At 69.7% G+C, this 55,051-nt stretch carries 58 protein-coding genes and 1 tRNA gene (2 of these 59 running past the window's edge); 24 read left to right on the top strand and 35 right to left on the bottom strand.

All coding sequences use genetic code 11. The features are described from left to right. On the bottom strand, positions 1–1,193 hold the 5' portion of the coding sequence (locus LT972_RS12000) for an ABC transporter substrate-binding protein (protein ID WP_232570620.1). 40 nt of this gene lie to the left of the window's left edge; 1,193 of the gene's 1,233 nt are visible here — the first part of the coding sequence; the start codon lies at positions 1,191–1,193; its stop codon lies off the left edge, out of view. A 186-nt stretch (positions 1,194–1,379) separates the two neighbouring features. Between LT972_RS12000 and psmA the strand changes: the two genes are divergently transcribed. Then, positions 1,380–2,102 carry an archaeal proteasome endopeptidase complex subunit alpha gene (psmA, locus tag LT972_RS11995; protein ID WP_232570619.1) on the top strand — a complete coding sequence of 241 codons (723 nt, stop codon included), beginning with the start codon at positions 1,380–1,382 and terminating at the stop codon, positions 2,100–2,102. 57 nt (positions 2,103–2,159) lie between these two features. Here psmA and LT972_RS11990 read toward each other — a convergent pair whose 3' ends face one another. After that, complete coding sequence (locus LT972_RS11990) at positions 2,160–3,131, bottom strand: NAD-dependent epimerase/dehydratase family protein (protein ID WP_232570618.1); 972 nt, start codon at positions 3,129–3,131, stop codon at positions 2,160–2,162. An 86-nt stretch (positions 3,132–3,217) separates the two neighbouring features. On the opposite strand from LT972_RS11990, the gene LT972_RS11985 reads away from it, so the two are divergent. Genes LT972_RS11985 through LT972_RS11975 form a run of 3 tightly spaced genes read left to right on the top strand, consistent with a single transcriptional unit; the run spans position 3,218 to position 4,752 of the window. Further along, positions 3,218–3,895: a helix-turn-helix domain-containing protein gene (locus LT972_RS11985; protein WP_232570617.1), complete on the top strand. Its 678-nt coding sequence runs from the start codon at positions 3,218–3,220 to the stop codon at positions 3,893–3,895. A gap of 42 nt (positions 3,896–3,937) precedes the next feature. Continuing rightward, entirely contained in the window at positions 3,938–4,360 is a 423-nt protein-coding gene (locus LT972_RS11980) for a pyridoxamine 5'-phosphate oxidase family protein (RefSeq protein WP_232570616.1), read from the top strand. A 59-nt stretch (positions 4,361–4,419) separates the two neighbouring features. Next, positions 4,420–4,752, top strand: coding sequence for a thioredoxin family protein (locus tag LT972_RS11975; protein WP_232570615.1), 333 nt, complete (start codon positions 4,420–4,422; stop codon positions 4,750–4,752). A gap of 75 nt (positions 4,753–4,827) precedes the next feature. On the opposite strand, the gene LT972_RS11970 is transcribed toward LT972_RS11975, so the two are convergent. The 3 genes from LT972_RS11970 to LT972_RS11960 form a co-directional block, all read right to left on the bottom strand. After that, positions 4,828–5,073, bottom strand: coding sequence for a HalOD1 output domain-containing protein (locus tag LT972_RS11970; protein ID WP_232570614.1), 246 nt, complete (start codon positions 5,071–5,073; stop codon positions 4,828–4,830). Beyond that, complete coding sequence (locus tag LT972_RS11965; RefSeq protein ID WP_232570613.1) at positions 5,070–5,447, bottom strand: hypothetical protein; 378 nt, start codon at positions 5,445–5,447, stop codon at positions 5,070–5,072. Before LT972_RS11965 ends, LT972_RS11970 begins: the two co-directional genes overlap by 4 nt. Positions 5,448–5,521: 74 nt before the next feature. Then, a complete protein-coding gene (locus LT972_RS11960; RefSeq protein WP_232570612.1) occupies positions 5,522–6,232 on the bottom strand; it encodes a DNA-directed RNA polymerase subunit epsilon in 711 nt (236 codons plus the stop codon). Positions 6,233–6,672: 440 nt separating this feature from the next. On the opposite strand from LT972_RS11960, the gene LT972_RS11955 reads away from it, so the two are divergent. After that, positions 6,673–7,437: an HpcH/HpaI aldolase family protein gene (locus LT972_RS11955; protein WP_232570611.1), complete on the top strand. Its 765-nt coding sequence runs from the start codon at positions 6,673–6,675 to the stop codon at positions 7,435–7,437. Here the strand turns inward: LT972_RS11955 and LT972_RS11950 are convergent, their stop codons facing one another. Beyond that, positions 7,438–8,064 (bottom strand): DsbA family oxidoreductase, encoded by a 627-nt coding sequence (locus LT972_RS11950; protein ID WP_232570610.1) that lies wholly within the window; start codon positions 8,062–8,064, stop codon positions 7,438–7,440. A gap of 166 nt (positions 8,065–8,230) precedes the next feature. Here LT972_RS11950 and nucS point away from each other — a divergent pair, with 166 nt between their 5' ends. Further along, on the top strand, positions 8,231–8,932 hold the full coding sequence (gene nucS, locus LT972_RS11945) for an endonuclease NucS (protein ID WP_232570609.1): 702 nt from the start codon (positions 8,231–8,233) through the stop codon (positions 8,930–8,932). On the opposite strand, the gene mutS is transcribed toward nucS, so the two are convergent. Both mutS and LT972_RS11935 read right to left on the bottom strand, forming a co-directional pair. Beyond that, complete coding sequence (gene mutS / locus LT972_RS11940) at positions 8,917–11,490, bottom strand: DNA mismatch repair protein MutS (RefSeq protein WP_232570608.1); 2,574 nt, start codon at positions 11,488–11,490, stop codon at positions 8,917–8,919. The two genes, nucS and mutS, sit on opposite strands and share 16 nt — an antisense overlap. Positions 11,491–11,537: 47 nt before the next feature. Further along, on the bottom strand, positions 11,538–11,969 hold the full coding sequence (locus LT972_RS11935) for a CopD family protein (protein WP_232570607.1): 432 nt from the start codon (positions 11,967–11,969) through the stop codon (positions 11,538–11,540). A gap of 105 nt (positions 11,970–12,074) precedes the next feature. Between LT972_RS11935 and LT972_RS11930 the strand changes: the two genes are divergently transcribed. Genes LT972_RS11930 through LT972_RS11900 form a run of 7 tightly spaced genes read left to right on the top strand, consistent with a single transcriptional unit; the run spans position 12,075 to position 18,812 of the window. After that, positions 12,075–12,524 carry a GtrA family protein gene (locus tag LT972_RS11930; RefSeq protein WP_232570606.1) on the top strand — a complete coding sequence of 150 codons (450 nt, stop codon included), beginning with the start codon at positions 12,075–12,077 and terminating at the stop codon, positions 12,522–12,524. 25 nt (positions 12,525–12,549) lie between these two features. Next, on the top strand, positions 12,550–13,524 hold the full coding sequence (locus LT972_RS11925; RefSeq protein WP_232570605.1) for a carbohydrate kinase family protein: 975 nt from the start codon (positions 12,550–12,552) through the stop codon (positions 13,522–13,524). A 32-nt stretch (positions 13,525–13,556) separates the two neighbouring features. Continuing rightward, positions 13,557–15,290, top strand: coding sequence for a MutS-related protein (locus LT972_RS11920; RefSeq protein ID WP_232570604.1), 1,734 nt, complete (start codon positions 13,557–13,559; stop codon positions 15,288–15,290). A 53-nt stretch (positions 15,291–15,343) separates the two neighbouring features. Continuing rightward, entirely contained in the window at positions 15,344–15,817 is a 474-nt protein-coding gene (locus LT972_RS11915; RefSeq protein WP_232570603.1) for a cupin domain-containing protein, read from the top strand. A 42-nt stretch (positions 15,818–15,859) separates the two neighbouring features. Beyond that, positions 15,860–17,698 (top strand): SLC13 family permease, encoded by a 1,839-nt coding sequence (locus LT972_RS11910; RefSeq protein WP_232570602.1) that lies wholly within the window; start codon positions 15,860–15,862, stop codon positions 17,696–17,698. A gap of 38 nt (positions 17,699–17,736) precedes the next feature. Then, positions 17,737–18,261, top strand: a complete 525-nt coding sequence (locus LT972_RS11905) for a hypothetical protein (protein ID WP_232570601.1) — start codon at positions 17,737–17,739, stop codon at positions 18,259–18,261. Between the two features lie 38 nt (positions 18,262–18,299). Further along, on the top strand, positions 18,300–18,812 hold the full coding sequence (locus LT972_RS11900; protein WP_232570600.1) for a CNNM domain-containing protein: 513 nt from the start codon (positions 18,300–18,302) through the stop codon (positions 18,810–18,812). On the opposite strand, the gene LT972_RS11895 is transcribed toward LT972_RS11900, so the two are convergent. The 12 genes from LT972_RS11895 to LT972_RS11840 form a co-directional block, all read right to left on the bottom strand. Next, complete coding sequence (locus LT972_RS11895; protein ID WP_232570599.1) at positions 18,809–18,970, bottom strand: hypothetical protein; 162 nt, start codon at positions 18,968–18,970, stop codon at positions 18,809–18,811. The two genes, LT972_RS11900 and LT972_RS11895, sit on opposite strands and share 4 nt — an antisense overlap. Next, positions 18,970–19,701, bottom strand: coding sequence for a GNAT family N-acetyltransferase (locus LT972_RS11890; RefSeq protein WP_232570598.1), 732 nt, complete (start codon positions 19,699–19,701; stop codon positions 18,970–18,972). Before LT972_RS11890 ends, LT972_RS11895 begins: the two co-directional genes overlap by 1 nt. A gap of 69 nt (positions 19,702–19,770) precedes the next feature. Then, positions 19,771–20,142: a hypothetical protein gene (locus tag LT972_RS11885; protein WP_232570597.1), complete on the bottom strand. Its 372-nt coding sequence runs from the start codon at positions 20,140–20,142 to the stop codon at positions 19,771–19,773. After that, positions 20,139–21,803, bottom strand: a complete 1,665-nt coding sequence (locus LT972_RS11880) for an FAD-dependent monooxygenase (protein WP_232570596.1) — start codon at positions 21,801–21,803, stop codon at positions 20,139–20,141. The genes LT972_RS11885 and LT972_RS11880 overlap by 4 nt, the downstream gene beginning before the upstream one ends. Next, positions 21,796–23,454, bottom strand: coding sequence for an electron transfer flavoprotein subunit alpha/FixB family protein (locus LT972_RS11875; protein ID WP_232570595.1), 1,659 nt, complete (start codon positions 23,452–23,454; stop codon positions 21,796–21,798). The genes LT972_RS11880 and LT972_RS11875 overlap by 8 nt, the downstream gene beginning before the upstream one ends. Position 23,455: 1 nt before the next feature. Next, positions 23,456–24,310: an electron transfer flavoprotein subunit beta/FixA family protein gene (locus tag LT972_RS11870; RefSeq protein WP_232570594.1), complete on the bottom strand. Its 855-nt coding sequence runs from the start codon at positions 24,308–24,310 to the stop codon at positions 23,456–23,458. 1 nt (position 24,311) lies between these two features. After that, entirely contained in the window at positions 24,312–24,641 is a 330-nt protein-coding gene (locus LT972_RS11865) for a 4Fe-4S dicluster domain-containing protein (protein WP_232570593.1), read from the bottom strand. A 125-nt stretch (positions 24,642–24,766) separates the two neighbouring features. After that, positions 24,767–25,357, bottom strand: coding sequence for a 50S ribosomal protein L15e (locus tag LT972_RS11860; protein ID WP_232570592.1), 591 nt, complete (start codon positions 25,355–25,357; stop codon positions 24,767–24,769). A gap of 146 nt (positions 25,358–25,503) precedes the next feature. Then, entirely contained in the window at positions 25,504–26,499 is a 996-nt protein-coding gene (locus LT972_RS11855; RefSeq protein WP_232570591.1) for a restriction endonuclease, read from the bottom strand. 95 nt (positions 26,500–26,594) lie between these two features. Continuing rightward, positions 26,595–28,274, bottom strand: coding sequence for a DUF7282 domain-containing protein (locus LT972_RS11850; protein ID WP_232570590.1), 1,680 nt, complete (start codon positions 28,272–28,274; stop codon positions 26,595–26,597). A 235-nt stretch (positions 28,275–28,509) separates the two neighbouring features. Then, positions 28,510–29,412, bottom strand: a complete 903-nt coding sequence (locus tag LT972_RS11845) for a serine/threonine-protein kinase RIO2 (RefSeq protein WP_232570589.1) — start codon at positions 29,410–29,412, stop codon at positions 28,510–28,512. 182 nt (positions 29,413–29,594) lie between these two features. Further along, positions 29,595–29,966: a high-potential iron-sulfur protein gene (locus LT972_RS11840; protein ID WP_232570588.1), complete on the bottom strand. Its 372-nt coding sequence runs from the start codon at positions 29,964–29,966 to the stop codon at positions 29,595–29,597. A 98-nt stretch (positions 29,967–30,064) separates the two neighbouring features. Between LT972_RS11840 and LT972_RS11835 the strand changes: the two genes are divergently transcribed. From LT972_RS11835 to LT972_RS11820, 4 genes are all read left to right on the top strand, one after another. Further along, positions 30,065–30,865, top strand: coding sequence for a lipoate--protein ligase family protein (locus LT972_RS11835; protein ID WP_232570587.1), 801 nt, complete (start codon positions 30,065–30,067; stop codon positions 30,863–30,865). 90 nt (positions 30,866–30,955) lie between these two features. Beyond that, a complete protein-coding gene (locus tag LT972_RS11830) occupies positions 30,956–31,792 on the top strand; it encodes a deoxyribonuclease IV (RefSeq protein WP_232570586.1) in 837 nt (278 codons plus the stop codon). Between the two features lie 265 nt (positions 31,793–32,057). Then, the gene (locus LT972_RS11825) at positions 32,058–32,861 is read left to right on the top strand and encodes a class I SAM-dependent methyltransferase (RefSeq protein WP_232570585.1); all 804 of its coding nucleotides are present in this window, start codon (positions 32,058–32,060) and stop codon (positions 32,859–32,861) included. A 67-nt stretch (positions 32,862–32,928) separates the two neighbouring features. Beyond that, a complete protein-coding gene (locus LT972_RS11820) occupies positions 32,929–34,044 on the top strand; it encodes an aminopeptidase (protein WP_232570584.1) in 1,116 nt (371 codons plus the stop codon). Positions 34,045–34,203: 159 nt separating this feature from the next. Here LT972_RS11820 and LT972_RS11815 read toward each other — a convergent pair whose 3' ends face one another. Continuing rightward, a complete protein-coding gene (locus tag LT972_RS11815) occupies positions 34,204–34,851 on the bottom strand; it encodes a DUF7095 family protein (RefSeq protein WP_232570583.1) in 648 nt (215 codons plus the stop codon). 103 nt (positions 34,852–34,954) lie between these two features. Here LT972_RS11815 and LT972_RS11810 point away from each other — a divergent pair, with 103 nt between their 5' ends. After that, positions 34,955–36,343, top strand: a complete 1,389-nt coding sequence (locus tag LT972_RS11810) for an MFS transporter (protein WP_232570582.1) — start codon at positions 34,955–34,957, stop codon at positions 36,341–36,343. 24 nt (positions 36,344–36,367) lie between these two features. Here the strand turns inward: LT972_RS11810 and LT972_RS11805 are convergent, their stop codons facing one another. The 3 genes from LT972_RS11805 to LT972_RS11795 are packed head-to-tail and all read right to left on the bottom strand — an operon-like array spanning position 36,368 to position 39,410. After that, positions 36,368–37,447, bottom strand: coding sequence for a metal ABC transporter permease (locus tag LT972_RS11805; RefSeq protein ID WP_232570581.1), 1,080 nt, complete (start codon positions 37,445–37,447; stop codon positions 36,368–36,370). Beyond that, a complete protein-coding gene (locus LT972_RS11800) occupies positions 37,444–38,349 on the bottom strand; it encodes a metal ABC transporter ATP-binding protein (RefSeq protein ID WP_232570580.1) in 906 nt (301 codons plus the stop codon). The genes LT972_RS11805 and LT972_RS11800 overlap by 4 nt, the downstream gene beginning before the upstream one ends. Continuing rightward, positions 38,346–39,410 carry a metal ABC transporter substrate-binding protein gene (locus LT972_RS11795; protein ID WP_232570579.1) on the bottom strand — a complete coding sequence of 355 codons (1,065 nt, stop codon included), beginning with the start codon at positions 39,408–39,410 and terminating at the stop codon, positions 38,346–38,348. Before LT972_RS11795 ends, LT972_RS11800 begins: the two co-directional genes overlap by 4 nt. A 233-nt stretch (positions 39,411–39,643) precedes the next feature. On the opposite strand from LT972_RS11795, the gene LT972_RS11790 reads away from it, so the two are divergent. Both LT972_RS11790 and ncsA read left to right on the top strand, forming a co-directional pair. Further along, complete coding sequence (locus tag LT972_RS11790) at positions 39,644–41,020, top strand: HD domain-containing protein (RefSeq protein WP_232570578.1); 1,377 nt, start codon at positions 39,644–39,646, stop codon at positions 41,018–41,020. A 180-nt stretch (positions 41,021–41,200) separates the two neighbouring features. Then, complete coding sequence (gene ncsA / locus LT972_RS11785; protein ID WP_232570577.1) at positions 41,201–42,163, top strand: tRNA 2-thiolation protein NcsA; 963 nt, start codon at positions 41,201–41,203, stop codon at positions 42,161–42,163. A 96-nt stretch (positions 42,164–42,259) separates the two neighbouring features. Here the strand turns inward: ncsA and ftsZ are convergent, their stop codons facing one another. The 3 genes from ftsZ to LT972_RS11770 form a co-directional block, all read right to left on the bottom strand. Next, positions 42,260–43,450 carry a cell division protein FtsZ gene (gene ftsZ, locus LT972_RS11780; RefSeq protein ID WP_232570576.1) on the bottom strand — a complete coding sequence of 397 codons (1,191 nt, stop codon included), beginning with the start codon at positions 43,448–43,450 and terminating at the stop codon, positions 42,260–42,262. Positions 43,451–43,454: 4 nt separating this feature from the next. Next, entirely contained in the window at positions 43,455–43,622 is a 168-nt protein-coding gene (locus LT972_RS11775; protein WP_232570575.1) for a ribbon-helix-helix domain-containing protein, read from the bottom strand. Between the two features lie 179 nt (positions 43,623–43,801). After that, a complete protein-coding gene (locus LT972_RS11770) occupies positions 43,802–44,317 on the bottom strand; it encodes a double zinc ribbon domain-containing protein (protein ID WP_232570574.1) in 516 nt (171 codons plus the stop codon). A 106-nt stretch (positions 44,318–44,423) separates the two neighbouring features. Between LT972_RS11770 and LT972_RS11765 the strand changes: the two genes are divergently transcribed. Next, positions 44,424–44,497 (top strand) — tRNA-Tyr (locus LT972_RS11765). Positions 44,498–44,582: 85 nt separating this feature from the next. Here the strand turns inward: LT972_RS11765 and LT972_RS11760 are convergent. Further along, entirely contained in the window at positions 44,583–46,472 is a 1,890-nt protein-coding gene (locus tag LT972_RS11760) for a PAS domain S-box protein (RefSeq protein WP_232570573.1), read from the bottom strand. Between the two features lie 152 nt (positions 46,473–46,624). Here LT972_RS11760 and LT972_RS11755 point away from each other — a divergent pair, with 152 nt between their 5' ends. The 3 genes from LT972_RS11755 to LT972_RS11745 are packed head-to-tail and all read left to right on the top strand — an operon-like array spanning position 46,625 to position 48,373. Continuing rightward, on the top strand, positions 46,625–47,098 hold the full coding sequence (locus tag LT972_RS11755) for a hypothetical protein (protein ID WP_232570572.1): 474 nt from the start codon (positions 46,625–46,627) through the stop codon (positions 47,096–47,098). Then, a complete protein-coding gene (locus LT972_RS11750) occupies positions 47,091–47,864 on the top strand; it encodes a nucleotide-binding protein (RefSeq protein WP_232570571.1) in 774 nt (257 codons plus the stop codon). Before LT972_RS11755 ends, LT972_RS11750 begins: the two co-directional genes overlap by 8 nt. Then, positions 47,861–48,373, top strand: a complete 513-nt coding sequence (locus LT972_RS11745) for a hypothetical protein (protein ID WP_232570570.1) — start codon at positions 47,861–47,863, stop codon at positions 48,371–48,373. The genes LT972_RS11750 and LT972_RS11745 overlap by 4 nt, the downstream gene beginning before the upstream one ends. A gap of 16 nt (positions 48,374–48,389) precedes the next feature. On the opposite strand, the gene LT972_RS11740 is transcribed toward LT972_RS11745, so the two are convergent. The 7 genes in view from LT972_RS11740 to LT972_RS11710 are tightly spaced (each overlapping or abutting the next) and all read right to left on the bottom strand, a layout consistent with a single transcriptional unit that may run on beyond the window. Further along, positions 48,390–48,902: a DUF7261 family protein gene (locus tag LT972_RS11740; protein WP_232570569.1), complete on the bottom strand. Its 513-nt coding sequence runs from the start codon at positions 48,900–48,902 to the stop codon at positions 48,390–48,392. After that, positions 48,890–49,330, bottom strand: a complete 441-nt coding sequence (locus LT972_RS11735) for a DUF7262 family protein (RefSeq protein WP_232570568.1) — start codon at positions 49,328–49,330, stop codon at positions 48,890–48,892. Before LT972_RS11735 ends, LT972_RS11740 begins: the two co-directional genes overlap by 13 nt. After that, the gene (locus tag LT972_RS11730; RefSeq protein WP_232570567.1) at positions 49,323–49,988 is read right to left on the bottom strand and encodes a DUF7263 family protein; all 666 of its coding nucleotides are present in this window, start codon (positions 49,986–49,988) and stop codon (positions 49,323–49,325) included. Before LT972_RS11730 ends, LT972_RS11735 begins: the two co-directional genes overlap by 8 nt. Next, positions 49,985–50,443, bottom strand: coding sequence for a DUF7266 family protein (locus tag LT972_RS11725; protein WP_232570566.1), 459 nt, complete (start codon positions 50,441–50,443; stop codon positions 49,985–49,987). Before LT972_RS11725 ends, LT972_RS11730 begins: the two co-directional genes overlap by 4 nt. Continuing rightward, on the bottom strand, positions 50,440–51,144 hold the full coding sequence (locus tag LT972_RS11720) for a DUF7289 family protein (protein WP_232570565.1): 705 nt from the start codon (positions 51,142–51,144) through the stop codon (positions 50,440–50,442). The genes LT972_RS11725 and LT972_RS11720 overlap by 4 nt, the downstream gene beginning before the upstream one ends. Continuing rightward, positions 51,141–52,979 carry a type II secretion system F family protein gene (locus LT972_RS11715; RefSeq protein WP_232570564.1) on the bottom strand — a complete coding sequence of 613 codons (1,839 nt, stop codon included), beginning with the start codon at positions 52,977–52,979 and terminating at the stop codon, positions 51,141–51,143. Before LT972_RS11715 ends, LT972_RS11720 begins: the two co-directional genes overlap by 4 nt. After that, positions 52,976–55,051, bottom strand: the 3' portion of a protein-coding gene (locus tag LT972_RS11710; RefSeq protein WP_232570563.1) for a type II/IV secretion system ATPase subunit. Its footprint extends 66 nt past the window's final position; 2,076 of the gene's 2,142 nt are visible here — the last part of the coding sequence; its start codon lies off the right edge, out of view — the gene reads right to left on this strand; it ends in the stop codon at positions 52,976–52,978. Before LT972_RS11710 ends, LT972_RS11715 begins: the two co-directional genes overlap by 4 nt.

Raw genomic sequence — 55,051 nt, 5'->3', positions numbered from 1 at the left:
TCGGCGACGTTGAATATCTGGAGGTACGCCACCGGGTCGCCGTTCTCGTCGAAGTCGATGGGGCCGCTGACGCCCTGGTAGTCCACGTCGCTCGCGCTCCCGTCCGCGAGGATGTCGCTGGCGGCCTCGAAGGAGAACGCCTCCTCGCCGGACGGGCGGGTGACGTCCCGCACGACCTCCGAGAGCGCGCTCCCCGTGAAGTCGTCGGCGGCCCGAATCGAGAGCGCGGCGGTGACGACGCAGTCGTAGGCGTACGCCGACCACGCGGTCGGCGCGCTGCCGTACTCCTCCTCGAACCGGCTGGCGAAGGACTGGTAGTTCTCCTGGTCGAGCGCGGCGCTCGGCGCGACGATTTTCATGTCCTCCAGGCTCCCCTCGGGGGTGTTGTCGAGCACTTCCGGCCCGCGGACGGAGTCGGCGCCGTAGTACTGGGCCTGGTCGTCGACGCCGCTGGAGTAGGCCTCCTGGGCCATCGTCGTGAACTCCGGCTGGTAAGTGATGAACAGCCACGCGCCCGCGTCCGTGTTCGCCATCTGGCTCACGACGCTGGAGTACGACGCCTGCCCCTGGTCGTGGCTGGCGTTGTAGACGACTTCGCCCTCGTAGGCGTCGACGAAGGCGTCCTTGATGCCGGAGCCGTAGTCGTTGTTGATCCACGTGACGGCGACCGAGTCGTGGCCGTCCTCGGCGATGATTTCGGCGAGCGCGGTTGACTGCGTGCGGCCCGTCGGTGACATCCGGAGCAGGCCGGGGAAGTCGGTGAGTTGCGGGCTCGTGGAGTTCTGGGACAACTGGACGACGTCGGTCCCCTGGATGACGCTCTGGTAGATGGCGAGCGTGACGCCGGAGCCGACGGCGCCGATGACGAACGGCACGCCGTCCTGGTTCACGAGTTTCTGGGCGGCGCTCACGCCGGGCTGTTGTTGGCTCTGGGAGTCCTCGACGATGATGTCGAGGTCGCGGCCGCCGATTTGGACGTCGTTGACGTCGGCGAGCGCGAGTTCCATGCCGCGCTGGTTCCGCTGCCCGAACGCGGACAGCGACCCAGTCCGGGAGTCTACCATCCCGATAGTGTACGCGCCCCCGCCGCCACCGCCGCCGAGGTCGATGCAGCCGGCCGTCGCGGTGAGTCCGGCGATGCCGCCCGCCTTCAGTACGTCGCGGCGTGACAGCGAACCGATTTCACGTGACATGATAACACATCTATAGTGGACTTCTCTCGTATATACGATTTGTCCCTAAATGCGGTCTTTAGGCGCTGAATTACTCGATTAGTGGGGAATTAACGATCCGATGGGCCGGCTGTCGGTCCCGCGTCGACCCTGCCGAAAGTCAAAGCCCTTTACGTGCCGGGGACTTACGCTGGGTCAAGGCAGACAATGCAGGGCCAGAACCAACAGCAGGCGTACGACCGGGGTATCACCATCTTCTCCCCGGACGGTCGCCTCTACCAGGTCGAGTACGCGCGAGAAGCGGTCAAGCGAGGCACCGCCAGCATCGGCGTGCGGACCCCCGAGGGGGTCGTCCTCGTCGTGGACAAGCGCACGCGCTCCCCGCTCCTCGAGGGCTCCAGCGTCGAGAAACTCCACAAGGTCGACGACCACGTCGGCGCCGCGAGCGCGGGCCACGTCGCCGACGCCCGCCAACTCATCGACTTCGCGCGCCAGCAGTCCCAGGTCGAACACGTGCGCTACGACGAGCCCATCGGCGTGCGCACGCTCACGAAGAACGTCACCGACCACATCCAGCAGTACACGCAGGTCGGCGGCGCGCGCCCGTTCGGCGTCGCGCTCCTCATCGCGGGCGTCTCCGACGGCGAACCCCGCCTCTTCGAGACCGACCCCTCGGGCACCTCCAACGAGTGGAAGGCGGTCGCCATCGGTTCCGACCGCGCCGCGATTCAGGAGTACCTCGAAGACGAGTACGAGACCGACCTCACCGTCGAGGACGGCGTGAAACTCGCGCTCCGCGCGCTCCAGGAGGGCCGCGAGGACGCGCTCGAAGGCGACGGCGTCGGCGTCGCCGTCGTGGACGCCGACACCGAGACGTTCCGCGAACTCTCCACCGAGGAGACCGAGGAGTACGTCGCGGACCTCGAATAGACGCCCCCCGTTCTCTCCGTTTTTCGCCGCCCGCCAGCGACGGCGCCGTCGCCCCGCTCACTCGCCGCCGTCGTTCCACTGCCACCCGCCGTCCGTGGGGACGACGACACCGTCCGCGCGCCACCGCTCGACCACCTGTTCGAGGCCGGCCTCGTGGGTCGGGTACAGCGGCTCCCAGTCGAACGCCTCGCGGAAGCGGTCGTTGCCGGTGACGGCGTCCGTCGTCAGCATCCCCACCGCGTCGGTTCCGAGGACGGGCCGCAGAATCCATCCGGGGAGGCGGCGCGGCGTCGGCGCGTCGAGTTCGGCGGCGAACGCTCGGACGAAGTCGCCGAACGGCGCCGGCCGGTCGTCCACGACGTGGTAGGTGCCGGTGGCGTCGCCCTCGACGGCGGCGGCGAACGCGCGCGCCGCGTCGACGGTGTGGCAGTACGACAGCGTCGCCGACTCGCGCCCGAGGAAGCCGGTGCCGAGCGCGGGCAGCCGGCCGGCGAGCAGTTGCTCGCCGAACTGCCGCGTGTGGGCGGACTCGGGGCCGTAGAACCAGCCACCGCGCAAAATTACGGGGTTGGGGTGGTGCTCGCGCGCGAGGCGCTCGGCGTCCGCGCTCCCCTGCGTCGCGCGCGTCGGATTCCGTGGGCTGTCCTCGTCGAAGCGGCCGCCGCCGTCCGGGCGCGCCACCCACGTCACGCTCTGACCGACGTAGCGGGCGCCACACTCGGCCGCGGCGCTCGCGAGGTGGCGCGCGCCCTCTCGGCGAACCTCGGCGTCGCGTTCCCAATCGCTCGCACTCGCCTTCCCGGTCGGCACCGCCGTCGCTGCGTGGACGACGCAGTCCGCGTCTCCGACCGCCGCCGCGACTGCCTCGTCGGTCACGTCGCCGCGGACCGCCGTGGCGCCCCGCGATTCGACCGTCGCGTCGCCGGTCGCGTCGCGCGTCAGTCCCGTCACGTCGTGGCCGCCGTCCGCGAGTCGCTCGACCAGTCGCCGCCCGAGGACGCCGGTCGCACCCGCGACGAACACTCGCATACCTCATCCTGCGTGCTCCGCGACCAAGCCGATTCTGCCGGACTACCCGGAGGGGTTTAAGTCGCGGGCAGGGGTAGGTCGCGTCGATGAAGCGCGTCGAGGTCGGCGTCCGAAGCGCCGGCGACCCGATTCACCCGCTCGTCCCGTTCCTCACCGGCCCGGACGTGGCGCGCGCCGCGATGGTGGACTGGAACGGCGTCGTCCGGCCCGAAAACCCCGACGAGTCCACGGTCGTCCTGCGCGTGCACGCCGACCCGTCGGTCGTCCGTGAGGCGTTCGCGGCCGAACCCGTCGTCGACGAGTTCCACGTCTCCGTCGCCGACGAGGACTGCTGTTACGTCCACGCCCACTCCGAGACGGCGCGACTGGAGGGCGCGACGGCGAAGTCGCTCACGCCACCGGGCGTCGTCGCCGTCCCGCCGCTTCGATACGAGGACGACGGCTGGATGGTGTTGACGCTCGTCGGCGACGACGCGCCCGTGCAGGCCGCCATCGAGCGCGTCCCCGACGAAATCGAGGTGACCGTGCGCAGCGTCGCCTCCCGGGGGTACGGCGCCGCGACCGACCCCCTGGCCTGCCTCACCGACCGCCAGCGCGACGCCGTGTTCGCCGCCGTCGACGCCGGCTACTACGAGGTGCCGAGGACGGGCGACGTGGCCGCCGTCGCCGACGACCTCGACTGCGCCGACTCGACCGCCGCCGAACACCTCCGGAAGGCCGAGTCTCGGCTCGTGGCGTCGCTCGTCGCGAGCGCACGTGCCTGACCGACGACCAACAGTTTTCGCGCTGGCCGCCGGAGTAGTCGTATGGAGCACGCCGAGTACGTCTACACGACCGGGATGGACGAGTCAGCGGTCGAACGCCACCTGCGGGACGCCGACCACTGCGTGCTGTCGCTCGCGGACGGCGGGGACGCGTACGCGGTGCCGGTGTCGTGTCACTGGGACGGCGAGCGCGTCCTCCTCCGCCTGAGCGAGCACGGCGACGAGTCGAAGTTCGACTACCTCGACGCCACCGAGTCGGCCTGTGTCGTGTTCTACGGCGCCGACGGCGACGACTCGTGGAGCGTCCTCCTCCGGGGGGACCTCGTGGAGCGCGAGACGCCAGACGAGGCGACGCTGAACGAGTGGTTCGGGCCGTTCCGCGTCTTCGACGAAGCCGTCGAGGACGTCTCCTTCCGCGTGTTCGCGCTCGAACCCGAGGCGGTGACGGGCCGCGAGACGACGTGAGTGCCGGCACGCGCCCCCGGCGCGACAGCCCTTATGTGCGCTCGTCGATTAGTTCGAGTATGGAGTCAGCGCAGAAGCCGCTCCGCGTCGCGGACGGCGACGAACTCGACGAGGTGCTCGCCACTCACGACCGCGTGCTCGTGGAGTTCTACACGAAGGGGTGTGCGATTTGCCAGGCGATCGAGCCCGTTCTCGGGAACGTCGCCCGGGAGACCGGCATCACGGTCGCGATGGCGAACCCCGGCGACGACATCTCGCTCGTCGAGAAGTGGGACGTGTCGAGCGCGCCGACGCTCGTCCTCGTGGAGGACGGCGAGGAGGTCGCGCGCCTCGCGGAGGGGTTCAAGAGCGGCGACGACATCGAGGCGTTCCTCGACGAGCACGCGGCGTAACGTCGCTACTCGTGGGTCTCTTCACTCGGAGCGCGTACGCCGTCCGGCCCGGTCGGCGTGGGCGATTTCGATTCGCTACCGAACCGACGCGTCGGCGGCGTACGCTCTCCCGTCGACGAGCACTCGCGCCTCGTGCGTGACCGTCACTTGGTGGTCCGCGAACTGGAAGGTGAGGCGCCACTCGCCTCCGTCTTGCTCGTCTAACTTCCGTAACGCGTCGGGGTCGACGTACGCGTGGAGCGTCTCCACGTCGGCCGGTTCCACGCCGTCGGCCGCGGCGACTGCTTCGACCACTCTCGCGGGGAGCGTGTCGCGGGTCATTCGGTCATCTCCTGGAGAATCCGACAGTTGTCGACTAACCCCGGTGGAATCTCGTCGACGGCGTCGAGCAGCGTGTTCACGACGAACGCCGGTTCCTCGAAACGGGGGCCGCGCTGGACACAGAACGGCTCGGACTCCCAGCGGACGTATCCCACGTCGGCGAGCTTCGGGAGGTGGTGGTGGCGCAAGTCGATGCGCAGCGTCTCCGTGTCTATCGACTGATTCGGCGACGTGGCCGCGTCGGGCAACGGGAGGCGCCGCTCTTCGGGGACGTTCGTCAGCGAGCGGAGGACTTCTCGGCGCGGTTCGGCCGCGAGCGCGTCGTACAGCCGGTCCCACCGTTCCGCCCAGTCCTGCTCTCTCGGGGCGTTCATAGGTACACCGTCACGTCACCGACGAATAACTTAAGGATTCCTACAACTCTGCACGTCGGGGACCGACGACCGCCCTACTGCTCGTCGTCGGGCAGGTCGCGTTCCGTGACGCTCGGGAGGTGGGGGTCGCGGTGGGGGTTCCGGCCGAACGCCGGCAGACCGTCGTCCAGTTGGTCGGTGAGCACGCGCCGCAGGCGGTTCAGACTCGTCTTGTCGAGGTCGTACCGGTCCGCGAGCGACTCGAAGGCGGGCTCGTCGGTCACGTCGCGGGCCTTGTACCGCTCGAACAGCTCCGCCATCCGGTCGGGAGAGACGTCGCCGGCGTCGAGGTCGTCGAGGCCGAAGTAGCGCCGGCGGTCCACGTCCACGACGTGCCGGATGACGACGAGCGCGACCTTCTCGATGGCGCGCTGGCTCCCGAACTCCGTGAGGTCGATGTCGCCCATCACGCCGAGCGCCACGTCTCGTTGCCACGGCGTCACGTCCACGGCGTTACAGAGGGCTTGCGTGGTGCGCAGGCGGTCGAGGTAGTGCGCGCGTCGGCTGTGGCCCTCGGTCGCGGTGTGGCGCTCGTCGTGGAGTCGCCGCACGTTCTCCGAGAGGTCCGCCTCCGGGGTCTCGGCGCGCCCGATGACGGTGGCACTCGGGGACGTGACGCCCCACTTCCGCACCGTCGTGTCGCGCTGGGCCTGCGCGCGGGAGAGCGCGCCCGCTCCGGGTCGGTGTTCGACGCGCTCGTCGTCGGCCGACTCCCACCGGACGCGCGTCCCGGGGTCTGCACTCATATCTCCTCCTTCCGGGACGACCACGGTTAAAATCTCGCCCCGGCGACGCCGCTGCGGGGCGCGAGGTCCTCGAAAAGCGCTTCGTATCTACACCTTGTCGCCAGAACCACTTAAAGCACCGAGCGCGGGGGTGGACGACGCAGCCGAATCCAGAACCGACGCCGACGCGACAGCCGTCGCTGGCGGGTCGTGGCGTCGGGAGAAGTCCTTCGTATCTACACCTTATCGCCAGAGACACTTAAAGAACGTCGCGGTTCGTCGGAGAACCGGGGTGGCACGCAACTGGCGCTCCGTCGCGCACAGCCGCGGCTGGAGACCAAAACACTCGGGAGAACCCGTCGCACCTCGCTCGTATCTACACCTTGTCGCCAGAGATACTTAAAGCGAGAGGGGCGGACCGACCTCGGAACCCCTATTCGCCCCGCCGCACTCGAACACGTATGCACGCAGGTACCCTCACCGAAGCCCTCCGCGCCGGCGACGCGCCGGTCGGCGTCTGGTCGACAATCCCGAGCCCCGTCGTCGCCGAACTCCTCGCCGCCGACGGCTTCGACTTCGTCGTCCTCGACGGCGAGCACTCCGAACACACGATAGAGACGCTGGCCGACGGCGTGCGCGCCGTCGAAGCCGCGACCGGCGACGCCGACCCCGTCGTGCGCGCCAGCGGCGACGACCCCGCCGAGATTCGGCGCGTCCTCGACCTCGGGCCCGCGGGCGTCGTGATTCCCCAAATCGAGGACGCCGAAGCAGCACGCGAAGCCGTGTCCGCGACGCGCTACCCGCCCGCTGGCCTCCGGGGCGTCGCCGGCGGTCGCGCCTCGGAGTACGGCGAGGAAATCGACGAGTACGTCGAAACGGCCGACGACCGCGTCGCCACGATTCTCCAGATAGAGACGCCGGGCGCCGTCGAGGACGCCGCCGCCATCGCCGCCCTCGACGGCGTCGACGCGCTGTTCGTCGGGCCCGCCGACCTCTCCGCGCGCCTCGGCGCGTTCGGCGAGTTCGACAGCGAAGGGTTCCGAGAGGCCGTCGCGCGCGTCACCGCGGCCGCCGCGGACGCCGGCGTCCCGGTCGGCACGCTCGCCACCACCCCCGAGCAAGTGGAAACGCGCCGCGACGACTGGGGGATGGACTTCGTGGTCGCCGGCACCGACGTCGGCTGTCTGCGCTCGGGCGCCAGCGACTTCCTCGCCGCGTCGGAGTAACTACGTCCCCTCGACGAGGCGTTCGAGTTGCTCCGGCGGCACCGCGCCGCGCGCGCCGTAGCCGTCGTACGCGAACGTCGGCACGCCCGAGACGCCGCGCTCCCGGGCCTCGCTGAACTGCTCGCGCAGGCGGTTCCGCCACTCCTCGTCGCCCGCGACCTCGCGAATCTCGTCGCCGTCCAGCCCCGCGTCCTCGGCGAGGTCGGCGAGCACGTCGCGGTCGCCGATGTCGCGGCCGTCCTCCCAGAGCGCCTCGAAGATGGCCACGTCGAAGTCGAGCCACGACTCGGGGTACTCCTCGTTCACGTAGAACGACGCCACCTGTGCCGGGAGCGAGTCGACGTCCCGCGAGATGTCGACGGTCATCTCGTCGGCGCCGTACTCCTCCTTGAGGCGCTCGACGTTCTGCTTGGCCTCCTCGTAGTACTCCTCGTCTTTCCCGTCGTCGACGTCGTGGTCGATTGAGCCGTCGTCGTTGCGCTTCTGGGCGCGCAGGTCGAAGGGCTGCCAGTCGATGGCGAGCTCGTCCTCGCGGGTCTCCTGGTACTCGGCGAGGGACTGCCGGCCGAGGTAACAGAACGGGCAGACGTAGTCCGAGTAAATCGTAATCGCGTCGTCGTCGCTCATAGCGCCACGTAGCGGTGCCGCGCCGAAAAGCCCGGTGCAGGCGGCGACGCCGGCCGGGAAGCTGTTCGGCGCAACGACTCCCGGCGCGTGCGGAGACGTTCCGCGGTCTCTCACCCGAACCGCCGGGCGACCGGTGGTTTTTCTCCGTCGGCGTCGTAGCCCGCCTGTGACGACTGACGCGCTCGACGCGCCGGACGCCGCCGACGCCGCGGCGTTCGTCGCCGACGCCCGGAACGCGGACCTCGCGGTGTCGCTCGTCGGCGACTGCGCCGCGGCCTTCGAGGGACGCACGGAGCGCGACGTGCCCGCGGGCACCCGACAGGTCCTCTGCAAGCCAGACGACACCGTGCTCGTCCACGGCGCGAGCGGCCGCGACCCGGTCGCGTGGTCGTCGGGCGGCGCCGTCGAAGCCAGCGCAGAGGGCGACGCCCTCGTCCTCCGGTGTGGCGGCGACGACGCCGCGGACGCACTGACAGTCCGATTCGACACCGTCCACTGCGTCACGGCCTTCGACGCCGCCGACGAGGACGGCGACGTGTCTGGAACCGAAGCCGACCTCAAAGAGCGCGTGCTCGCCGACCCCGACATCGTGGAACCCGGCTTCCGCCCGCTGGCTACGGAGCGGGACACGCCCGCGGGCAGGGTCGACGTGTACGGCCGGGACGCCGACGGCGCGGTGGTCGCCGTCGAACTGAAGAACGTGCGCGCCGGCCCGTCGGCGGCCTCCCAACTCTCCCGGTACGTGGATGCGCTCCGCCGCGACCTGCACGCCGACGCCGACGTGCGCGGGATTCTGGTCGCGCCGGACGTGACCGAGAAGACGCGCCGACTGCTCGCCGCCGACGGCCTCGACTACTCGTCGGTCTGACTCTCGCGCTTGAGGTCGTGGAGGACGTTCAGCGCCTCGATGGGCGTCAGTTCGGCGACGTTTACGTCCCGTAGTTTCGCTGCGAGGTCGGCGTCCGCCTGCTGGTCTTCCGCACGGTCAGAATCGGCTGTGTCCTCGCTCGTCTCGGCGTCGAGCAGTTCGCGCGCTCGCTCGACCACGTCCTCGGGGACGCCCGCGGTCTGTGCGACCTCCACGCCGTAGGAGGCCGTGGCCGCGCCCTCGCGGACCTCGTGCTGGAAGGTCACGCCGTCCTCGGCGCGCGTCGCGCCGAAGTGCAGATTCAGCGCGTCGTCCAAGCGCTCGGCGTCCGCGGTGAGTTCGTGGTGGTGAGTGGCGAACAGCGTCGTCGCCCCGAGTTCGTCGTGGACGTGCTCGGTGACGGCGCGCGCGATGGCGAGGCCGTCGGTCGTCGACGTGCCCCGCCCCACTTCGTCGAGGAGGACGAGCGAGTCCTCGGTGGCGGCGCGGAGGATGGACGCGAGTTCGGTCATCTCCACCATGAACGTCGACCGCCCGCCAGCGATGTCGTCGCTCGCGCCGACGCGCGTGAAGATGCGGTCTACCACTCGGAGATTCGCGTCCGCCGCCGGGACGAAACTGCCGGCCTGCGCGAGCAGGACGATGAGCGCGACCTGCCGCATGTACGTCGACTTCCCGCTCATGTTCGGGCCCGTCACGACCGCCAGCCGATTCTCCGGGTCGAGGTCGGTGTCGTTCGGCACGAACCCGGCTTCCGTGCGCTCCACGACCGGGTGCCGCCCGCCCTCGATGGCGATGCCGTTTCCCCCCATCTCGGGGCGCGCGTAGTCGTGGGCCGCCGCCACCGACGCGAACGCCGCGAGCGCGTCCAGCGCCGCGAGCGCCGACGCGACGGACTGCATGCGCTCGTCCTCCTCGGCGACCCGGTCGCGGACCTCGCAGAACAGGTCGTACTCCAGGTCTTGGGCGCGCTGCTCGGCGCGCACGATGTCGTCCTCGCGCTCTTTCAGTTCGGGCGTGACGTAGCGCTCGCTGTTCTTCAGCGTCTGTCGGCGCTGGTAGTTGTCGGGCACGGCCTCGCTGTTCGCGTGCGTCACCTCGATGTAGTAGCCGTGGACGGAGTTGTGCCCGACCTTCAGCGAGTCGACGCCCGTGCGCTCGCGCTCCTCGGCTTCGAGGTCGTCTATCCACTGTTTCCCCGAGCGCTCGGTCGCCCGCAGGTCGTCGAGGGTCTCGTCGTAGCCGTCACGAATCACGCCGCCCTCGGTGAGTTCCTGTGGCGGGTCCGGGACGATGGCCCGGTCGAGCAGGTCCCGAATCTCGGGCAGGTCGTCCAGTTCCGCCCGGAGGCCCCGGAGTTTCTCGCAGTCGGCGTCCGCGAGCACGCTCCGCACCTCGGGCACCACGTCGAGGGTGTCCTTCAGCGACCGCAGGTCGCGGGCGTTCGCGCGCCCCCGAGACACCCGCGAGACGAGGCGCTCGATGTCGTACACGTCCCGCAGGTGCTCGTGGAGTTCCTCCCGCGTGAGGGGGTCGGCGACGAGTTCGCCGACGGCGTCGTGTCTCGCTTCGATGGCTTCGTGGTCGACGAGCGGGCGGCGGAGCCAGTCCGTCAACTCCCGGCGGCCGAGCGCGCACGCCGTTTCGTCCACCACGTCCACGAGCGCGGTGCCCTCCGCGCCGTGGACGCTGCGCTGGTCGAACACCTCCAGGCTGCGGAGTGCGACGGCGTCCATCTGGAGGTACTCCCGGGGGTCGTATCTGGTGACGTGGTTCAGGTAGTCGAGGCGCTGGTGGCCCTCTCCTCCCCGCGTGTACTCGGCGTACGAGAGGAGCGCGCCACACGCCCGCACCTCGGCGTCGGCCGCCAACGAGTCCACGCTCCCGAAGTACGACGCCACGCGCTCGCTCGCCGCCGCCACGTCGAAGGCCGCGTCGTCGTAGTCCGCGACGAACGAGTCGTCCCCGAAGCGGTCCGGCGCGACGCCGGGGCCGGTCACCAACTCGGCGGGCGCGAACCGCCCGAGTTCGTCCCGCACCCGGGCCTCGTCGCCGAGACTCGTCGCGTAGAAGTCGCCCGTCGACACGTCCAGCAGGGCGAGGCCGAAGCCCCCTCCTTGGTCACCTGCGAGCGCCGCGACGAAGTTGTTGTCCGCGCCCGCGAGCAGTTCGTCCTCGGTGAGCGTGCCCGGCGTCACGATGCGCGTCACTGCGCGCTCGACGACGCCCGAGACCTCGTCGGGGTCCTCGACTTGGTCGGCGACCGCCACCCGGTAGCCGGCGTCTAGCAGGCTCTCGATGTACGGTTCGGCGTTGTCGATGGGCACGCCCGCCATCGGGTACCGGCCAGTCGAGTCCTCTCGGGCGGTCAGCGTAATCTCGCAGATGCGGGCCGCCGCCTCGGCGGCCTCGCAGAACAGTTCGTAGAAGTCCCCTACCTGGAACAGGACGAGGGCGTCCTCGTACTCCCGCGTGAGCGAGAAGTACTGACTCATCATCGGCGTGAGGTCGCCCTCGCTCTCGGCCATCTGGTCGGGTGGTCCGAGCGCCGCGTCCATGCCCGAGACGCAGGACGCCGACGCTGTTATGCCCACCGATTGGGGGGCTACAGCATGCCGGCGAGCACGAGCAGGGCGACGCTCACCGCGCTCGCGGCGCCGAACCACGGCGTCGCGTCGTCGGCCGCGGCCCGCACGTCGCTCCCGGCGGTGAGGCGACTCGTCGCGACGTGCGAGAGGCCCGCGAGCACCAGCCACAGCGTCGTCATCCCGAGGACGAGGTGGCCTCGATAGGAGTCCGCGAGCAGTTCGAACGTGTAGAGCGTGCCAGCGAGGTGGCCGCCCGACAGCAGCATGACGACGACGCTCGCGACGCTGAGTTTCGCGAACCGGTCGGCTATCCACGCGACCGGTTCGGCGTCGAGGACGCCGCGCCGGGCCGCGGGCACGACGAACAGCGCGACGGCGAGCGTGCTGCCGGTCCACGCCGCGCCGAAGACGGCGTGGACGACGCGGGCGGCGGTGATGTCGATGTCCATGCCCCGCGTTTCGCACACGACCCGAAATAGTGCGTCGGTATCGCGGTGCGAGACACCCGGATTCGGCACCACCTTTTTCCAGTCGGAGCCCAGACAACGGGATACGTGACCGGTGTCATAACCACTGCTGAGCGGCGCGTCGAGGCCGCGCTCCGCTCGCTCGGCGTCGGTCGACTCGCCCGGCCCGCCCGCGTCGTGCGCGCCGTGGAGTTCGGCGCGGTCGGCGCCACCGGCACCCTCGTCAACGCCGCCGTCTTCGTGCTCGCGCCGGTGGCCTACCTGTTCGCGGGCGTCCTCGCGTTCGCCACCGGAACGACGTGGACGTTCGCGTTCAACTGGACCATCACCTACAACCGCCCCCGGAGTTCGCTGCTCTCGGCGTTCTGGCGATACGCGTCGGTGTACGTCGCGGGCTTTCTGGTCTACGGCGCGGCGCTCGCCGCCGCCGTCGAAGTCGGCGGGTTCCCGACGCTCCACGCGAACCTGCTCGCCATCGTCGTCGCGGGCACCCTGAACTTCGCGGGGAGCGAACTGTACGCGCTCGCCGAGGACTAAGTACCCCGGGCCCCTCGGCCACCGCGTGCAGACCGACCGCATCCTCGTCGCCGGCGAGACGCTCGTCGACCTGTTCCCCGCCGAGTCCGGCGACCTCGCCGACATCGAGGGGTTCGCCCACCGGGCGGGCGGCGCGCCCGCGAACGTCGCCGCTGGCCTCGCACGCCTCGGCGACCCGCCAGCGTTCTGGACGCGGGTCGGCGACGACCCGTTCGGCGACTTCCTCGCGGACGCGCTCGCCGCCCGCGAGATTCCCGACGACCTCGTGGTTCGCGGCGACGCGCCGACCGCGCTCGCCGTCGTCTCCCCCACCGATGACGGCGACCGCTCGTTCACCTTCTACGAGTCAGAGACCGCCACGCTCGCCTTCGAGACCGACAGGATTCCGGACGACGCGCTCACGGACTACGACTGCGTGCACGTCGGCGGCGTCGCGCTCGCGAACCCCGCGGGCCGCGCGGCCACGCTGGACCTCGCGGAGCGCGCCCGCGACGCGGACTGTGTCGTCTCCGTCGACCCGAACAGCCGGCCCGCGCTCTGGGACGACGCCGCCGACGCGGGCGACGCGCTCCGGGACCTCCTCGCGCTCGCGGACGTGGTGTGCTGTAGCGCCGACGACCTCGCGCCCCTCGGTCTCGCCGAACTCGCGCGCCACGACCCCGAAGCGGCGGCCGCCGACCTGCTCGCCGGCACGCCCGAAACCGCCTTCCTGACGCGGGGCGCGGCCGGCGCGACGGTCGTCTCGGACGCCACCGCCAGCGACGATCGCGTCACCCACTCCCTGCCCGCGTTCGATGTGGACGTGGCCGATACCACGGGCGCGGGTGACGCCTTCTGCGCCGCCGCACTCGCCCGCTTCGAACCGGGGCTGTCGCCCGACGGCCTCCGGGACGCGCTCGCGTTCGCGTCCGCCGCCGGCGGGCTCGCCGCCACCGAGACCGGCGGGATGGGCGCGCTCCCGGACGCCGACGCGGTCCGCGACCTCGCGGAGAGCGCGTAACGCTTTACTCCCGTCCTCCCGCATCCCGCGGTATGCGACTCGAAGAGTACTGGGGGGTCGGCCCGAAGACGGCCGAGCGCCTCGAAACCGAACTCGGGGTGCCCGACGCCGTCGACGCCATCGAGAGCGCCGACGTCCGCGCGCTCGTCGACGCCGGCATCTCGCGGGGCCGAGCGACGCGCATCCTGCGGCGCGCGAACGGCGGCGAGGGACTGGACGCGCTCGCCACCGACGACGCCCGCGCCGTCTACAAGGACCTCGTCTCGCTGGCCGCCGAGTACGCCGTCACGAACCACGCCGGCGACCGCATCCGCGTGCTCACGCCGCTGACCGAGCGCGAGGCCATGACCGACCGCCTCGACCGGGTCGCCGCCGCTCGCGACACGTGGCAGGACCTCGACGCCGACACCCGCGAGTCGGTGCTGGACGTGTTCGCCGAGCACGACGGCGACAGCCGACTCGCCGCCGTCGAGACGGCGCTCGCGCTCGTCGACGCCGGCGCCACGGAGGGCGTGTTCGCGTCCGTCGCGGCGCTCGACCGGTCTCGACTGGAGGACGCCGCCGACGCGCTCCGGCACCTCGACGACGACGGCGTGCGCGACGGCGCGGACGCCAAACTCGACCGCCTCCGCGAGCAGGTCGCCGACCTCGACCGCCTCGAACGCGACACCTTCGACGTGCTCGAAGCGGTGCGCTCGGAGGGCGTCGAGGGCACCGAGGAGTTCCGCGAGGCGTTCGTCCAGTACGTCGCCAGCGAGGCCGACGTGGAACCCCGCCTCGTCCGGAACGCGATGGCGCCGGACGCCGCCGACGCCCCCGACTTCGTGAGCACGACGCTCCGCGAACTCGCGGGCGACATCCGGGAGCGCGCGAGCGACCGCGAGGACGAGGTCGAGGCCGACCTCCGGGGCGCCATCTCGAACGCCCACGAGGACGTCGAGGACGCCGTCGACGCGGTCAGCGACCTCGCCTTCCACCTCTCGCTCGCGCGGTTCGCGGACGCCCACGACCTCACCCGACCGGAGTTCGTGGACCGGGACGCCGTCGCCGTCGAGGACGCTCGGAACCTCGCGCTCGCCGCCGACGGCGAGGATGTCCAGCCGATTACGTACGCCGTCGGCGACCACGACCTCTCGGGCCCGCCGACTGGCGACCGCGTCACCGTCCTCACGGGCGCGAACTCCGGCGGGAAGACGACCCTGCTGGAGACGCTGTGTCAGGTCGCCCTGCTCGCGCAGATGGGGCTCCCCGTGCCCGCCGCGCGCGCCGAGGTCGGCGCCGTCGACTCCGTGGTCTTCCACCGCCGCCACGCCTCCTTCAACGCGGGCGTCCTCGAAGCCACCCTGAACTCCGTGGTGCCGCCGCTCTCCACGGGCGACCGCACGCTGATGCTCGTCGACGAGTTCGAGGCCATCACCGAACCCGGGAGCGCCGCCGACCTGCTCCACGGCCTCGTCACGCTCACCGTCGACGAGGACGCCCTCGGCGTGTTCGTCACCCACCTCGCGGACGACCTCGAACCCCTCCCGGACGCCGCGCGCACCGACGGCATCTTCGCCGAGGGGCTGAGTCAGGACCTCGACTTGCTCGTGGACTACCAGCCGAGATTCGACACCGTCGGCAAGTCCACGCCGGAGTTCATCGTCTCCCGCCTCGTCGCCGACGCCGACGACCGCGCCGAGCGCGCCGGCTTCCGCACGCTCGCCACCGCCGTCGGCGAGGAAGCCGTCCAGCGCACGCTCGCGGACGCCGAGTGGTCGGAGTAACCCACGGGAAACCACTCCACACACCTTTCTCCCCGGACGCCGTCGCTCCGGGCGTGACCATCGCGAACGAGTCGGACGTGGAGTGGACCGACATCGACGAGGGCGACGCCCGGATGCGCCGGAAACAACTCGGCGAGGCCGTCGCCGGCGAGGAACTCGGGTGTAGCCTCTACGAACTCCCGGCGGGCGCGAAGTCGTGGCCGTACCACTACCACACCGGCAACGAGGAGGCCATCTACGTGCTCGTCGGCGAGGGGATGCTCCGCCTCGCCGGGGAGTCGCACTCTCTCAGCGAGGGCGACTACGTCGCGCTCCCGGCCGACGAGTCGGGCGCCCACCGCGTCGTCAACGACTCCGAGGGCGTCCTGCGCTACCTCGCCGTCTCCACGATGAACGACCCGGACGTCACCGTCTACCCCGACTCGGGGAAACTCGGCGTGTTCGCCGGGTCGGCGCCCGGCGGCCGCGACGGCCGGACGCTGGACGGCTACTACCGCCGCGACGGCGACGTGGACTACTGGGAGTAGCGCGGCGTCACGGCTATGTAGCTGTTCCGCGACAGGCCTCCAATGGCGCTCCCGCCGACGCCCGCGCTGGTCGTGTTCGGTCTCGCCGCCGTCGCGCTCGCGCTGTTCGCGAGCGAAGCCGTGCCGCCGGACGTGGCCGCCATCGGCGTGCTCGTCGCGCTGTACGTCCTCCGACCGTGGACGGGCGTCGACGCCGACACCGCGCTCGTCGGGTTCGCGAACCCCGCGACCGTCACCATCGTCGCGATGTACGTGCTCAGCGAGGCGGTCCGACAGACCGGCGTCATCGAACACGTCGGGGACGCCATCGAGGCGTTCGCGCACGGGAGCGACTCCCGCCTGCTCGGCGCCGTCGTCGGCACTACGAGTCTCTCCGCGGGCGTCGTGAACAACGTCCCCGTGGTCGCCGTGTTCGTGCCGATGGTGACCGACCTCGCCTCGCGCGCCCGCCGGTCGCCCTCCGCGTTCCTCCTCCCGCTGTCGTACGCCGCGATGCTCGGCGGGACGCTGACGCTGCTCGGTAGTTCCACGAACCTCGTCGTGAGCGCGCTCGCCGCGGACGCGCTCGGCCGCCAAATCGGCGTCTTCGAGATGACGCCCGTCGGCGTGCTCGTGCTCGTCACCGGCGTCGTCTACCTCCTCACGGTCGGCCGCCGACTCGTCCCCGAGCGCGTCTCTCCCTCCGCGACGCTTGCGGAGACCTACGGCGTGTCGGCGCGCCTCGCGCGCCTCGAAGTCCGCGAGGGGTCGCCGTTCGCCGGCCAGCGCCTCGACGACGTGCGCGCCACCGTCTCGGACGCCGCCGTCGACGTGGCCGTCCTCCAACTCTCCCGGGACGGCGAGCGCTACCTCGCCACCCGGACCGACGAGACGGTCGGACCGGGCGACACCCTCACCGTGCGCGGGAACCTCCAAGCCGTCAACGAGTTCGCGACCGAGTACGACCTCCGACAGCTACCCCGGCAGACCGTCTCGACGCGCGACCTGCACCTCAGGGAGGGTCGCGGGAACCTCGTCGAAGTCGTGCTCCCGGAGGGGTCGCGGTTCGTCGGCGACACCGTCCGCGAGGCGAACCTCGCGGGCTACCACAACGCCGTCGTGCTCGCGCTCAAGCGCGGCGACGACGTCCGGAGCGACGGCATCGCCGACCACCGCCTCGCGGTCGGCGACACCCTCCTCTTGCAGGTGCGCGAGCGCAACCTCGCCGAACTCGTGGAGAACTTGGACGTGGTCGTCACCCGGGGCGTCGGGCCGAGCCAGTCCCCGGAGACCGAACCCGAACCCGTCTTCGACCGCGAGACGACGCTCGTCCTCGGCACCGTCGCGAGCGTCGTCGGCCTCGCCGCCGTCGGCGTGCTTCCGGTCGTCATCGCGGCGCTCGCGGGCGTCGTCGTCGTCACCGCCACCGACGTCATCTCGCCCACCGACGCCTACGGCGCGGTGTCGTGGAACGTCGTGTTCCTGCTCGCGGGCATCTACCCGCTCGGCGTCGCCGCCCGCGACACCGGCGGCGCGGCGTGGGTCGCCGAACAGCTCGCCGCCACCTCGTCGGTGCTCCCGATTATCGCCGTGCTCGCCGTCACGTACCTCGTCACCGCCGCGCTCGCGAACCTCGTCGGAAACGCCGCGAGCGCCATCCTGATGACGCCCGTCGCCGTCGACACCGCCGCGAGCGTCGGCGCCGAGACGCTGTCCTTCGTCCTCGCGGTGCTCTTCGCGGCCTCGACGGCGTTCCTCACGCCCACGGGCTACGCGACGAACCTGATGGTGTACGGGCCGGGCGGCTACGAGTTCGGCGACTACGCCCGCGTCGGCCTCCCGCTCCAGTTGCTCCTCACGGTCGTCACCACGGCCGGCATCTGGGTCGTGTACGGCGTCTGACCACAAGGCACTCGTAGCAGTTCCGCGACAGTCGTCGCGTGACCGACGCGACCCGCCGCGGCTTCGTCGCCGGTCTGCTCGCACTCGCCGGCTGTGCCGGCAGTCAGTCCGGGGACGGAACGCCCTCCACGACGACCGGCACTACCGACGCGACCCCGACTGCGACGACCCAACCGACGGCCACCTCGACTGAGACGACCGAGAACTGCCACTACGAGTCACAATCCGTCGAACACACGGGCGTCCTCGAAGTCGTCAACGACACTGGCGAGGACGTGACCGTCGACGTGACCGTCTCGGACGCCGACGGCGACGCCGCGTTCGCCCAGTCGGTCGCCGTCGCGCCGGGCGAACGCACCACCGCCTTTCGAACGAGCGACGGCGGCGAGTACGTCGTCGAGTACGCGACCGCTGCCGGCGACGGCACCGCCGACTGGCCGGTCCCCGACTCGGGATACACGCAGACCCTCACGCTCGTCGCCTCGGAGGCGGACGACGGCCAGACGACCGTCGACGCGCGCACCCACACCGCCGACCCGCCCGCGACCCGCGTCTGCGAGTGACGCCAACGCCTTAGTCGCAGTTCCCCGTCACGTCCGGTATGGCTCCAGTCCCGCTCCTTCCGTCGCTCGCGCTCGTCGCCGTCCTGCTCGCGGTGTCGGCGTTCTTCTCCAGCACGGAGATAGCGCTGTTCTCGCTGACGCCCGACCGAATCGACGAACTCGCCGCGGGCGACGACCGCGGCCCCGAGTTACAGCGCCTCCGCGAGGACCCACACCGCCTGCTCGTCACGATTCTCGTCGGCAACAACGTCGTGAACATCGCCATCTCCAGCGTCCTCACGGTCCTGCTCGTGGCGTACCTCCCGCCCGAACTCGCCGTCGTCGGAACCACGCTCGCGGCGACGGCGCTCGTGCTCGTCTGCGGCGAGATTCTCCCGAAGTCGTGGGGGCTGGCGAACGCCGAGTCGTGGGCGCTCTTGGTCGCCCGGCCCGTCCGGTACATCGCGCTCGTGCTCTGGCCGCTGGTCGCGTTCTTCGACGCGCTCACCCGCGGGCTGTCGGCGGCGCTCGGCGGGAGCGCGGACATCGAACGCGAACTCCTCGAGGATTAGGGCCACTCGGCGTCGGCGCCCTCGATTGGGCTGGCGACGACGCCCTCGCGCTGGGCGAGACTGCGGGCGTGGGAAACGCAGACGTCGCGGTCGGAGCCGCGCGGGTCGAACACGCGAACGGCCGCCGGTCGCGTACAGCCGTCCTCCGCGCACGCCATCAGAGCCTGACGGCCATCATCACTTCGTCGACGTACTCGTCGCCGAGTTTGTAGTGGTCCGCACGCACCGCCTCGGTCTCCCAGTCGTTCGCTTCGAGGAACGCCACGGCGTCCTCGTTGGTCGCCGGGACGCTGTTGTACATCTTCTCGTAGCCGTGGCTCTGGGCCCACGCGAGGCCGCGTTCGAGCAGGTGGCTGCCGATGCCGTGGCCGCGGTACGCCTCGATGACGCCGACGGTGAGTTCGGCGGTGTGCGCGAGTTTGTCGAGTTCGGAGCCCGCGATGTGGACCCAACCGACCACGTCGCTCCCGACGGTGGCGACGAAGAACATGCGCTCTTCGAGTTCGTTGTGCCGCAGGAGCACTTCCTCGTGGTCGAGGATGTCCGCGACGGACTCGGCCTCGATGTACGTGCGCTCGCTGGCGACCTGCCGGATTGCGCCGACGAGGCCCGCGAGGTCGGACTGGTGGGCGGGTCGTACGACGAACTCCGTGTCGCCGTCGCGGTGCTCCTCGGCGGCGACGTCCTCGAAGGCGACGGCGATGGTGCCGTCGTCGATTTCGAGGTAGCCGTCGCGTCGCAGGATGGCGACGTGGTGGCGGATGCCCCGCGGGTCGAGGTGGAGCGAACGCTCGACGTCGTCGTAGGTGGTCTCTCCGTGCCGTTCCACGTAGTTGTAGATGCGTTCCCGGTCGTCGTGGCCGAACTCCAGTCTCTGCTCGACGTTCATGATTGTTCGTACACATCCACTCCACATAATTCTTTGTCGCGTGTTACCACGCAACGTTCAATTCGCGGGCTACCGCTCGGGCACTCGCGTCAACAACTGGGCCGTGTCAGCGACGTTCCGCGTGTCCACCAGCACCGTCGCCGCCTCCCGAATCGAGTAATCGGTCTCCAGTTCGACGCCGTAACACGCCGCGTACAGCGACAGCCAACTGTTCAGCGACCGCTCCAGCAGCGACACCTCCACGTCGGTGAACGGCACGCGCTCCCCGCCGGTACGGCCCTCCACGTACACGGACACCGCCGGCCCCACGCCCTCGCGGAGGAACGTCATCGCGCGCTCCTCGTCCGGCGGCGCCGACGGCGGGTCGAAGCGCTCGCGGTGGCGTTGTGCCCGGTCCGCAATCTCGCGAACCCGGTCCCAGTACCGCGAGCGCCCGGTCATCCCTGCTCGAACTCCACGCCCTTCCCGCCCCGGGGGTGCTCCCAGTCCGTGTCCGCGACCACCGCACACGTCCCGCACTCCACGCAGGGCTGGGTGTCGAGGCTCACGACGCGCTCCTCGCGGCCGTCCCGCTCGACGGTCTCGGAGCGATAACAGCCGCCGCCGAAGTCCTCGGCGCTCACCGGACACGCCGACACCGCCGCCCCGGAGGCCGCGTACGACTCGTCGCGCACCTCGATGTGGGGGTTCCCGATGTCGGTGTCGTAGGTCAGGTCGCCGATGCGGTCGGCGAGACTCGGCGGCTCCACGTCGGACTCGCCCTCGATTCGCTCGCCGAGTTCCTCCGCGAGCACCGTCGGAATCGTCACGTACGACGACTTCGTGTCCGGAATCATCCCGAGCACGAACGACGAATTGAACAGCCGCTCGACGGTGCCGTCGAGCGCGCGCAGGCCGACTCGGCCCAGCGGCGACTCGACGACGGCGTTCGTCAGCGACTCCACGGCGTCGCTCTCCGTGACGCCGCGGGACGCCCGGTAGCGCGCCGGACGCAGGTCGTCCATCACGCCCTCGTCGTGCAGTTTCTGCTCGTAGAGGTCGCCCGCCGTCGCGTTCCCGCGGACGCGCGCCTCCACGAACGCCTCCGCCGCGAGGCCGCCCGCCGACACGGCGTGGTTCATCCCCTTGATGATGGGGCCCTGGGCCTGCATCTGCCCGGCGGCGTCGCCCACCAGCAGGAGGCGGTCCTCGTGTGGCGACGGGTGCGCGACCTTCTTCGAGTCCGGCACCAGTTTCGCCGAGTACTCTATCTCGTCGTCCTCGCCGTCCACCCACTGCGCGAGCAGCGGGTGCGTGAGCAGGCCGTTCAGGAGTTCGTGGGGTTCGGCGCCCTCGTCTTCGAGCGAGTCGAGGTGGAACACCGTCCCGATGGAGAGCGTGTCGTCGTTCGTGTAGAGGAACCCGCCGCCCCGGACGCCGTCGAACAGATCGCCCGCGAACAGGTGGGAGGCGCCCTCGCCCGCGGGCACGTCGAAGCGCTCCTCGACGGCGCCCTCCGGCAGGTCGATGACCGCCTTCACGCCCTGGAACCACTCCTCGGGGTCGTCCCAGTCCATCAGCCCGGCGTCCCGCGCGAGTTCGGAGTTCACGCCGTCCGCGGCAATCACGACGTCCGCCCGAATCGGGTCGAGCTCGTCGCAGGTCACGCCGACAATCTCCCCGTTCTCCCGCAGGAGGCCGTTCACGCGGACTTCGGTCAGCAGGCCGCCGCCCGTCTCCCGGGTCTTCTCGTGGACGCGCTCGGCGAGCCACGAGTCCATCTCCCGACGGAGCACCGAATCGCACCACGCGGTGCCGTCCTCGTGGACGCCTTCGAGGTCGATGGTGTGGACCTGCTCGCCCGCGACGTTGTGGATGTACGACTCCGTCACCGGGCGCTCGGTGGCTCCCTCCCGGAAGCCGTCGAACAGACCGTCGAGCGTGTACGGCGCCGACTCCTCCGCGAACAGCAGGCCGCCGCTGACGTTCTTCGCCCCGGCGTCGACGCCGCGCTCCAAGACGAGTGTCTCTACCCCGTGCTCGGCGAGCGCCGCCGCCGCCGCCGCACCGCCCGGCCCGGCGCCCACCACGACCGCCTCGTAGTGTTCGTAGTCGTCAGTCATCGGTTGCACCTCCGGCCGCGAGTCCCTCGACGTCCAGTTCCCCGTCCTCCAGCGCGTCGATCAGCGCGGGCAACACCTCGAACAGGTCGCCCTCCACGAAGTAGTCCGAGAAGTCCCTGATGTCGGCGTCGGGGTCCGTGTTGACGGCGACGATGGTGTCGGACTCGTCCATCCCGACCTTGTGCTGGACCGCGCCGCTGACGCCCGCCGCGACGTACAACTTCGGTTCGACCACCTGGCCGGTCTCCCCGATTTGGCGTTCCTCCTTCGCGTACTGCTCGACGTGCCCGTCGAAGTCGTAGGAGGACGTGACGATGCCCCGGGTGATGCCGAGGGCGGCGTCCTCGAACGCGTCCGCCAACTCGAGGCCGAGTTCCATCCCCTCGGTGGGGTCGTCGCCGATGCCCCGGCCGAGCGCCACGACCACGTCGTGGCCCGTCAGGTCGACGCCCGCGTCGAGGTCGTCGTAGTCGGTGACTTCGACGCGGAACCACGCCTCGGGCAACGCGAAGTCGTACTCGTACACTTCGCCCTCGCGCTCCGGGTCGGGTTCCGGGGCGTCGAAACTCCCCGGAATCACGGACGCGCCCTGCGGGTGGAACTCCCGCGTCGGGTTGTCCAGACAGAGGATGGTGGAGTACTCGAACCCCGAGAAGTCCGGGCGTTTCATGTGGAGCACGCGCTCGAACTCCTTTTTCTCGCCCTCGCGGCCCGTCTTCGCGGGGTTCGAGATGACGGTGTCGTCGATGTACAGCCCCGAGCAGTCCGACGCCAGCCCGGAGTCGAGTTCGCCCTGCACCTGCGCCGACAGGTCCCGGCCGTTGTTCGTCGCCGGGAAGAGCACGTACCGCGGTTCGTCGTACTCGCGCCACGACGAATCCCCGGCGTCGGGCTCCTCGTCCAGTTCCCCGCCGGCTCTCGCCATCGCCGAGAACAACTCGGTGTACGGCTTGTGCCGGAACCGCTCCAGTTCGGGGTCCTGCTGGTGGACGACCACGTCCGCGCCGAGCGCGACGACCTCGTCGGTCAGCGACTCGGTGTCGTCGCCGAGCAGCACGCCGACGACGCGCTCGTCTTGGCTGTACTCCTCGTTGTAGCCGTCCATCAGCCGACGCGCCTTCCCGAGCATCTCACGGGAGACGTCCAGCAGGGCGCCGTCTTTCGTCTCGCAGAACACCCACATGTCCTCGTAGGCGCCGCCCTCAAGCGGTTCGACGTACTGCTTGTCCGCCGTCGGGTGGTCCAACTCGGGGTACTTCTCCTCGGGCGGCGTGCGGTCCACGACCTCGCCGTCTCCCTCGTCGCTCCCGCGAATCGAGTCCAATCGCTTGTTCACGAGGCGCTTGACGTTGTCGCGGTCCTCGCCCGCTTCCTCGCGGTCGAGAATCGCCTCCAGTTCGTCCTCGCTGTCGATGGACTGCAGCGCGTTCGCGAGGTCCGCCGGACTCATCTCGGTCGGGTCGAGTTCCTCGCCGTCGTCCTCGTCCTCGGTGAACTTCTCGATGCGGGACTCGACGAGTTTCTTCGCGCCGACTCTGTCTTTGCCGGCCTTCTCGGCCTCCAGAATCGCTTCGAGTTCCTCGACGTCCTCGACCTCCTGAATCGCGGGGCCGAGTTCCGAGATGTCGTACTCGCTGGGGTCGAGTGCCATCTCAGTCACCCCCCGCGAACCGCGCCATCTCGTCGACCAGTTCGCCCATCCCGTCGGCGTCGCCCGGCGAAATCATCGTCGCGTCGCGCTCCGCGGGCGCCTTCGGAATCGGGTCGACGCCGGACACGATGGTCGGCGACCCGTCCAGCCCGATGAAGTCCGGGTCGAGGTTCAGGTCCTCGTGGTCCCAGACCGTCATGTGGTCCTCGTGGTCGACGGCACGCTCGACCGTTTCCTCGCGCAAGTCCTTGTGCTGGAGGCGGTGGGCGGCCTTCCGGTACGAGGGTTCGAACTCGGGGTCGGTGACGACGAACGCGGGGAGCGGCGCCTCCACCGTCTCGATTTCGTCTACGTCGCCCTCCACGAGGCGCTTCGCGCGCAGGCGGCCCGCGTCCTCGTCGACGTCCAGCGCGACGACGTGTGTCACCATCGGCCAGTCCAGACACCACGCCGTCTGCGGGCCGGTGTGACCCGTCTCCCCGTCCGCGGTCTTGAACCCCGCGAACACGATGTCCGGCGTCTCGTCCAAATGTTGAATCCCCGTCGCGAGCGTGATGGCGGTCGCCCACGTGTCCGACGCCGCCAACTCGCGGTCCGACAGCAGGTAGAGGTCGTCGGCGTAGACAGACTCCATCGCCTCCCGGAGCACGTCGCCGTACCCCGGCGGCCCCATGCTCATCACGCTCGCGGTGCCGCCGCGTCGAATCTTCGTCTGGAGCGCCGCGCGCAGCGCCGGTTCGTCGTTCGGGTTCATGACTGTGGGCGTGTCGCCGCGTTCGAGGTGGCCGTCCTCGTCGAAGGACACCTGTCCCTCGCGGAAGTCCGGCACGCCCTTCGTCAGCGTGACAGTGCGCATCTCAAGTCCGCCCCGCTCGACCCGCGTCCACGTCGATTGCGTCTACGGGGCAGACGTCGACGCAGAGCATACAGTCGATACACTGACTCTCGTTGGCCGGGTCAGCCTTCAGTTCGGATTCGGGGTGGTCGGGGGTGTCCACCCACTCGAAGACGTCGACGGGACAGTCCTCGACGCAGGCGCCGTCGGCGATGCAGATGTCGAAGTCGACGGCGACGTGGGTGCCGTGAATCCCCAGTTTCTCGGGCTCCTCCACCGGCCCCCACACGTCGTGGCCCTGGTGGGTGTCTACCCGCTCGCGATTCTCCTCGAAGTTCGGGTCTATGGCCATTGTTACACCGTATCACGCAGTCCACACGCACTTAAATCTATCAGGGAAATTAATGCTATTCTAGAGAACGGCGGCGCAAACGCTACGCGGCGGAGAAAACGGAGAGAACGGAGAGAACGGGGTCGCTACGACTTGCGGCGCTTGCCCGCGTTCGTGGACGGGCGGACCTTCTCGGAACCGGTCCCTCGGTTCTGCAGGCCGCGGGAGCGCTGGCCAGCGCTCGTCTTCCCGCGGAACGCGCGGTTCGTCTGGGAGTCGTCGCAGATCCAGTTCAGTTCGTCGTCGTTCTGGATGGCGCCGTGCTCCGGGTCCAGCATGATGACTTCGAACCACTTCTGGGAGCCGTCCTCACCGACCCAGTAGGAGTTCAGCACGCGGAGGTTCACGTACTTCCGGGACGCGCGCTCCTCCGAGATGCGCTGGAGGTTCTTCGCGCGACCGATGCGGTTGACGCCCTGTCGCTTCGTGCGGCGGCCCGCCTTGAACCGGGACTTCCGGGCGGTGCCCTTCCGCACGCTGACGCGCGCCACGACGACGCCCTGCTTGGCCTTGTAACCGAGTTCGCGGGCCTTGTCCAGGCGCGTCGGGTGGTCGATGCGCTCGATGGCGCCCTGCTTTCGCCAGTCCTGCTTGCGCTGCCACTGGAGCTCGGCGAGTTTCCCGTCGTCCGGGTCCCGCCAGGCTTCCTTGATGTGGGAGTAGAAGCTTCGTGCCATGTGTTTGTCCGCGGGCGCTTGCGTGGTTCAATTCTCGGTCGCCCGAGAATCACATCCCGTCCCGACTGTCGTCAGGAGCCCGCTGGAGCCCGCTCGCCAGCGAGTTACCCGGAATTCTCTCCGCGGGGGGTTAAGAACTTCGAAACCTACTCCACGTCGAACGCGAGGTCGGTGCGCACGAACTGCACGCCCGGCCCGTCGTACGTCTCCACGAGCGTCGCGCCGTCGAAGCCCTCGGGCGCCGTGAACACCAGCACCGCCCGCGACGACTGCCCCGGCGACACCCGAACCGGCAACTGCGTGCTCCGGAACGAACGACTCGCGTTCGAGAACTCACGAACCGGCTGGTTCGTCCCGTTCACCGCCAACACGAACTGCTCCGGCCTCAGCGTCGCCGGCGACCCGGACGCCGTCACGTTCGTCTGCACCACCACGAACGTCTCGCCCGCGGGCGCCGTGTAGTTCCCGCCGCTCACGCTGTCCTGGACGCGGACGTCCCACCGCACCGTCGTCACGTTCCCCGCACTCTCGTTCGCGTCGACGAGCGACATCGCCGTCACCGGCGGGCCGACGTCGCCGCCACCGCCGCCGCCACCGACGAACGGCACGAACCCGAGCAGCGTCGGTCCCGCGAACACCGCCGCCGCGACGACGAGCGCCGCCGCCACCAGCGGCACCACCGGAATCCCGCTCGGCACCCCCGACGGCACCGGTATCGGGAGCCCCGGCAGCCCGCCGAACAGCGACCCGCCACCACCGCCGCCGCCGGCGTACTCCTCGACGAGGCCTTCGGCGCCCTCCTCGCGCACCGACGACGCCAACTCGTTCGGGTCGAGCAAGTGGACGTCGCCCGCGTCAGCCGCGCTCCGCGCGCCGGTGGTGAACCGGCCGCGGGTCGCCATCACGCGCACGTCGACGCCCTTCTTGTCGCAGAACGCCGCGAAGTCCTCGACCTCCGACGCGCCGATTTCGGTGTCGCCGCTCGGCCGCACGCCGATGAGGCCGCGGTTCCCGTTTTCCTTGTCGCCGGCGACGAGATAGGTGCCGTCGTCGTTCTCGGTGACCGACGCGTCCCACCCCTTCTCTCCCCAGAACGCCGCGAGGAACTCCGGGAACGCGGACTCGCTCATGTCCTCGAACATCACCGACACCCCCCGGCCGGCCGCGTTGTTGGTCCCGTCATGCAGTCCAGATTACTACCCTAATCAGTACCCCGGCCCCCTATAAACGGTCGGGGTCAGCGGCGCCACGCCAGCGACGCCCCCGCCGCGAGCGCGACGAGCACCGCGAGCGGCGACAACGGCACGGCGCCGCCCGACGACCCGCCGCCGGACTGCTCGGGCGCCCGCGTCAACGGCGCCGCTTCGTCCACCTGCAGCGTCGTTCCGGTCGGCGTCCGCGTCGTCTCGTTCGGCGTCGTCGTCCGGTTCGTGGTCGTCTCGTTGCCGACCGACTCGTTCGGCGCCGGCGCTATCGCCGCGCTGTCCCGAATCACCGACCCCGAGACGTTGTACGGCACGTCCGCGTCGTCCAGTCGCCCGTTCCGATTCGCGTCCGCGTACGCCGTCGCGTTCAGCGTCCGCGTCTCGTTCAACGCAGTGACCAGCGGCACGCTCACCGTCCCGTGGTCGCCCGCGCTCAGCGACGGCGACACGCCGAGTGTCGTGTCGTTCGCCGACAGCCGAACGAACCCGCCGTGGGACAGCGAGACGTTCGTCACCTCGACGCTCCCCTCCTCGACTTGCTGGTCGGCGAACGACAGGCCGCCGTCCGCGACCGTGAGTTCGACGGTCTGCTCGCTCTCGTCGCGGTAGTCGAGCACCCACAGCGGGAAGTCGTTCGGCTCGCTCGCCTCCGTGAAGTCGAACGACGCCGAGAACGTGCCGTCCGCGGAGACGTCGACGACGTGCCGCCACAGCAGCGCGCTCGGCGACTGCTGGAGCGCGCGCACGTCCAGCGAGGAACTCGGCGCGAGGTTCGTCTCCCCGCGCACGCGCATCTCGCCGTCGTCCCACGGCGCCAGCGTGAACGACGGCTGTGCCGTCAGCGCCACCACCGGCTCCACGACCCGGACGCGCTCTTCGACGAGCGTCTGGTCCTCGGAGACGAGTTCGCTCTGCTCGGTCATCGTCACGCGCAGTTCGTACGTGTTGTTCGACTCGCCGTGGACCGCCACGTCGCTGGTGTCCCAGAACAATACGAACCGGTCGCGTTCCTCGACCTGCGAGACGACGTAGTCCACTTCGAACGTGTCCGGCACCGTGTTCGGCTCGGGGTCGAGTTCGGTGACCTCGGTGGTGAGCGCCGAGTCCATCGTCGCGTCCGTCGAGGACCCGTCGAGCGCCCACTCCAGTCCACTCTCGTTCACCACGAACGCGGCGTAGTCGCCGCGCGCCACCTCGCCGCGCTCGGTCACGCTCGCCGCGAGGTTACTCGGGTTCGACTCCTCGAAGTCGAGTTCGTCCGGCGCGACGCCGGGCCGACTCGTGGTGTCTTCGCGCGGTTCGACCTCGAGGTTGCCGACAGCCTGCGTGTCGCCGTCCATCGTCACCCGGAGGTCGTACTGGCCGGCTTCGATGGACTCGTCGAGGGGCCGGGTCAGCAGTTCGCCGTTCGTCGACAGGAACCCGCTCGGGTTCGGGGCCGTCGTCTCGTACGTGTCAAACTCGATGGTGTCCGTCCCCGACCCGCCGAGCGGGACGCGGACCTCGAAGCCGGTCTCCTGACTGCCGATGGTGAGGTTCGCGGGCCCGGAGTGGCTCACCGTAATCTCGGTGGTGTCGCCGCGCGTGACGACGACGTAGTTGTCGCCGAACGACGCGGAGTCCGGCTGTGCAGTCGCAGCAACAGCGGGTCCGGCGGCGAGCGACGCGACGACGAGGACGACGAGTGCGACGACGGTGGCGGTGCGTGTCATGGCGCGACGAACGTACGTTCACCCGACGTTTCCGGCGCGCCCGTATAAATAGCCGGGGGTCGATTCGGACCCACAGCACCGCTCTTTCAGGTGATTTGATACGTCTCGGCCGGTGTCGCCGTCCGCCCGGTATCGCGACGAGCCACCGCTGGCCACCGATTCTATATCGCGTAATGTAATTCATCGCGGTGTTCGAGCACTCGCGCCCGCACACAGAAAACTGCGAGAAACAGCGTCAGTAGTCCGTGACGGTGGCGAACTCGTCGTTCGCGACGGCGTCGGCGACTGCCCGTTCGTCGACGTCGGGAACGTCGCCGGGGTACTTTCGCCGGAAGTAATCGACGATGTTCTCCACGTCGCGGTCGAGGAGGTCCCGGGCGTTCTCGTGGTCGGTCGGCGTCGCCTGCGGCCAGTCGAAGACGACGACGCCGTCCTCGTTCACGAACACGTTGTACTCGCTGACGTCCGCGTGGACGAACCCCTCGCGGTAGGCCGCCGCGACCTCCCGGAGAATCAAATCGAGGACGCCACTGGCCTGTGCGGGGTCGAGTTTCGCCTTCGAGAGCTCCGTCCCGTCGACCTTCTCCATCACGATGGCGTGGCGGTTCTGGTCGACCGGCCGCGGCACGTTCACCTCTGGGTACAGCGTCTCCAAGGCCTCGTACTCGCGCTCGGCGGCCTTCCGCGCGGTGTACTGCCAGGACGTGTGTTCCTTGTCGCTCGTGTAGTCCCGGCCGCGGTGGACCTCACGGAACTGGGTGTACCCCTCGCGGTGGAACTTCAGTGCCATCGGCCGGAACGACTGCACCTCGTACACGTCGCTCTCTTTCCCCACGCCGAGTGGCGCGCCGAACCCTTCGACCGTGTCTCGCTCCGCGAACGCCTTGAGCGCGAGCGCGTCGTACCCCGCGAATGTGAGCTGGACGCCCTCGTACTGGATGGTCTTGCGTTCGAGGAACTCCCGGTCGAGCATTCGGTCGAGGCGGTAGTCCACCTCCTCGGCGGTGAGCCGCGAGAACTCCGGGAGTTTCTCGCGGTTCACCCACTTCGAGAACCGCATCCCGTGTTCGACGCCCGAGAGCAGGTGGAAGTCCTCGGGTTCTAGTTCCGCCATCTCGGCGGCGACGTTCCGAACCATTCGCCAGTAGGTAGTCCGGCGGCGGGTAAAAGCCCCGCGGAGGCCGTCGTCCGCTCGCTCTCGGGTCTCACCGCGTCTCCGGCGGGCTCGCAGGGAGCTACCGCGTTTCGTTGGCGGCTTCGTGAATACGGCAACTCCTCTCGGTAAATCCTATACTACGATATAGAATTCGTGGGGTGGCCTCACCCGCCGCCCTCGTAGACGGCGTACGAGACACACCACCCGCTCGGGTCGATATTCCCCTCGACGACGGCGCACGCGCCCATTCCGTCGTCGTTCTTGTCCTCGATGTAGAACCGGCAGTCCGAGCACTGCTCGCCGTTCTCCGGTTCGGACTGGTAGTTCACGTCACCTTTCGCGGACAGCGAGTCGGGGTCGCGTTCGGTGCCGTCGAGCGACGTCGCCGTCCGGTACTCCTCGGGGACGGCGTCACTCTCGGTCGTCCCGTCGCCGCCGTCACCACCGCCCGCACAGCCTGCGAGCCCCGCCGCGACGCCCGAACCGACCAGTGCGAGGAGTTGTCGCCGTTCGACGTCTGTCGTCGGTTTCTGCATGCTCGAACGTTGGGCGGAGCGCGCAAAGAGCGTGGTTACCAGTTTGTACGGGCGGGCCGCGACGAACTGCTTATCCCGCTACCGGCGGAACTCGACGTATGGCACTGGCCGACCGGGAGTGGCGGCTGATTCGCGAGGAAGCACGCGACGGTCCGATGCAGATGGCGCTGGAGGAGGTCGCCGCGGAGACGGCGGCAGACGGCGGGCCGCGTACGGTGCGCGCGTACACGTGGTCGCCGTCCACGCTCTCGATGGGGTACCGGCAGGCCGCCGAGTCGGTGGACTGGGCGTTCTGCGAGCGCGAGGGCGTCGACGTGACGCGCCGGCAGACCGGCGGCGGCGGCATCTACCACGACGAGTTCGCGGATATCTCCTACAGCGTCGTCGGACCGGCCGACGAACTCCCCGGCGACCTGATGGAGTGTTACGACCTGCTCTGCGAGCCGATTCTGGACGCCTTCCACGAGATGGGCGTGGACGCCGAGTTCGTGCCCGAGGAACACCCCGCGCTCCACGAACCGGCGTGTTACCTGCGCGCGCTCCACCCAGCCCACGATATGACCGTCGACGGCCGCAAAATCGCGGGGAACGCTCAGTACCGCACCCGCGACGCCGTCATCCAGCACGGGTCGCTGTCCTACGACCTCGCGCCCGAGCGCCACCTCGGCGTGTTCGCGGACCCCGGCGTCACGCCCGAGAGGTTCCGCGAGCGCGTGACGAGCATTCGAGAGGAATCCGGCGTCGACCGCGACGAGGCCGTCCGCGCGGTCGAGGACGCGCTCGCCGACTGGTGTGACGCGACGGTCGGCGAGTGGACCGACGACGAACTGGCGGCGGCCCGCGAACTCGCCGACGAGAAGTACGCGACCGACGCGTGGACCCGCGACCGAGAGGCGTAACTCGGTGGCGAGCCCGGCCCGGAGTGGCGTCGTCGCCGCGGCGGTGTCCGGCTTCGAAGCCTCTTTGCCGGCTCCCGCGAACGTGGGCGTATGCGAGTAGGCGCACACGTCTCTATCGCGGGCGGCGTCGACAACGCCGTCGAGAACGAACTGGACGTCGGCGGGAACTGCGGCCAAATCTTCACGCACTCGCCGCAGGTGTGGCAGGACCCGAATATCGGCGACGACGAGGCCGAACTGTTCCGGGACGGCACGGCGGCCGAACTGGACGGCCCGTGGGTGATTCACTCGTCGTACCTCGTGAACCTCTGTACGCCGAAAGACGACCTCCGCGAGAAGTCCGTGGACAGCATGCAAAAGGAGGTGGACGCCGCGGCCAAACTCGACATCCCCTACGTGAACGTCCACCTCGGCGCGCACACGGGCGCTGGCGTCGAGCAGGGCCTCGACAACGCGGTGTCGGCGCTCGACGAACTCGACGTGCCGGAGGGCGTGACCGTGCTCGTGGAGAGCGACGCGGGGTCGGGCACGAAACTCGGCGGCGACTTCGAACATCTCGGGTACGTCATAGCGGAGTCCGAGCAGGACCTCGACATCTGCCTGGACACGGCCCACGCGTTCGCGGCGGGCTACGACCTCTCGACGCCAGCGGGCGTCGCGGAGACGTTCGAGGAACTGGACGACGTGGTCGGCGCCGAACACCTCGCGTGCGTCCACCTGAACGACTCGAAACACGAGTGCGGGACGAACAAGGACGAGCACGCCCACATCGGCGAGGGTCTCATCGGTGAGGACGGGATGCGCGCGTTCGTCAACCACGACGCAATCGTCGAGAACGACGTGCCCCTCGTGTTGGAGACGCCGAACGAGGACGGCAAGGGCTTTGCGTGGAACATCGAGCGCGTGCGGGACCTTCGCTCGGCGTAACCGCCGGACGGTAAAACGGTCGTTTCAGCCTAACGCGGAACTAAGTCGGTGGCGGCGGCACGTCGAACTGCGTCCGCCACGCCATCCCCCCTCCCGACTGCCATGGACCCGACGCTCGGGAGCGCGCGGCGGACGGCACCCTGAATCCCCGTCAGTTTTTGCCCCTCCCCCCTCCCGACTGCCATGGACCCGACGCTCGGGAGCGCGCGGCGGACGGCACCCTGAATCCCCGTCAGTTTTTGCCCCTCCCCCCTTTCGACCGACTGTGCGTCGCTTCAGCGCCGACTACCTCTCGGAGACCCGCCGCGGCATGTGGGAACACCGGGACGCGCTCGCCGACCTCCAGTTAGCGTCCCGCGAGCGCGTGCTGGACGTCGGCTGTGGCACGGGCGAACTCACGCGCGTCCTGCGCGAGGAATCCGACGCGACGGTCGTCGGCCTCGACGCGGACCCGGAACTCCTCGCGCACGCGGACGCCGACGAGCGCGTCGTCGGGGACGCCACTCGGCTCCCGGTTCGGGACGGCGCGTTCGACCTCGTGGTGTGTCAGGCCCTCCTCATCAACCTCCCCGACCCGCGGGCCGCCGTCGAGGAGCTCGCGCGGGCGTCCTCGGACCTCGTCGCTGTCGTGGAACCGGACAACGCCGCGGTCACCGTCGACTCCACCGTTCCGGCCGAGTCCCGACTCACCGAGCGCGCCCGCGAGGCGTACGTGCGCGGCGTCCCGACGGACGTCGACCTCGGCGCGGACGCCGCCGACCTGTTCGCGGACGCGGGTCTCGACGACGTGCGGACGACCCGGTACGACCACGTGCGTCGCGTCGAACCGCCGTACGGCGAGGCCGAACTAGAAGCGGCGGCGCGGAAGGCCACGGGCGAACGCCTCGCCGACCAGCGCGCCGAACTCGCGGCGGGCGGCGTGGACGGCGACGCGTACGACGCGCTGCGCGCCGAGTGGCGGGAGATGGGTCGCGAGGTCGTCGAGCAGATGCAGACGGCGGACTACGAGCGCGAGGAGACGATTCCGTTCTTCGTGACTGTCGGGCGCGTCTCGGGCCGCGACGCGTGACACGCGGCGACGGTTCTGGATTTCCGGTTCTGCCGGTATTATGGGTGCGGGAGGCGGTGGTCGTGGCATGGACGAGCGAGTCCGCCGACACGCGGAGATTCTGGTCGAGACGTGTGGCGAAGTCGAACAGGGCGACATGGTGCAGATTCAGGCGCCGACGCAGGCCGAGGACCTCGTCGTCGCGCTGTACGAGCAACTCGGCGAGGTCGGTGCGCGTCCGTCGCTGTCGTGGAGCGTTCCGGAGGCGGGTCGGGCGTACGCCCTCGCGATGGACGAGGACGACTACGTGACGAAGGAACACGACCTCGCGGCGATGGAGGAGACGGACGTGACGTTCCTCATCGGTGGCGGCCCGAATCCCTTCGAGACGAGCGACGTGCCCCCGGAGAAGTCCCAAGCGGGCCAGCGCGCCCACCAGCCGATTCTGGAGGAACGCCTCGGGACACGGTGGGTCATCACGACACACCCGTCTGCGGCCGGCGCGCAGCAGGCCGAGATGTCGACGCCCGCCTACGAGGAGTTCGTCTACGACGCGATGAACAAGGACTGGGAGGAACAACGCGAGTTCCAGGCCCAGATGGTGGAACTCCTCGACCCCGCCGACGAGGTGCGCATCGTCTCCGGTGACACGACCGAAATCACGATGAGCGTCGCGGGGATGGACGCGGTCAACGACTGGGGGAGCGCGAACATGCCCGCCGGCGAGGTGTTCACGAGCCCAGTGCCCGACAGCGTGGAGGGCGAAGTGCTCTTCGACAAGCCGCTGATGCGCCAGGGCAACGAAATCGAGGGCGCGTACCTCGAATTCGAGGACGGCGAGGTCGTGGACTTCTCGGCGGAGAAAAACGAGGACGTGCTCGGGGGCATCCTCGACACGGACGACGGCGCGCGCCGCCTCGGGGAACTCGGCATCGGGATGAACCGGGACATCGACCGGTTCACGTACAACATGCTGTTCGACGAGAAGATGGGCGACACCGTCCACCTCGCGGTCGGCGCGGCGGTCCACGAGGCCGTCCCCGAGGACGCCGAGTTCAACGACTCCGCCGTCCACACGGACATGATTGTGGACATGAGCGAGGAGTCGTTCATCGAAATCGACGGGGAAGTCGTCCAGCGAAACGGGACCTTCGTCTTCGAGGGCGGGTTCGAGGGCGAAGCGCAGGACGCCGTGGAGCAGTAGACGCGCCGCTTTTCAGCGTAGGTTTTTGCGGCGCGAAGGTAGACGCCTCAGTCTCGGGGCGTGCAGGCGGCGACTGAGCCGACCGGGACCGCCGCGCTCCCGCCTCCCCCGGCCGGGTGACTGTCAGGGCACGTCGCTCGGTGGCCCCGTCTTCTCACTTCAAACTACGTCGCCGCGAACCGTCGCGCCGGTCGCACGCTCGCGGCGTGCTTTCACGGCGTCGGCGGCGAGTTCGGCCTCGCGCTCGTCGGCGCCGAGCATCTCCAGGGCTTCGGCGAGCGTGGGGAAGACGAGTTCGCCGCTCCGGAGTTTTCCGAGGGCGTCGTCGCTGCGCTGGCCGTCGGCCCAGAGGCAGACGCCACGGGGGTCGAGGACGTTCTCGTAGGTCTCGGTGGCGAGCGCGCCGTCGAGGCGCTGGGTGACGTTGTCCTCGAAGCCCGCGTTGCAGACTTCGAGGTGGATGGGCTCGTCGTCGTCGACGAGGTGCGCGCCGAGGCACTTTTCGGGTGCGACGTGGCCGTTGTCGTTCGCGCGCAGGTGCTCGGGATGCTCGTCGGCCCACGACGCGCGCACGGTCTTCCCGACGCCCTTCACGCCGTACTCGCGCTCGAACTCGCCCGCGCGGTCTGCGTCGTCGCCGCGCATCAGGATGTCCTTCGTGAGGTAGACGTCGAGTCGTTCGACCGGGTCGAGGCCGAGGGCGGCGTCGCCGTACACCCAGAGTTCGCGCACGGGCACCGGCATCTCCTCGTTCTGGACGGTGTCGAGGATTTCTTCGACGCGGTCCACGGCGGCTTCGCGGTCCATCGCCGGGCAGTAGCCAGCGCACGCCGAAAACGGTTCCGCCCCGGCCCGCGCCGGCGCCGCCACGACCCGAGGTTATTCGGTCGCTCGCCGCCAGTCCACGCACATGGCAGACGGGGCCGCGGAGGACGCCGGTGACGGGGTGGACGCGCTCGACTCCTACCGCCAGTTCTTCGCGCTGGAGCCCGACGTGCTCGTGTTGTCCGTGGCGATGCTGGTGTTCAGTCTCGCGTTCCAGATGACCACGCGGTACGTCCCCGAGTACATGTACACGCTCGGCGCGGGCGCGGGCATCGTCGGGCTGTACGGCAGTCTCGGCAACCTGATTTCGGCGGTGTACCCGTACCCGGGCGGCGCGCTCTCGGACCGCGTCGGCTCCCGCGTCGCGCTGACGGCGTTCGCTGTCGTGACGACGCTCGGGTTCGTGGTGTGGGCCGTCGCGCCGAATCTCCCCGCAATCAGCGTCCCTGTCGTGGCGTTGGGTGGCCTCGAACTCGGCGGCACCCTCGGCCCGTGGATATGGGTGTTCGTCGGCCTGCTGTTGACGCAGGCGTGGAAGTCCTTCGGCCTCGGCGCGACGTTCGCCATCGTCAAACAGTCCGTCGAACCCGGCAGGCTGGCGATGGGGTTCGCGTCCACCGAAATCTTCCGGCGCGTCGGCTTCCTGCTCGGCCCCGCCATCGCCGCCGTCGTGCTCGCCGTCTACGAGTTCCGGGTCGGCTTCCGGTACGTCCTCCTGCTCGCTGCCGGGTTCGCCGCCGTCGCGACGGTCGCCCAGCACGTCCTCTACGACGTCGACGAGGAGGACACCGTCGGCGACTCCTTCGAGGGCCTCGACACGATTCGCTCGGACCTCCGGGACCTCCCCGAGACGCTCCGCCCGCTGCTGGTCGCGGACACTCTGATTCGGTTCGCGAACGGGATGGTGTACGTCTTCTTCGTGGTCGTCGTCACCCGGTACCTCGACGTCGGCTTCACCGGATTCGGCGTCTCCATCGGGCCGGCGGCGTTCTTCGGCGTCCTGCTCTCCGTCGAGATGGCCGTCGCCATCCTCACGAAGGTCCCCGTCTCCGCGCTCGCCGAACGCACCGGCCTGAAGCCAGTGGTCGGCCTCGGGTTTCTCGTGTACGCCGTCTTCCCCGTGCTCCTCATTCTCGCGCCCGCGAACCAGTGGGTGCTCGTCGCGCTGTTCGCGTTCTCCGGCCTGCGGTTCGCCGGCCTGCCAGCGCACAAGGCGCTCATCGTCGGGCCCGCCGAGCAGGACACCGGCGGGCGCGTGACTGGCGCCTACTACCTCGTGCGCAACACCGTCGTCATCCCGAGCGCGGCCGTCGGCGGCCTGCTGTACGGCGGGGACTGGACGCTCCGCGTCGCCGGCGCGTCGGTGACCGCCGGCCCCGAACTGGCGTTCTCGCTCGCCACCGCAATCGGTCTCGTCGGCGTCGCGTACTTCGCGCTGTTCGGGCGCGAGTTCGAGGCGTACGCGAACGGCTAGCGCCCGCAGGAGAGCGGTCGGCCGTCAGTCGTCGCTCGCGCGCGAACCGATGTCGGCGTCTCCAGCCTCGATGCTCCCCATCTCGGGGGTTCCATCGTCGTTCCGAAGCGTCTGGAGTTTCCCGATTGCGACCGCGCAGACGTAGATGCCGACTGCCATCAGTACGATGATGCCGCCGGCGGTGACGCCGGTGTAGTACGCGACCGAGATACCCAGTAGCACCGCGAGTTCGGCGAGCACGACCGACACCAGCAGTGACTCGGAGAAACTCCGGGACACCTGCGTCGCGCCCGCGACCGGCACCACGAGCATCGCGGCGACGAGGATGACGCCCATGATTTGCATCGCGCCGACGACCACCATCGCGGTGAGCATCACCATCACGCGGTTGTACCAGTTCACGGAGATGCCGGAGACGGCGGCCGCCGTCTCGTCGAAGGTCACGTACAGCAGTTGGTTCCGGGTGAGGGCGACGGTGCCGACGATGACCGCGAACAACACGAGGAGGATGGCCGCGCTCTGCGGGGACACCGTCGCGAGGTTCCCGAACAGGAACTGGTTCACGCCGACCGCGAGGCCGCCCGCGTTCAGGCTGATGAGCGTCGTCCCGAGCGCGAACCCCGTCGAGAGCACGATGGCCATCGAGACGTCGTTGTAGGCGTCTGTCGTCTCCGAAATCAACTCGATGAACAGCGCCGCAATCATCGCGACGACGACGGCGGTGAGGTACGGCGACACGCCGAGGTCGATGACTGCGTTCAGGAACAGGCCGACTGCGACGCCCGCGAACCCGGTGTGGGCGAGCGCGTCGCCGATGAGCGCGAGCTGGCGGTGGACGAGGAAGGTCCCGATGAGCGGCGCCATCACGCCGATGCAGAGCCCGACGAGAATCGCGCGTTGCATGTACCGGTACCGGGGGTTCAGCATCTCCAGGTCCGTGAAGTAGTACGCCCAGTCCATCAGCCAGTACCACTGTTCGAGAACCCAGCGGAGGACGTCGAAGATTGCTCCGCCGACCGCGCCGAACCCGCTCTGTAAGGGTACCAGCAGGGAGGGGTCGACGGCGGCGAGGACGCTCGCGAGGAACGCGACGTCGACAGTCATTCGTCCACCCCCGCGAGGAATCTGGCTTCGGTGCCGAAGGCGCGAGCCAGCGCGTCGCTCTCCACGAACTCGTCGCTCGGCCCGTCGAAGTAGATTTCGCGATTCAGACAGACGACGCGCTCGGCGCGTTCGACGACCGCGCCGAGGTCGTGCTCGATGAGCACTACGGTGATGCCCGCGTCGTTCAGCGCCGCGAGCAGGTCGTAGAACGCGTCGACGGACTCGGCGTCGACGCCCACGGTCGGTTCGTCGAGCACGAGCAGGTCGGCCTCGCTGGCCAGCGCCCGAGCGATGAACGCGCGCTGTCGCTGGCCGCCCGAGAGCTCCGTGATGCGGCGGTCGGCGAACGCGCTCATGCCGACCGTGGCGAGCGCGTCGTCGACGGCCGCCCAGTCCGCTTCGGAGAGCCGGCCCGACAGCGCGCCGCCGACGGCTCGCGCCGTCTCCAGCGGGGCTTCGGTGAACCGGTCGCGGAGCCGCCGGTCGTCCGCGCGGAGCCGGTCGAACCCGAGGTGCGGGAACCGCCCCATCTTCACCACTTCGCGGACGGTGATGGGCATCTCCTTCGAGGAACTCGCGTGCTGGGCGACGTACCCGACGCGCTCGCCGTCGTCGAACCGGGTGGCGCGCTCGCCGAACAGGCTCGCCGACCCCGAGTCGGGTTCGAGCAATCCGAGCACCAACTGCATCAGCGTCGACTTCCCGGAGCCGTTCGGCCCAACGATGGCCACGTACTCGCCGGGGTCGACGGTCAGGGAGACGTCTTCGACGACCGGCGTCGCCGTGTATCCGAACGTCGCGCCGTCGAGGGCTACGACCGGTTCGGTGGCTCGGTCGCTCTCGTCTCGCGCCGTCGTCTCGTCCGTGCTGTCGTCGGTTGTCGCGGTTTCTGGCGTGCTCATATCGATTCGAAGTTCTGCCACTCGTCCACCCAGCCGTCCCACGGCGCGGCCTCCGCGGGCGTCTCGTTGCCGAGGACGATTTCGAACGTCGGCATGTTGATGTTGTACGCGATCTCCTCGTAGCCCCAGTTCTCCGTAACCCACTCCTCGCGGACGCCCGCGTACGGCGTCACGGGGAAGTACGCCTCGACGCCCGTCTCGCGGACCAGTTGCTCGGCCGGCCGCTGGGCCTCGAAGACGCCGTTCGCGATGTACCGGATGTCGTTCTCCCGGATGACCCGGGCGGCCTCACGAATGTCCGCTGGCTTGACGTCGCCGCTCGCTGCGAGGTTCGTCACCAGCGGCCGCATCTCGACGCCGTACCGCACGCCGATGTACTGGAAGGCGTTGTGGGCGGCCAGTTGGACGATGTCGCGGCTCGCACGGTCGAAGATGTCAGCGTAGTCGGCGTCGATTCGGTCCAACACGTCGGTCTTGTAGGCGTCCGCGTTCTCCCGGAACGTGTCCGCGTAGTCGGGGAGAATCTCGGCGAACCCGTCGGCGATGTTGTCGACGGACTGCTTCGCGCGCCGGGGGTCCAGCCAGAAGTGTGGGTCCTTGCCGCGCTGGGAGCCGACGCCCTCCTCGTCCCGGTCGAGCGTCGCGGCGAGGTCCACCAGTTCGACGCCTTCGCGGGCGTTGATGAGTGCGGTGTCGACGTTGTCGCCGCGAACCGTCTCGATTGCGCGGTCGGCCCACGGCTGGAAGTCCTCGCCGACGTGGACGAACGCGTCGGCGTCGATGATTTGCTTCGTGATGCGGGCGTTCGGCTCCCAGCCGTGGCCGTGGAGCCCGGTCGGGACGAGATTCTTCACCGTCAGCGGGGTGCCGTCGGCGATCTGTCTGCCGAAGTCGTAGAAACTGAAGAACGACGCCACGGCGACCGGTTCGTCGTCGTCACCGCTGGCTTCTACCGGTGCGCTCGGTAGTGCTGTGCAACCCGTGAGGCCTGCGAGTGCTGCCGCCCCGCCTGCTCGCAGTACCTGCCGTCTCGTCGTCTCGTCGTGCGTGTCGAGTACCATAGTGGGAGACAACCTAGATTAGATTCGTCTAATTATTTGTTTGGCGACTACGGCACTTATGAGTTTCTGAAATCGAAAGCGCGGTTTGCGGATACTGGACTCGCCTGCTCAGCACGAACCGGGGACGCTCTCGGACGACGCTGGGACTTGCCGCTGCCGACCGTAAGACCGACGGCTCTCCACGCCCTGTCATCGACACTTCCGGCGCGTCCACTCCGGACGGCCACCCAGCCATGCCCAGTACGCAACTCAAAGACCCCGTCCACGGCTACGTCGACCTCGACCGAGCGCTCGTCGACGGCATCCTCGACACCAAACCGTTCCAGCGACTCCGCCACGTCCGCCAACTGTCGGCGACGAACCTCGTCTACCCCGGCGCGAACCACACGCGCTTCGAGCACTCGCTGGGCGTCTATCACCTCGCGAAGACCGTCTTCGAGAACCTCCGCGAACAGCAGTACTTCTACCGGGACGCCACCACCGCCGAACTCGACGACATCCAGCGCACGCTCGAGTGCGCGGCGCTCCTCCACGACGTCGGTCACCCGCCATTCTCCCACCTCGGCGAGCGCTTCCTCGACACCGACGAGATTCGCGCCCGCCTCGCCGACCACGGCCTCCAGGCCACCTTCGAGGACGCCGGCGTCGGCGACGCCCCCATCCGGGAAGCCAGCGCGCACGAACTCCTCGGTTGCCTGCTCGTCTGCCGGGAGTTCGCGGACGCCCTCCGCGACGTGGACGTCGACCCACACGAGGTCTGCGCGCACATCCTCGGGTACAGCCTCGCGTACGAACGCGGCGGGCGCTGGCAACACGGCGTCGCCGCCCAGATTCTCCACTCCCCCATCGACGTCGACCGCCTCGACTACATCGTCCGCGACAACGAGATGACCGGCGCCGACGTCCTCTCCTTCGACACCGCGCGCATGGTCGCGTCCTACACCGCCCACCCCGACGAGGGCCTCGCGCTCTCGGACAAGGCGCTGTCCACCATCGGGAACTACCTCGAGGGCCGCATCGCCGTCTACATGTGGGTCACCCAGCACCACAAGTCGGTGTACGCCCACGCGCTGCTCCGTGACCTCCTCGACGAACTCGCGGCCGTCGCCGACCGCCCGCCGGTCACCGTCGACAACGTCGTCAGCGAGGGCGTCGACGACAACACCATCATGGAGCGGTTGCGGGTCGCCGCCCGCGACAACCCCGACTCCGCGCTCGCCACGCACTACGACCGCTTCCGCGGCCGGCAGTTCCCCGAGACCTGTTGGAAACACCGCATCGCGTACGCCGACCGCGTCGACGCGCCGATAGACGCCTTCGGCGACTGGCTCACCGAGAACCGCGACCGCCTCGAACGCGAACTCGCGGGCGAACTCGGCGTCCCCACTCGCGAAATCTGGATCGAGCAGTCCTACGTCCCCGAGTACGAGCCACAGGCTCTCGAAGACATCCCCATCGCGTACGGCGGCACGACCCGCTCGGTCGGCGACTGGGGGCTGTACGGCGACCGCGCGTTCGACAGCCCGATTCCGTTCGTCTTCGTCCCCCACGGCGTCGAGAAGCGCGCGACGAAGACGCTCACTGCGTGGTTCCACGACGAGAACGCCTGAAACGGCCGGAAACTCCTTTCTGCGCTCTTTCGCCGGACAGCCGCCGCGCTCGGTCGCGTTCGAATCTGTGCGCGGGATTCCGCCGCGCACCCGAATTTGCTATCGCGAAGTGTGATTTATCGGTCGGTTCGCTCGCCCGAGGCGAAACGGTGAAACAGCGCCCAACACAACGTCACGGCGATGAACTGCACCAAGTGCGACCGCGAGGCAGTGATGCACGCGGCGTACTCCGGCACCCACCTCTGCGAGCGACACCTCTTCGAGAGCGTGGAACGCCGCGTGCGCCGCCGCGTCCGCGAGGACGACATGCTGCCCGCGGACGCCACGCCCGACGACCCCGAGACGTGGGTCGTCGGGCTGTCCGGCGGGAAGGACAGCGTCGTCCTCACCGACATCCTCCACGACACCTTCGAGGAGGACCCGCGCGTCGAGATGGTCGCGCTCACCATCCACGAGGGCATCGAGGGCTACCGGGACGCCAGCCTCGACGCCTGCGAGGAACTCGCCGCGGACCGCGACATCCGCCACGAGGTCGTCACGTACGACGAGGAGTTCGACGTGCAGATGGACGACGTCGCCGAGGACGACCCACTCGACATGGCGCCCTGCGCGTACTGCGGGGTGTTCCGGCGGGACATCCTCGCGCGGTACGCCGACGACCTCGGCGCCGACAAACTCCTGACCGGCCACAACTTAGACGACGAGGCCGAGACCGCGCTGATGAACATCCTGGAGGGGAACGTCGAACAGGTCGCGAAGCACTTCGACGCCAGTCTCGGCCCCTTCGACGAACGCAACGAGAAAGACGGCATGATTCCGCGCGCGAAACCGCTCCGGGACGTCCCCGAGAAGGAAATCGCGCTGTACGCCCAACTGCGGGACCTCCCGGTACACATGGCCGAGTGCCCGCACGCCAGCGAGGCGTTCCGCGGCGAGATTCAAGACCTCATGCTGAAACTCGAAGAGAACCACCCCGGCACGCGGCACTCCATCATGGCGGGCTACGAGGAACTCGCGGGGCTCGCCGCCGACGAGTACGGCGACGAAGACCGAGAGGTCGGGGAGTGCGAGGACTGCGGCGCGCCCACGACCCGCGACCGGTGCCGGAAGTGCGCGCTCGTCGACGCCGTCAACGCCGTCTAGCGCGGCGAACGGAGCGTGCGCGCGCCGAGCGAACGCTCGGCGTCGGAGACCAACCGAAGGTAGTGTTTCGTGGCGAAAGCGGCGAGAGAAGAGCGTCTACCGGATGACGTCGAGGCCGTTGTTCTGCTCGACCTCGTCCGTGCCGCCGTCCGAGTGCGCGCCGAAGCTACCGCCCGAGGAGGCGTTGTCGGCCGCTCGCTGCTTCGAACTCGAGGACTCGACGTCCTGGAGTTCAGCGCGGGACTTGTCCGCCTGCTTTTGCGTGCTCGGGCCGAGAACCTGCGCGGACTGCACGCCGGTCATGATGGCCATCACGCGGACCTTGCCCTTGTAGTTCTCCTGGATGCGCGCGCCCCAGATGACGTTCGCCGAAGCGTCGAGTCGCTCGGTGATGTTGTCCGCGATGCCCTCGGCCTCTTTGAGCGTGAGGTCCGGACCACCGGTAATGTGGACGAGTCCGCCGCTCGCGCCGCGGTAGTCCACGTCCAAAAGCGGGTGGTTCATCGCGTCCTTCACGACCTCGTTGGTCTTGTTCTTGTCCTGGGTCTCGCCGACGAGCATCACCGCGACGCCGCCCTGATTCATGATGGCGGTCATGTCGGCGTAGTCGAGGTTGATGAGACTCGGCTGCGTAATCGTCTCCGAGATGCCCTTGACGGTCTCCGCGATGATCTGGTCCATCACGGAGAACGCCTTCCCGATTGGGAGGTTCGGGACGTAGTCGAGCAGGCGGTTGTTGTCGAGGACGATGATGGAGTCCGCCTCCGTGCGGAGCTTCTCCAGACCTTCCTCGGCTTTCACCGTGCGTGCGCGCTCGACGTTGAACGGCGTCGAGACCATGCCCACGACGATTGCGCCCTGTTCTTTCGCGATCTTGGAGACGACCGGCGCCGCACCGGTGCCGGTGCCGCCGCCCATGCCGGCGGTCACGAACACGAGGTCCGCGTCGCCGAGTACCTCCTTGATGGTACCCTGTGCCATCTCGGTGGCGCGCTCGCCCATCGAGGGGTCGCCACCGGCGCCGAGGCCGTTCGTCAGGGACTTCCCGACGAGAATCTTCGTGTCGGCCTCGATCATCTTCAGGTGCTGTTTGTCCGTGTTGATGGCGACGGTGTCGGCGCCTTCGACGCCGATGTTGTACAGGCGGTTGACGGTGTTGTTGCCGGCGCCACCGCAGCCCACGATGACGATTCGCGGGTCGCCGAACTCGTCGCCCTCGCTGCTGGCGTCCATCTCTCGCTGCTCTGCTTCTGCGTTGTCGAGGGCGTCTTGAACGATGTCCTGCATCTGTCTACACCTTCGCCCAGCCTTTCGGGCTGGTCTGGTCGGTCTGCTCGTCTATCATCTCTCGAACGGCCGAGCGAATCGCCTCGCTGCGGTTCGGGAACTTCCCCCGTTCGACCATCTGTTCCACCTCGTCGATCTGTTGTTCCGGAATGCGGAGTGTCACACGCTCCATGGTTGGATTCCCCGTTTGTGGTAAGACGGCACCGGTCGACCGCACGAACTGTCTTACAGAAGACGGCGATACGCGGCATGACCGCGCCGTCGCCCGATTCTCTGTAAGACGACCGTCTTACGTACCACTACCCAGAGCGTCACACATTATATAATTAACGGCCCGTGTAAACAGGTGTCTTACCTGTCGAGGGCGTTCGCCGACGCCGTCCGACGGCCGCAGTGCGGACAGAACGCCCAGTCAGCGCGAACCTCGTCGCCGCACTCGCAGAACACGCGGCGACTCGCCTTCTCCCCGCAGTTCGGGCAGTAAACGTGGTCGTCTGACACCGCCTCCCCGCACTGCGCACACGCCTGTTCGCCGCCGCGACCCGCGGGCTCCCGGCGGCCGTCCGTCGCGGGCCGCGACTCGCGTTCCCGGCCCTCCGTCGCTCGGAGTCCCTCCGCGGACTCCACCGAGATGTTCACGTTCACGTCCCGTGCGGGCGCCCGCCGCGAACCGAGGCGCTCGTCGACCAACTCGTCGACGCGCTCCGCGACCACCGCGTCCAGCGACTCCGCGCCGCCGACGTCCGACGAGCCGTGTTCGTCGAGGTACGCGCGCAGCGCCTCGCGCATCACCTCGCTCTTGGACTCGTCGAGGTCCTCGACGGCCGCCACGAGGTCGTCGTCCGCCCGGAACGTTATCTTCGACATGTCCGTTCGGTACTACGTACCAACCCCGGGGTAATAAGTCTCGGCCAAACGTCCGACGCCGAATGACAACCCTTAAATTTCGCCCACGGCGTACATTCTGATGCGCCCGCCCTTAGCTCAGACTGGTAGAGCAGTCGACTGTAGATCGACTTGCCCCCCGTTCAAATCGGGGAGGGCGGACTTCTCTCTGAGTTCCAATCGAGTAGTTTCGAACACGTCCGTCTGACTGTTCTGCACGGTCCGATTCTCGCCGTCCCTGGCTCGGTCACTCGTCACAGAGTCCGGTCACGTCGAAGCGCGCGCCGCCGCTGTCGCTCTCGGAGATGGTGACGTTCCAGTCGTGGGCGTCGGCAATCTCCTCGACGATGGCGAGGCCGATGCCGGTGCCGTCCTCGTCGGTGGTGTGACCGCGGTCGAAGACGGTGTCGCGTTCCTCGGCGGGGATGCCGGGGCCGTCGTCGGCGACGAAAAAGCCGTCGTCGGTCGCGCCGACCGTCACCGTCACGCTCTCGCCGTTAGTCGACCCGTGTTCGACTGAGTTTCGGAAGAGGTTCTCGAAGAGGTGCTGAAGTCGCTCGGGGTCGGCGTCGATGGCGGCATCACCGACGACGTCGAGGGTCGCGCCGTCCGTGTCGAGGACGCTCCACGAGCGCCGCGCGGTCGCTTCGAGGGCGACGCGGTCGGTGTCGCCGGCCGCTCGGCCGTCGCGGGCGAGCGTGAGCGTGCGGTCGACGATTCGGTCCATGCGGTCGAGCGCGTCGACCGCGATGTCGAGGTCGTCGCTGTCGCGTGCGTCGCGTTCGAGAGCGACGCGGCCGCTGGCGACGTTCAGGGGGCCGCGGAGGTCGTGGCTGACGATGCTCGCGAACTCGTCTAAGCGCTCGTTCTGGCGTTCGAGTTCGGCGGCGTACTCTCGGAGTTCGGCCTCGCGTTCGAGTCGCGTGAGCGTCTCGCGGGCGTGTGTCGCGACGAGTTCGGTGAGTTCGCGGTCGGTCTCGCCGAACGCGCCGCGCTCCCTCGCGACGGCCTGGAACACGCCGTAGCCGGTAATCGGGACGGTGAGCGCCGACCGGTACGTCGGGTCGGCGGGCGCGACGTCGACCGACGAGACGTCGTCGACGACGATGGCGTCGCCGGTCCGGTAGGCGCGCGCCGCGAGGCTGTCGTCGGCGTCGACCGGGATGGATTCGTGGTACTCGGCTTCCGGGACGCCCTCGGGGATTGCGACGGGGACGAGGCGGTCGCCGTCGACGGTGTCGACGATGCCGCGGTCGTAGTCGAGGATGTCTTCGGCGGCGGCGAGCACGAGGTCGTAGACGTCGGACCGGTCCTCGCTGGCTTCGATGTCGGTCGCGACCCGGTGGAGGGCTTCCACTTTCTCCTTCTGGCTCTGGAGGCGTCGCGCGCGCTCCTTGCGTTCGCTGACGTCGCGGGTCATCGCGATGACTTGCGCGCGCCCGTCGATGTCGGCGCGTTTCAGGTGGACCTCTATCCAGAACTCCTCGCCGTCTTTCGACTCGAACAGCCACTCGAAGGTCTGTGGTCCCTCCTCGACGGCAGCGCGGACGCGGTCTCTCGCTTCGTCTTGGGAGAACTCGGGGCTGTCGGCGCTGAACTCACCGACGTCCATCGCGGTGAGTTCCTCGCGCTCGTAGCCGAGCATCTTTGCGGCCTTCGGGTTCACGTCGTTGATGCGTCCGGTCTCCGGGTCGTGGAGGAAGATGCCGTCGGCGGCTTTCTCGAATATCTCGCGGTAACTCGTGCGGGATTCGTGCTGGTCGACGGCGTTCACGACGCGGTTGGCGAGGAGGGCGTACTGTTCGGTGCCGGTCTCCTTCTGGAGGTAGTCGGTCGCGCCCGCGGAGATGGCGTCGCTGGCGACCTCCTCGCTGCCCTTCCCGGTGAACAGCACGAACGGGAGGTCGGGGTAGTCCTCGCGGACGGCTTCGAGGAACTCGATGCCGTCGCGTCCGGGGAGGTCGTAGTCGGAGACCACACAGGCGAACTGTTCGTCCTCGAGTCGGTCGAGTGCGTCCTCGGGGCGGTGTTCGGTGGCGACGTCGAGTCTGTCGTCTTCGCGTTCGAGGAACGTCGCGGCGAGGTCGGCGAAGCCGGGGTCGTCTTCGACGTGGAGGACGCGGATGACCGATGGCATCGGAGTCGTTCTGTGGTCGCGTGACGTGGACTAATGTGTTCCGGTGACGCAGATATCGGTGTCGCAGCAGGGATTGTAGACGCGAACACGACGCAAAGTTTACCGTTGCAGCCTCCGAAAATATTTTGCCGGTTTGCGCGAATACGCTACACGTGATTGTCTCAGTCGCGGACGGCGACGGGCCCCCTCTCGGGGACGTGGTCTCCGAGGACGTGGTGACAGCCGACGCCGAGTCGGTCGGTGACGCCGTCGCCCGCGAGAACGCGACCGTCGCGGTCGTCTACGCGAGCGCGGTCGCCGACCCCGCGGCCGTCGTGGCGACCGTTCGGTCGCGCGCGCCGGGGCTGCCGGTCGTTGTCGTCGGCACCGCCGACGTGGACGCCGACGTGACGTGTGCCGCCAGCGACGAGACTGCAGTTCGGGCGGCGGTCGAGCGCGCCGAGCACATCGCGGCGTACCGGGCGTCGGTGTCGACGCTCTACGAAGCCTGCCGGGAGCGCGCGCTCGGCCAGCCGGACGCCGACGTGCGCGAGCGCCGCGCCGACGCCGACCGGCGACTCGACGACCTCCCGGAGGACAGCGACGTGGTCAGGGCGGCGTTGCGCCCGGAGGGCGACGATGGTTGAGGCGTTCGCCGTCGCCAGCGGGAAAGGCGGCACGGGGAAGACAACGAGCACGCTCGCGCTCGGGATGGCGCTCGCCGAGGACTACGACGTGACCGTCGTGGACGCCGACACCGGGATGGCGAATCTGTTGTTCCACGCGGGGCTCGCGGACGCCGAGGTGACGCTCCACGACCTCCTGCTCTCGGACGCCGACGCCACCGTCTCGGACGCCGTCTACGAGCGCCACGGGATGCGCGTCGTCCCCTGCGGGACGAGCCTCGGCGACTTCCGCGCCGCCGACCCCGACCGACTGCGCGACGTGGTCGCCGACCTCGCCGCGGACACCGACGTGCTCCTGTTGGACTCGCCGGCGACGCTCGCGAGCCGGAGCGCCGTCCTCCCCGTCGTCCTCGCCGACCGCGCGGTGCTCGTGTTGGAGCCGACGATTCCCGCTATCTCTGACGGCCTGAAGGTCCAGGAGTACGCCACGTCTTACGGCACCGGCGTCGCGGGCGTCGTGTTCAACAAGGTGGCCGACCCCGGCGCCGTCGAGCGCGTCGCCGACAAGTCCGAGCGCTACTTCGACGGGTCGACGCTCGGCACCGTCCCCGAGTCCGACGCGGTACGGGCGGCGCGGCGCGCGGGTGAACCCCTGCTCGCGTACGCGCCGGAGAGCGACGCCGCGGCCGCCTACCGCCGGGTCGCCGACGCCATCGACGTGGACGCGAGCGACGCCGAATCGGTCGCCGACCGGTTCCGGAGCGCGGTGGTTCCCGAGCAGCCATGAGCGACCTGACGTTCGCGCGCGTCGTCGCCGACCCGGCGGACGCGCTCTCGCTCGCGCTCGACCGCGAACTCACGGGGTACGCGGTGTTCACGCCCCAGGACGCCCTCCTGTTCGACGAGGACGGCGCGGGCGTCGTCGCGTTCGACGACGGCGTGCCGACGCACGTCGAACACACGGGCACGGGACGCGGCGGCGCGTCCGCGCTCGCCGATTTCGCGGCGCCGGGGCCGCTCCGCGTGGAGTGTTACGCCGGCGAGGACGGCCCCGTCCCGCGGACGGAGCGGTGTTCGGTCGCGCCGGACACGCCAGCGGCGCGACTCGCCGGGGACGACGCGCTCGCCGAACGCACCCGCGAGGCCGCCGACGTGGACGCGCCGACCGACGACGTGGACGCCGTCGAGGCGTTCCTCGCGGACGAGCAGAAGGTCGAAGCCATCCGGGAGCGCGCCCGAGAGGAGGCCGCCGAGCGCGCCGAGGAGTGGGGGTTCGAGGAGTTCGCCGACGAGTAGACGCCGGCGGCTTGCGCTACCGCGGGCGTACCACGCGTTCGAATTGCACCGTCCCCGACGGCGTGGTCACCCTGACTTCGAACGCGATTGCGACGACGACGGTCTCGCCGTCGCGCTCCTGTACGACGACGCCGCCGACGTTCTCGCACGCGCCGAACGACCGACCGGCGCCGCCGGGACACGCGACGCCGTCCGCGAGCATCGAGTCGTAGGACGCGTTCGCCACGATGCCGTCCCCGAGTCTCGCGCGCTCGACGGTTCGCAGTCGCGGCCCGAGCGACTCCCGGAGGCGCTTGACGGCGCGCTCGCGGTCGCTCCAGTCAGCGCCGGTCGCGCGCTCGGCCGCGTCGTCCGCGAGGCTGTCGAGCGCCCGCGACACCCGCGAGGGGTGGTCGGCGTCCGTGTCGGCGACGGCCGGCGCGTACCCGAACTGGAGGTACGCCGCCACCACCGGCACCAGCGCGAGCGCCGCGACGGCCGCCGCGACCAACACCAGCTGGCCGCGCTCGACGCGAGTCACGCGTACCACACCCAGACGGTGACCTCGCCGCTCCCGGTCGGCACGCGCGCGACGCCGGTCGGGACGTTCGACGGGCGCACGAACCCGACCGCGCCGTTGGGCGTCGCCACCCGGAACATGAGGTTGTCCGGGAGGATTCGGGAGACGCGATTCTCCAGCGCCCCGGCCTCGCGGTCGAACGCCGCCTCGGAGGACGCCACCTCGGCGAGGCGCGTGCTCCCGCCGTGTTGGGGCGGCTCGTTCGCCAGCACGGTCGCGGCGTCCTGCGCGTACGCGTCCAGTTGGGCCTCCTGCGAGACGCCGCCCGTCGGCGTCCCGAACGCGAACGCGGTGGCGACGGCGACGACGAACAGCACACCGACGCCCGCCTCCACGACCGGAAGCGACAGTTGGCCGCGACTTCGACCGGGGTTTCGTTCTCGGCTACGATTACGCATCGACGGTCACCCCGAGCACGGCCTTCGTCGTGACCTCTGCCCGGTACGCGACGCGTACGCTCCCCGGCGCGAGGTCGCGGTTCGCGTCGAAGGTCAGTTCCACGGTGTCGTATCTGGACAGTGCCACGTCGTACGCGCCGTCCAAGCCATCGGGGTCGCGGAGGACGACCCTGCCGTTCGCGCGAACCGTCGTGATTCGGGTCGCGGGCGCGGGGTCGAAGGTGAGCGTCGCGTTCGCGGTGCGCCGCGGCAGCGTCACCGCGTTCCGGCCGGCGAACGTCGGCTCGAGCGTCCGACGCTCGGAGTCGGCGACGAGGACGACCCGCCGAATCGTCGCGCCGCGCCCCGCATCGCCCCGCGAGACGACCGCCTCGCCGTCGAGTGTGACGCGCACCGCCGCGTCCTCCGGGAGCCAGTCGGCGCTCGCGCTCGCGTTTGCGACGGCGGCCGCCGACAGCACGTTCGCGCGCGCCGACAGCGGGCCGTCGGGGGAGACGAGGCGCTCCGACAGCGACGCGGCGAGACGTGCGTCCGCGGGGTCGGTGTCGGCGCCGGCGAACGCGCCCGCCGCGACGCCGACTGCCAGCCCGACGCTCGCGCCGACGAGCAGGAGCGCGGTGGCGAGCGCCGGGAGGTTCGACTGCGCTCGCTCCGTCATCCGTCACCCTCTCCGAGCAGGACGACCAGTCCGCTGCCGGGACGCGGTTCGACGCGCACCACAGCGTCCGGCGGTGTCAGATTCCCGCGTACCTCGCGTACGCGCTCCGGGAGCGCGAGCGGCGTCCGCCCGTCGACGCTCGGGTGGTCGTGGACGAGCGCGAGCGACCCGTTCTCGGCGGCGACGCGGTAGCCCTGCCGGCGAATCGTCTTCGGCAGCTCGATGCGGCGCTCGACGGTGGCGTTCGCGCCGACCGCGGGCACCGCGTCTTCGACGCTCGCGGCGGCGTGCTGGAGCGCGCGCTCTCCGACTTCGCCGGCGGCCGCGTTCTGTGCGTCCGGCACGACGCCGCCGAACAGCGTGGTCGTGAGGCCTGCGACGAACAGCACGACGATGCCGGCTTCGAGGGCCTTCCCGACGGCGGGCGCGACGCCGCGGCTCCGAGTCCGACTCACAGCACCGCCACCTCCGTCTCGTGGACGACGAGGTAGGCCGTCCGAACGCCCGAGTACTCGGCGACGACGCTCGGCACGCCGTCGCCGTCGATATCTCGGATTGAGACGGTCGCGCCCGTTTCCTCGAACTGCCGGCGCAGGGCGTCGACGTGCTCGGTCTCGACGGCGACCCGGTAACCCGCGTCGCCGAGCGCGCGCCGGTGGTGGGTGACGTTCGTCCGGAGCGTGTACGTCGCGCCGCCGTTCGCCGAGACGCCGACGTCGCCGCGGAGCGCGGGGACGCTCACGACGAGCACGTCGGGGTCGGCGGCAATCGGGAGTCGGCTTCGCGTTCGCGACCACCCGCTCCCGTGGGCCATCACGGACCCCGCGAGGTAGGTCGCGCCGCGGTCGCCCGATGTGAACCGGAGCGCGTTCGCGTCCACTTCGGCGACCACGCCGCCGCTGTCGAGGACGCGCACTTGCCGAGGCACGACGTCGAGGTGCCCGCGCGTGAACGAGACGTCCTCGCGATGGACGCCCGTGGTTTCGATTGCGTCGATGGCGCTGTCGAGGTCGGCCGCGACCCGGCGGCTGTCGCTCGCGGCGGCGTGCTGGTCGACGACGGTGCCGACACTCGCAGTGAGCGCGGCGAGCGCGACGACGGTCACGCCGAGCAGGAGTGCGACGCCGACGACGTTCGACTGGCCGCGGTCGCTCACAGCAGTCCCACCCCGCGGAAGACGAGGTACGCCGACGCCACGAGCAGACCCGAGTGAAGCAGGGCGTCGTACTTCCCGCGGCTCGCGGCGCCCGCGAACCACCCGCAGGCGAGCATCGTCGCCTGCGTCACGAGGTAGAAGCGGTAGCGGTCGCGTTCGAGATTCACTGCGCTCGGGTCGATGGCGAGGCCGCCCGCGTTCGCCGCGTTCGACACCGAGGACAACTGCGCGAAACTGTCGAGGACGGCGAGATTGACGGCGACCGTGATGCCGATTACGAGCAAGGCGGTGGTCCAGCCGACGGCGACGTAGACGAGCAGGCGCGACCGGAGCGCGCGCTTCTCGTGGTAGAGTCGCCCGACCTCGGCTTGGAGCGCTTCGAAGGCGGCATCGGCGTCGCTCCCGGCGTCCAGCGCGCCGGAGACGAGGCCGACGGTCTGGGCCGCGAGTTGGGTGTCGACGCGGTCGACGAACCGACGGAGGGCGGCGGCGCGCACGTCCTCGTCGTGGGTGGTGACCGAGAGATTGAACGCGAGGTCGGCCACGTCCGGGTTCAGGGGGCCGAGGTCGACGTCCTCGGCGACGCGCTCGACGGCGTCGCCGAACGGCCGGCCGAGGCTGACGTGGCCGGAGACGGCGTGCACGAAGTCCTGAATCTCGCGGTCCTTCGCGTCGTCGAGTCGCGCGCGGCGGGTGGCGACGAGGCCGACGGGCACGGCGAACGCGACGTACCCTAGGAGTGCGACGTTCGCCGGGCGGAGGCCGTAGTCCCAGAGCAAGGCGGCGACGCCGGCGGCGGGGAGCGCGAGGACAAGGGCGGCGTCGGCGGGGTTCCGGGCGGCGTTCGCGACGATGCCCAGCCCCGACGAGCGTGCGTGGCCGTGCCACGAGAATCCCCGCGGGCGCATCGACTCGACGAGCCACGCCGCGAGCGCGCCGACGACGAGTACGAAGACACCGCTTCCGAACACGAGCAGTTCGCGTACCGTCGCGGCGCCCAGCGGCGTCGCCACTTCTTTTCCGAGGCCGGGCGCGAGCACGCTCAGGACGGTGGCGACGATGACCAGCAGGGCGGGCAACACGAGCAACACGATGAACAACTCGGCGACGAGTTCGAGGAAGCCCGTGGCGCGCTCTCTGGTGCGCTCGCGGCGGTTGGCGAGCATCCGGGATTCGAGTTCGAGGTACTGCGCGACGGCGTCCGGGCCCTGTGCGGCGTGCTCCCGGAGTTTCAGGAGGAACGGCGCGAGCACCTCCCTGCTCGGGGTGTCCCGCGCAACGACGCGCAGGCCGCGGTCGACGCTCCCGGTGAGTTCGGCGGTGTTGAGCACGTCGCGGAACGCCAGCGCCGTCTCGCCGTACGCCTCCGGGCGCTCCGCGACCCGGGAGAGCAGTTCGCGCTCGTCGGTGGTGCCCGACGCGAGCACAGAGAGATACCGCACCGCGCCGGGGAGCGTCCCCTCGATGTCCGACCGGCGGACACGCGCCCGCCACCCGAGGTAGTGGCCGCCGGTCCAGACCGTCGCGCGCTTCGCCGCGAACCCGAGCGGGACGCCGAGGACGGCCGCGACCGTGAACGTCGGCGCGAGCGGCGACGGGTCGGTGACGGGCGCGACGGCACTCGGGAGGACCGCGCCGACCGCCACCGCGAGGGCGGCGACGGCGGCGAACGCCAGCCACGACGCGCCGTAGACGCGGGCGAGGTAGACGTCGAAACTCGCGTCGATGTGGGTGGCCCGGTAGCGCTTGCGGTCGGTTTCGTGGCGCGTGTGGTCGGCCTGCCGCGCGAACAGCGCGTACAGCGCGCGGTCGAGGACACCGAGCGTCGCCGTCACTCGCCGGCCCTCCGCCGGAGGCGCTCGACGGTCGCGGCCTCGTCGGTGCGCAGGTCCGACAGCAGACCGAACAGTTCCCGGAAGTCGGTGACGCCCTCGCGGTCGAGGTACTCGACGTACCGGCGCTTCTGCCGGAACTCCTCGCGCACGTCGCCGACCGAGCGGTCGGTGCGGTCGGCGAGGCGCTCGAAGAAGCGCACGTCGTCGGCGCCCGCGAAGTCGAAGCCGCCGCCGGGTTCCCGCTCCACGACGCGGCGGAAGTGGACCGAACTCCCGTCCTTCTCGACGGTCTCGGTGTCCGGTCCCGCGTCGCCGACGAGTTCGACGACCTCGCCGACGTAGCGGTCGCCGTCGACGTGCCGCGGGAACACCGCGAGGTCGACCTCCCGCAGGAGGTACGCGGGGACGCCCTGTTCGATGGCGCGGTTCACGAGCGTCTCCACGTCCTCGGCGTGAGTCGTGCCCACGACGCCGTGTCCCGTGTTCAGAATCTGGGCGAAACTCTCGAAGGACTCGCGGGTGTTGATCTCCGCGATGACTTCGACGTCCGGATTGAGGTAGTTCGTCTCGGTCATCAGGTCGGCCATCGACACGCGCTTGAACTCGCGCTCGTGGTCTCGCGTTGTCAGGGAGACGCCGGTCTCGTGGGGGAGGCGGACCTCTCGGCTCCCCTCGTCGATGCTGATGGGGCGGTCGTCGAAGGGTACGAACGGCATGTGCGCGTTCATGAGCGTCGTCTTTCCCGCTCCCGTGGGACCGGAGAACAGCACGACGCCGTGGTGTTCGTACGCCATCCAGAGCAGGGCGACCACGTCCGTCGAGACGCTGTCGCGGCGGAGCAGGTCGACGGGCGTGAGCGCGTCGGCGGCCTGTTTGCGGATGGAGACGTGCGGGCCGTTCTCGCTGATGACGGGGAGCGCGACGGCACACCGAATCGTCACGTCGCCGTCCACCTCCGCGGGTTCGAGGTTGACCTTCGCGGAGGGGTTCGAGGCGTTGAGTTCGACGCCGTCGCGGGCCGCGAGTTGGGTGACGAGGTTGACGAACCGCTGTTCGTCGTCCAACACGAGGTTCGTCGGGAGGCGTTCGCCGTGCGCACGCAAGTCGCCGCGGGGCACGACTTTCACGCGCTCGCCGACCGCGTTGGCCTCCACGTCTTCGAGGCGGCTGTCCCGAATCGGGACGGTGAGTTCGCCGTCGCCGACGAAGTCACGGAGGACGTAGTACGCGAGGTCGTCGAGGCGGTCGTCGGAGAACCGGCGGCCGACGGGCGGCACCGCGAGCCCGTACTCCGCGAGCGCCCCGCGAATGCGGTGTTTCGTGGCGTCCAGCCACGCTCGCGTGTTCCGGACGGTGAGCCGCCGCGTGAGGAACTCGCGGGCGCGCTCGGCGACGAACTCGGTGCGGTCGGGGCCGTCGCCGAGGACGCCCTCGACGCTCGTCTCCCAGATGCGTTCCTTGCACTCGGCGACGAGGTCGTCGTCGCCGGGGAGGCGGTCGGGTTCGCGGACGGCGTACTTGGTGTCGAAGGCGTCCCGTCCGAGGACGTGTTCGCGGTAGACGACGACCGGAATCTCGAACTCGCGGAACGGGACGGTGTACCGCGCGAGTCGCTCCGAGAGAAAGCGGTCGAGGTGCGGCGGGTCCGCGGGCAGGTCGGTGACGGCGGGCGCGTAGTCGGCGGTGTGGACGACGAGCGCGTCGCTCGCGGCGTCCGCGACCTCCACGCCGTCGTCGAGCGCGAGCGGCGTGAGGTCACCGAGGCCGCGCAGTTCACAGAGCGCGTGGAACTCGATTCGGCGGCGCGCGGCGGGCGAGCAGTCCGTCAGCCGAGCGAGCACGCGTCGGTGTTTCTCGGCGAGACCGGCGGCGACGCGCTCCCGCGTGCCCTCTCGCGTTCGCGGCCGGGAGAGTTGCGCGTCCGCGAAGTAGTCGGTGACGCGTCGGAGGGACTGCTCGTCGGTCGCGCTCAGCGGCGGCGCTCGCGCGTCGTACGCGAACTCGCCGGCGCCGCGCTCGGCGACGGTGACGACGACGCCGGGGTGGACCTCGTACTGGGCGCGCACGTCGGG

Source organism: Halobacterium litoreum (assembly GCF_021233415.1).
Lineage (GTDB): Archaea > Halobacteriota > Halobacteria > Halobacteriales > Halobacteriaceae > Halobacterium > Halobacterium litoreum.
Note: the sequence above shows the minus strand (reverse complement) of the source record. Positions and strands in the feature narration are given on the sequence as shown.

Excerpts from the sequence above, each read along its gene's own strand:
- psmA (WP_232570619.1), top strand. The coding sequence starts at position 1,380 with ATGCAGGGCCAGAACCAACAGCAGGCGTACGACCGGGGTATCACCATC.
- LT972_RS11990 (WP_232570618.1), bottom strand. The coding sequence starts at position 3,131 with ATGCGAGTGTTCGTCGCGGGTGCGACCGGCGTCCTCGGGCGGCGACTG.
- LT972_RS11985 (WP_232570617.1), top strand. The coding sequence starts at position 3,218 with ATGAAGCGCGTCGAGGTCGGCGTCCGAAGCGCCGGCGACCCGATTCAC.
- LT972_RS11980 (WP_232570616.1), top strand. The coding sequence starts at position 3,938 with ATGGAGCACGCCGAGTACGTCTACACGACCGGGATGGACGAGTCAGCG.
- LT972_RS11975 (WP_232570615.1), top strand. The coding sequence starts at position 4,420 with ATGGAGTCAGCGCAGAAGCCGCTCCGCGTCGCGGACGGCGACGAACTC.
- LT972_RS11970 (WP_232570614.1), bottom strand. The coding sequence starts at position 5,073 with ATGACCCGCGACACGCTCCCCGCGAGAGTGGTCGAAGCAGTCGCCGCG.
- LT972_RS11965 (WP_232570613.1), bottom strand. The coding sequence starts at position 5,447 with ATGAACGCCCCGAGAGAGCAGGACTGGGCGGAACGGTGGGACCGGCTG.
- LT972_RS11960 (WP_232570612.1), bottom strand. The coding sequence starts at position 6,232 with ATGAGTGCAGACCCCGGGACGCGCGTCCGGTGGGAGTCGGCCGACGAC.
- LT972_RS11955 (WP_232570611.1), top strand. The coding sequence starts at position 6,673 with ATGCACGCAGGTACCCTCACCGAAGCCCTCCGCGCCGGCGACGCGCCG.
- LT972_RS11950 (WP_232570610.1), bottom strand. The coding sequence starts at position 8,064 with ATGAGCGACGACGACGCGATTACGATTTACTCGGACTACGTCTGCCCG.
- mutS (WP_232570608.1), bottom strand. The coding sequence starts at position 11,490 with ATGGACGCGGCGCTCGGACCACCCGACCAGATGGCCGAGAGCGAGGGC.
- LT972_RS11935 (WP_232570607.1), bottom strand. The coding sequence starts at position 11,969 with ATGGACATCGACATCACCGCCGCCCGCGTCGTCCACGCCGTCTTCGGC.
- LT972_RS11920 (WP_232570604.1), top strand. The coding sequence starts at position 13,557 with ATGCGACTCGAAGAGTACTGGGGGGTCGGCCCGAAGACGGCCGAGCGC.
- LT972_RS11910 (WP_232570602.1), top strand. The coding sequence starts at position 15,860 with ATGGCGCTCCCGCCGACGCCCGCGCTGGTCGTGTTCGGTCTCGCCGCC.
- LT972_RS11900 (WP_232570600.1), top strand. The coding sequence starts at position 18,300 with ATGGCTCCAGTCCCGCTCCTTCCGTCGCTCGCGCTCGTCGCCGTCCTG.
- LT972_RS11895 (WP_232570599.1), bottom strand. The coding sequence starts at position 18,970 with ATGGCGTGCGCGGAGGACGGCTGTACGCGACCGGCGGCCGTTCGCGTG.
- LT972_RS11890 (WP_232570598.1), bottom strand. The coding sequence starts at position 19,701 with ATGAACGTCGAGCAGAGACTGGAGTTCGGCCACGACGACCGGGAACGC.
- LT972_RS11885 (WP_232570597.1), bottom strand. The coding sequence starts at position 20,142 with ATGACCGGGCGCTCGCGGTACTGGGACCGGGTTCGCGAGATTGCGGAC.
- LT972_RS11880 (WP_232570596.1), bottom strand. The coding sequence starts at position 21,803 with ATGACTGACGACTACGAACACTACGAGGCGGTCGTGGTGGGCGCCGGG.
- LT972_RS11875 (WP_232570595.1), bottom strand. The coding sequence starts at position 23,454 with ATGGCACTCGACCCCAGCGAGTACGACATCTCGGAACTCGGCCCCGCG.
- LT972_RS11870 (WP_232570594.1), bottom strand. The coding sequence starts at position 24,310 with ATGCGCACTGTCACGCTGACGAAGGGCGTGCCGGACTTCCGCGAGGGA.
- LT972_RS11865 (WP_232570593.1), bottom strand. The coding sequence starts at position 24,641 with ATGGCCATAGACCCGAACTTCGAGGAGAATCGCGAGCGGGTAGACACC.
- LT972_RS11860 (WP_232570592.1), bottom strand. The coding sequence starts at position 25,357 with ATGGCACGAAGCTTCTACTCCCACATCAAGGAAGCCTGGCGGGACCCG.
- LT972_RS11855 (WP_232570591.1), bottom strand. The coding sequence starts at position 26,499 with ATGTTCGAGGACATGAGCGAGTCCGCGTTCCCGGAGTTCCTCGCGGCG.
- LT972_RS11850 (WP_232570590.1), bottom strand. The coding sequence starts at position 28,274 with ATGACACGCACCGCCACCGTCGTCGCACTCGTCGTCCTCGTCGTCGCG.
- LT972_RS11845 (WP_232570589.1), bottom strand. The coding sequence starts at position 29,412 with ATGGTTCGGAACGTCGCCGCCGAGATGGCGGAACTAGAACCCGAGGAC.
- LT972_RS11840 (WP_232570588.1), bottom strand. The coding sequence starts at position 29,966 with ATGCAGAAACCGACGACAGACGTCGAACGGCGACAACTCCTCGCACTG.
- LT972_RS11835 (WP_232570587.1), top strand. The coding sequence starts at position 30,065 with ATGGCACTGGCCGACCGGGAGTGGCGGCTGATTCGCGAGGAAGCACGC.
- LT972_RS11830 (WP_232570586.1), top strand. The coding sequence starts at position 30,956 with ATGCGAGTAGGCGCACACGTCTCTATCGCGGGCGGCGTCGACAACGCC.
- LT972_RS11820 (WP_232570584.1), top strand. The coding sequence starts at position 32,929 with ATGGACGAGCGAGTCCGCCGACACGCGGAGATTCTGGTCGAGACGTGT.
- LT972_RS11815 (WP_232570583.1), bottom strand. The coding sequence starts at position 34,851 with ATGGACCGCGAAGCCGCCGTGGACCGCGTCGAAGAAATCCTCGACACC.
- LT972_RS11810 (WP_232570582.1), top strand. The coding sequence starts at position 34,955 with ATGGCAGACGGGGCCGCGGAGGACGCCGGTGACGGGGTGGACGCGCTC.
- LT972_RS11805 (WP_232570581.1), bottom strand. The coding sequence starts at position 37,447 with ATGACTGTCGACGTCGCGTTCCTCGCGAGCGTCCTCGCCGCCGTCGAC.
- LT972_RS11800 (WP_232570580.1), bottom strand. The coding sequence starts at position 38,349 with ATGAGCACGCCAGAAACCGCGACAACCGACGACAGCACGGACGAGACG.
- LT972_RS11795 (WP_232570579.1), bottom strand. The coding sequence starts at position 39,410 with ATGGTACTCGACACGCACGACGAGACGACGAGACGGCAGGTACTGCGA.
- LT972_RS11790 (WP_232570578.1), top strand. The coding sequence starts at position 39,644 with ATGCCCAGTACGCAACTCAAAGACCCCGTCCACGGCTACGTCGACCTC.
- ncsA (WP_232570577.1), top strand. The coding sequence starts at position 41,201 with ATGAACTGCACCAAGTGCGACCGCGAGGCAGTGATGCACGCGGCGTAC.
- ftsZ (WP_232570576.1), bottom strand. The coding sequence starts at position 43,450 with ATGCAGGACATCGTTCAAGACGCCCTCGACAACGCAGAAGCAGAGCAG.
- LT972_RS11775 (WP_232570575.1), bottom strand. The coding sequence starts at position 43,622 with ATGGAGCGTGTGACACTCCGCATTCCGGAACAACAGATCGACGAGGTG.
- LT972_RS11770 (WP_232570574.1), bottom strand. The coding sequence starts at position 44,317 with ATGTCGAAGATAACGTTCCGGGCGGACGACGACCTCGTGGCGGCCGTC.
- LT972_RS11760 (WP_232570573.1), bottom strand. The coding sequence starts at position 46,472 with ATGCCATCGGTCATCCGCGTCCTCCACGTCGAAGACGACCCCGGCTTC.
- LT972_RS11750 (WP_232570571.1), top strand. The coding sequence starts at position 47,091 with ATGGTTGAGGCGTTCGCCGTCGCCAGCGGGAAAGGCGGCACGGGGAAG.
- LT972_RS11745 (WP_232570570.1), top strand. The coding sequence starts at position 47,861 with ATGAGCGACCTGACGTTCGCGCGCGTCGTCGCCGACCCGGCGGACGCG.
- LT972_RS11735 (WP_232570568.1), bottom strand. The coding sequence starts at position 49,330 with ATGCGTAATCGTAGCCGAGAACGAAACCCCGGTCGAAGTCGCGGCCAA.
- LT972_RS11730 (WP_232570567.1), bottom strand. The coding sequence starts at position 49,988 with ATGACGGAGCGAGCGCAGTCGAACCTCCCGGCGCTCGCCACCGCGCTC.